Consider the following 52,381-nt stretch of genomic DNA (forward strand, 5'->3'; position numbering starts at 1 on the left):
GGCAGCTTCTTTTTTTTAAAACATATTGTATTTACCATTTGGGTAACCAAACCCCCCCCCCCCCGGGGCCGCGCGGCGCCCGGGACCCCCCTACGCGCCTCGCGTCGACGGGTCATGAACCGGCCGGATGGCACCGAATCACCGTTGATTCCACCGTCCACCCGGCCGGGAAGCAGGTCGCGCGCCGATTCGGCGCGCCCGCGCGAAAGATGGGAGGTCGCCGGGAATCGGGCGAATTCGGGGGCGACCTCCCGGCTTCCAGCCTGCCGGATGGCATGCCGCCCGCCCAGGGCCGAAGACGCCACGTTCGTACGAACACGCCACGGTGGCCGGAAGAAGCTCAGTTTCGCAGGGCCCAGCGGCGCAGCGCCCGGCGTAGCGAGGCGGGATCGGCGTAGCCGAGCAGGGCGGCCTGCTCATCCCTGGTGAGCCCCGACCCGGCGCTCGCCAGCAGGCGCCGGTGCCGGGCGCGTTCGAGTTCGCGTCGCCAGGTCGTGCCCTCGTCCGCCAACCGGCGCTGCAGTGTGCGCGGGCTGACGGCGAGCCGCCGCGCCACCGCCTCCAGGCCCGCCTCGCCCGCGGTCAGCGCGGCGTCCACTTCGTGCTCCAGCCGGTCGGTCCATCGGATGGACCGGACCGGCGGCCCAGGCGGCGCGATATCGAGAGCGGTGCTCCCCTCCGACCGTCTTCCGGCCATGAAACGCGCCCTGGGAGCGCGGAAAACGACATTCATGTGTCCTTACCCCGCCGCGGCACAAGTATGACCGGTGCACACCGGAATTCCGCGGTCGAGTATCGAATTACGTTTCCGCGCAATAACTCTCGAGTTCGTCCGAGTATCGCGAACGCGCGCGCGAATTACACGCGCCCGGTGAGGCCGACCACATCGGGGTGATTTCGCCCCGGCGACATCGCTTATTGCGGTCCGGGTCACAGGGATGGCATAGTGGGCGCAATTCTGAGACCGAGAAGTCTCACAGTCCGTGAAGGAATGTACCCATGAAGACCAGGGACAGGTTCGGCCGGTTGGCGCGGTTGGCGGTGATCCCCCTCTCCGCGCTGGTCGCGGTGATGGCGATGACCGTGCCGGCCGCCGCCGAGCCGGACGCACCGGCAACGCCGCCGATCGAACCCGTGAAGATGATCCCGCTCCCGCCCGAGCTCGATCCGGGGTTCTACCGCCCCGCGCCCGAGATCGTGGCCGCCACCGCGCCCGGTGGGATCATCGCCGCCCGCCAGGTGAATCTCGCCAATTTCGGGCTCATCCCGCTCAACGTGGACGCCTGGCAGGTGTCCTACCGGTCCAATGACAGCCGGGACGACGCCATCGCGGCGGTCGCCACCCTGATCAAGCCGCGGGGCACCTCGCCGACCCCGCGGAAATTGCTCTCGGTGCAGATCGCGGAGGATTCCACCCAGGGCTACTGCAGCCCGTCGTACGCGCTGCAGCACCTGTCGCCCTCGACCTTCCTGGGGCAGATCGTCGCGCCCGCCGAATTCCTCTTCGCGCAGGCCGCGCTGCAGCAGGGCATGGCCGTGGTGATCCCCGATCACCAGGGCCCGAATTCCGCGTACGCCGCGGGCCCGCTCGGCGGCCGCATCACCCTCGACGGCGTGCGCGCCGCGACCTCGTTCGCGCCGCTGGAAGCCGGACCGGGCGCGCCGACCGCGCTGTACGGCTACTCCGGCGGGTCCATGCCGACCATGCACGCCGCCGAGCTGCGCAAAACCTATGCGCCCGAACTGAATATCGTCGGCGCGGCCTCCGGCGGCACCGGCGCCGATCTGGGCGCGGCGCTGAACATGGCCAACAACCAGGCCACCGCGGGCCTGGTCTTCGGCGCGGTGCTCGGCCTCTCCCGCGAGTACCCGGAGTTCAAGGCTCTGCTCGACACCAAGCTCAACCCGGTCGGGCAGGTGCTCAGCGCGATCAAGGCGCCGCTGTGCGTGCAGTACCAGACCGCGCTGCTGCCCTTCCTGAACATCTACGGCCTGATCAACAGCCCGGATCCGTTCGCCGAACCCGCGGTGCAGAAGGTGCTCGCCGATACCAAGCTGGGCACCACGCTGCCGGACATGCCGCTGTACATGTGGCATTCGCAGTGGGACGAGATCCTGCCGCTGGCCTCGGCCAACCAGCTGGTCGACACCTACTGCGCCGATCCGTCCGCCCAGGTGACCTACACCCGCGACTGGGCGAGCGAGCACGTCGTGGCCGAGGTCGTGGGCGGCCCGGCCGCGCTCATGTGGCTGTTCGACCGGCTCGACGGCAAGCCCGCGCCGACCGGCTGCTCCACCACCGACATGCCGTCCATGCTCGGCACCCCGGGTGAGCTGGAGATGCTCGGCCACACCCTGGGCGAGACCCTGGCGTCCTTCTTCGGAAAGCCCATCGGCGCGGCCTGATTCGGCCCCCGGCGATGCAACGAGCGCCGGCACGACACCTTCCGCGAGTGTCGTGCCGGCGTTCTGCTGTCCGGCGGAAGCCGGTCGGCGTCCCCGCTCGATGAGGACGAGCCGGAACGAGTTACCCAGCACGGGACACCCAAGGGCGCGTGCAGTTCCGCGACCCCGCACCGCAACCCGTTGCCGCCCCGAAATTTGCTGCCGCTCTGCGAATCACAGCCGGGCGCATCCGATGACACCGCGCTTGGGGGCAGAACCCGGGCCCCGAATACGCCGGACGTCAGTGCGCGGTCGCCGGTTCGGCGCGGGCGAGCAGTTCCTCGATGACCCGGAGCGTCTCCCCCGCGCCGTCTTCGGCGGTTATGCGGGCGGCGACCTGGACGGCGTTGGCGCGCAACGCGGTATCGGTCACGGCCCTGGTGATCGCGTCGGTGAGCCGGGGCGCGGTCAGCTCGGACTCGGCTATCAGGTCGGCGGTCACGCCGAGCAATGCGGTGCGGTGCGCCCAGAACCGCTGTTCGGGGATCTTCGGCACCGCGACGGTCGGGATGCCGGCGCGCAGCGCGGCGGCGCAGGTGCCCGCGCCGCAGTGGTGCACGGCCGCGGCCAGGTGGGGAAAGAGCCAGTCGTAGGGAATCTCACCGATGTTCAGCACGTCGTCGTCGGTGACGCCCAGCCCGGACCAGCCCGCCTGGACCAGGCCGCGCACCCCGGCCGCGCGCAGGGCGATGCGCACCATCGCGCCCAGCTCGGCGGTGCGCTCCGGGGAGTTCATGTTGCTGCCGAAGCTCACCAGCACCGGGGGCGGGCCCGCCGCGAGGAACTCCACCAGCGCCGCGGGCGGTTCGAAACCGTCGGGCCGAGCGGGCCACCAGAAGCCCATGACCTCGAGGCCCGGCCGCCAATCCGCCGGTCGCGGCACCAGGGTGGGTGAGAACCCGTGCAGGATCGGCCATCCCGCCGCGGTGCGGCGCCGGCGCAGCGTGCGCGCCGAGATCCGGGGCAGTCCGAGCTCGCGCCGGAACCCGGCGATGACCGGGCGGTAGTACCGATCCACCACCCACGCTCCCGCGTCGGCGAACAGCCGATTGCCGAGCCGCCCGCGCGACCAGCCGCCGGTGAAGGACGGCGGGAAGTCGCCGGTGGCCGACATGTGCTGCAAACGCACACCGGCGGTGGGGATTCCACGCGCCTCGGCGAACGGATGCCCCGCGAACTCGGCGTACGGCGAGAGCAGCAGCAGGTCGACGGGCTCGTTCCGCAGCGCCGCGATCAGCCCCTCGCCGATCACCCGGAAACCGAGCCGGGTGTTGAACTCCTTGGTGATCCGGTCCTGGATCTCCGCCTCGGTCCCCGCGAACCCGAAGTTCAGACCCAGCTCGATGAACCGCAGTCCGCACCCGGAAATCATTGCCGCGTAGGGCTCGTGAGCGGCGATGGCCACCTCGTGGCCCGCCTCGCGCAGCCGCAGGCCGAGCCCGGTCAACGGCGCGACATCCCCCCGCGTACCGATCGCGACGATCACTATCCGGCTCATCGATCTCCCGCTTCCGTGAACGCCGATGTCGCGGTGGGCTGCGCCGGCGTCGCCCGAATCATCGCGGTCGGCGCCGCGACCACCTGGGTATCGGCGGACTGCCCCGGGACCGATGAGGTTTCAATGGACGGCGTTGTCGCCACCGGGGTCTCGACGGTCGGCACCGCGGCCGACGGGGCGGCGAGCGACTGTGTCGAGGTGGCTCCCCCCGATGCCGCGATGGTCGCCGCCGGTGAATTCGCCAGGTGCGCTTCGATGATGCGCACGGCGGCGCCGATCCCGTCCTCGTCCGCGAGGGCGGCGGCCGTGCGGGCCGCGTTCATCCGAACCCCACTTCCGGTGACCGCCAGGCGGATCGCGGCGGCCAGGCGATCGGCGGTCAGTTTCGGGTACGGAATCGTCGCGGCGCTCACCCCGAGCCGCTGCAGTCGGTCGGCCCAGAAGGGCTGATCCGAATAGACCGGGACGCCGACCACGGGCACCCCCGCGCGCAGCCCCGCCGCGGTGGTCCCGGCGCCGCAGTGGTGCACGACCGCCGCCATGCGCGGGAAGAGCCAGTCGTGCGGCACCTCCCCGATGGTCAGGATGTCCTCGCCGGTGACGTCGAGCTGGAGCCAGCCCGCCTGTACGACGCCGCGCACACCGGCCTGCGCCAACGCCTCGCCCACGAGCTTCGAGGCCCGCGCGCTGTGTTCGGCGCTGTCGACCATGCTGCCGAAGCTCAGGAAGACCGGTGGCGGTCCCGCTTCCAGGAATTCCACCAGCTCGGCGGGCGGTTCCCAGTTCAGCGGCCGCGGCGGCCACCAGTACCCGGTCACCTCGAGACCCGGACGCCAGTCCGCCGGACGGGGCACGACGTGCTCGGAATATCCGTGCAGCACCGGCCATTCCGCCGCGGTGCGGCGACGCCGCAGTTCGCGGGCGGGCACGACGGGCAGGCCCAGTTCCGCGCGCAGATCCGCGATCGCCCCGCCGTAGGCGCGATCCACGATCCACGCGCCGGCTTCGGCGGCCATGCGGTTGCCGAACCCGCCCAGCGAGAACGCGCCCATGGACGACGGCGGATTGTCGGCGGTCGCGGACATCGGCTGGAATCGCAGCCCGATCGCGGGAATCCCCTTGGCCTCCGCGAGCGCGAGAGCGGCGAATTCCGCGGGCTGTGCGCACAGCAGCAGATCGGCGGGCTCGTCGCGTAGAGCCTCGATGATGCCCCGGCCGGTGGCGCGCACCCCGGCGGGCGAGGCGAAAGCCCAACCGGCCTTGCGCTTGTCGACATCCGGGGAGGTCATGTCGATGTCGAGATTGGTCGCCATGAGCCGGAATTCGAGTCCGCAACCGGTGACCAGTTCCTCGAAGACCGAATGCGCGGCGACCGTCACCCGATGCCCGGCCTCGCGCAGGCGCACCCCCAGACCGGTCAGCGGCGCGATGTCGCCGCGACTGCCGATGGTGACGATGACAATGCGGCTCACGCGCCCGCCTCCACCGTCGCCAGGATCGAAAGCCACTGCGCCACGATCTCGTTCACCCGCTCGATGCCGATGCCGCCGGTGGGCGAGTGCACCGAGTAGTGCACGCTGCGCACGCCGTCGAGTTCGCTGGTGCCCAGGAACATGCTCATGTCGAAGACCGTCAGGCGCGCCTGTTCGGCCGAATGCGCGCCCGGAATCCACACGCCGACATCGCCGAGGAAGTTGAAGTAGTACTTCGGGAAATTGAAGCGTGCCACGTGCGGCCAATTACCCGGGTCGTGCCAGAAGAGCAGGGTGAAGTCCTCGGGGTGGGCGGGAAAGCGGGCGATGGCATCGCGCAGGCGGGCACCGTGGTCGCCGGGCGCCGGGCGGACCAGCCAGGGATAGTCGTCCGAGAGCCAGGCCACGGTGCGGCTCAGGTCGGTACCGGGGCGCAGGCGACTGTAGCGGCCGTGCTTCTGGACCTGGATCGAGCGCGGTACCCCGAGCACGTCCTCGATGGCCAATCCCAGGGCCACCAGCAGGATTCGCGTGTAGGAGGCGTCGAACGCGCCGGGCAGCGTGTCGAGCAGGCGGGCGGCGACCGCGCCCTCGATGACGCCGTCCCGGTGCGCGGAGGCCGGTTCGGCGGCGCGCTCGAGCAGATTGGGTTCCGAATCCGAGGCCGCGAGCCAGGATTCCAATTCCCCGGCGCGGGTGGGCGCGAGTTCGTCCAGGAATGTCGCCCATTCCGAACCGGTGATGGGTTCGGGCGTCAGCGAAATGGCTTCGCCCGCTTCCCATTGCCGGACATAGGTGGCGACGTCGTCCCACATGACCCACATGGCCACGCCGTCGATGGCGATGTGGTGAATGGTGAGCAGCAGGATATTGACGTCGAACGAGCGGGTGAGCAGCGCGGCGGTCACGATCTTGCCGGTCGGCGGATCGATGCGCAGATTGCTCTTCGCGGTCTCCTCCGCGATCACCCCCGCGATCTCGTCGGGTCCCACGTCGTCGATGTCGACGAGCCGCAGATCGATTCTGTCGCTGTCGGTTTCGGCGCCGATCTCGGTGTCGATCAGGCAGGCGGCCTCATCGCCGTAGGTGTACCGGCTGCGCAGCGATTCGTGATTGTCGATGAGTGCGCCGAGTAGTTTGCGGCCGTCGTCCGCGCCCATCGAGACCGGCACGGGGCAGGGAATGGTTATCCCGAATACGCCCGGATTCGCGTCCCAGGTCAGGAATTTCTTGGCGGCTGCGGTGAGCCGCCCGGGGCGCAGGGCCGACTGGTCCGTCCGGGTGGAATTCATCAGGCAAATATTGAATGCGCAGTGCCGGTTGGCAACCGGCCGGATACCCCAGTCATGACCTCGATCGGCGGCCGGTACCACCGGGCGGAATACCAGCGGCGGCGGGTACCACCGGCAGGGGTACCCGCGCCCGCGCCCGCCGGCACGGTCACGGGCCGGCCGAATCCGGCGATTCGCCGGGGCGAAATACCGTTCCGGCCACCGGATCGCAAGTCCGCCGGGTACATTCGATCGGCCCGTCACGATCTCGACCATCGCTGCCGTGAGGTTCCCGCGCGTCCACCGGAGGAGTCATGACACCGCTGCATGTTCTCGCGCTCGTCGGCAGTCTGCGCGAGGCCCCGGTGAGCAGACGGTTGGCCGAAGCCGCCGAGCGGACGGCGCCGCCGGGTATCGAGGTGGCGATCTTCGAGGGGCTGGACCGCATACCCGACGCCGTCCCGGAGTCCGACGAGCCCGCCGAGGTGCCCGACGCGGTCGCGAACCTGCGCGAGTCGATCCTGGTCGCGGACGCGGTCCTGGTGCTCGTCCCCGCGATCGACGATCTCCTGCCCGAGCAGTTGCGCACCGCGATCGACTGGGCCTCGCGGCCCTACGGCGAGGGCGCGCTGGAGGGGAAGAAGACCGCGCTGTTCGCGCCCGCCGGCGGGGTGAGCGCGCAGGCGCGGGCCCTGGTCGATCTGCGCCGGATCATCACCGTGGCCGGTGGCGTCCTGGTGGAGAACGCGTGCGCGACCATCGGCCGGGGCGCGGACCGGCCCGAGCACGAGCATCCCGCCGACGACGCCGACACCGTCGCGCAACTCGTCGCACAACTGCGCCTGCTCGGCGCGGCGGTGCGGCCCGGAGCGGTCCGGGCCTGATCACGGCGCCCGGCACCGGGTGGTAAGCCGAAGTTCCGCGGGGCACCGTTCGGTGTTCATGGAGCGGCCCGGGTACGGGAAGTACCGTGAGATATGGCCATGTCGCGTCGGCAGTTGTTGAGATTCGGCGCCGCCGGATCCGCCGCGGTGCTCGCGGGCACGGGCGTAGCCGCCGGTAGCCGCTTCGCCCGGACCCGCCCGCTGGGCGGTTACCCCTTTCGGCTCGGGGTCGCCTCGGGCGATCCGCTGCCGGACGGAGTGGTGCTGTGGACCCGGCTCGCGCCCGATCCACTCGCCCCGGACGGGCACGCGGGCATGGCCAACGCGCCGGTCACCGTGGAGTACGAGGTCGCGCACGACGAGGCGTTCACCCGGGTCGTGGCGCGCGGGAGCGCGGTGGCCGCCCGCGAGCTCGGGCACAGCGTGCATCCGGAGGTCGGCGGCCTGGAGCCGGACCGGTGGTACTTCTACCGCTTCCGTGCGGGCTCGGACATCTCCCCGGTCGGGCGGACGCGCACCGCACCCGCGATCGGACAGGCCATGGCGCGCATGCGTTTCGCCTTCGCCTCGTGCCAGTCCTGGAGCTCGGGGTTCTTCACCGCCTACGACCACATGGCCCGCGAGGACCTGAATCTCGTGGTGCACCTGGGTGATTACATCTACGAGCGCGGCTGGACCAACGGCCGGGGCAAGCCGGACGAGGAGGCGCCCACCGGCGAAGCCGTGGATCTGCGCGGCTACCGGCTGCGCTACGCCCAGGCCAAATCCGATGATTCGCTCATGTCCGCGCACGCGGCGTTCCCGTGGCTGGTGACCATGGACGACCACGAGGTGGACAACAACTGGGCCGGGAACTCCGGCGGCATCGGCGTGGACGTGTATCGCCTGTCGCCCATCTTCCGGCGTCGCCGGGCCGCGGCCTTCCAGGCCCTGTACGAGCATCAGCCGCTGCGGATCGCGCAGCTGCCCTCGGGCCCGAACATGCTGCTGCACCGCCGCTACGGATTCGGCGACCTGGTCGACTTCACCCTGCTCGACACCCGCCAGTACCGCACGAAGCAGGCGTGCGGCGACGGCAGCCTGGTGGCGGGCTGCTCCGACAGATTCGCCGGCGATCGCACGATTCTGGGTGCCCGGCAACGGGATTGGCTGCTGGACGGGCTCACCTCCTCCCCCGCGCGGTGGCAGATCCTGGGCAACCAGGTGGCCATGGCGCGCTCGGACTACGACACCGGTCCGGGGGTGAAACTCGGCACCGACGCCTGGGACGGCTATGTCGCCGACCGCAATACGCTGCTCGGAACCGCCGCCGATCGCGACGTGCGCAACCTGGTGGTGATCACCGGCGACCGGCATCACAACTACGCGGCGGATCTGCGGCGCGACTTCGACGATCTCGACTCCGCCGTCGTGGCGGCCGAATTCACCGGCACCTCGATCAGCAGCGGCGGCGACGGCGCGGACATGAACGACACCGGCCGCACCCTGCTGGCCGCGAATCCGGACGTGAAGTTCTTCAACAGCCAGCGCGGGTACGTCCGGGTCACCCTCGATCACGATCGGCTGCACAGCGATTTCCGGGTGGTTCCGTACATCCGCCGGCGGGGCGCGCCCATCGCCACCCGCGCCGGCTATGTGGTGAACGACGGCGTGCCCGGTGTGGTGGAGGCGTGGACGCCCGCCGCACCCGACTCGTCCGCGCCCGGCGCCGCCAATCAGGCGGGCGGGGCGGGCGGCAGCGGCAACTGATCAGTCCAGCGGGCCGGTGATCGACTCGGCTGCCGCGACCAGGGCCCCGGTCGCGGCCAGGCGCACCGCCGCGTCGATCTCGGGCGCGAGGTAGCGGTCGGCCCCGGGGCCGGGGACCGATGCGCGCAGCGCGGCGACGACCGCGGCGGTCGCGGGCGCGGGGGTCAGCGGCGCGCGCAGGTCGATTCCGCGTGCGGCGGTGAGGATCTCGATGGCGAGTACGCGGGTGAGGCCGTCGACCGAACGGCGCAGCTTGCGCGCCGCGGCCCAGCCCATGGACACGTGGTCCTCCTGCATCGCCGAGGACGGAATCGAGTCCGTGCTGGCCGGATTCGCCAGCCGCTTGAGTTCGGACACGATGGCGGCCTGGGTGTACTGGGCGATCATGTGCCCGCTGTCGACGCCCGGGTCGTCGGAGAGGAAGGCGGGCAGCCCGTGGTTGCGGGCCACGTCCAGGAAGCGGTCGGTGCGCCGCTCGCTCATGCTCGCCACGTCCGCGGCGACGATGGCCAGGAAGTCCAGCACGTACGCGACGGGCGCACCGTGGAAATTGCCGTTGGATTCCACGCGCCCGTCGAGGGTGACCACCGGATTGTCCACCGCGGCCGCGAGTTCGCGCTCGGCCACGGTCCGGGCGTGCGCGAGGGTGTCGCGCGCCGCGCCCGCGACCTGCGGGGCGCAGCGCAGGGAGTACGCGTCCTGGACGCGGGCGCAGTCCGCGCCGCGATGGCTGGCCACGATCGCCGAATCCGCCAGTACCCGGCGCATGTTCGACGCGGCGACGGCCTGTCCCGGATGCGGGCGCAGCGCCTGCAGGTCCGCCGCGAACACCCGGTCGGTGCCGAGCTGGCCCTCCACGCTCATGGCCGCGGCCACGTCGGCCAGCGTCAGCAACCGCTCGAGGTCGGCCAGCGCCAGCACCAGCATGCCGAGCATGCCGTCGGTGCCGTTGATCAGGGCCAGGCCCTCCTTCTCCCCGAGCACCATGGGAGTCAGGCCGTGCCGGTCCAGAGCGGCTGCGGCGTCCAGGGTTTCACCGTCGGCGGTGCGCACCCGGCCCTCGCCCATGACGGCCAGGGCCACGTGCGCCAGCGGCGCGAGGTCGCCGGAACAGCCGAGGCTGCCGTACTCGTACACGATCGGGGTGAGCCCGGCGCCGAGCAGATCGGCGTAGGCGCGGGCGAGTTCGGGGCGCACGCCGGTCCGGCCGGTGGCCAGGGTCGACAGCCGCAGCAGCATGAGCGCGCGCACCACCTCGGGCTCGACCTCGGCTCCCGAGCCCGCGGCGTGCGAGCGAATGAGACTGCGCTGCAGCTGGGTTCGCAGCTCCGGCGGAATGTGCCGGGTGGCCAGGGCGCCGAATCCGGTGGACACCCCGTACACGGGTTCGGGGTGGCCGGCGAGCTCGCGGATCCGGGCGTGGCTCGCGGTCATGGCGGCCACCGACTCAGCGGACAGTTCCACCGCCGCGCCGTGCCGCGCCACGCGGAGCACGTCATCGCGACCGACGGGCCCGACGCCCACCGTCACGGGATCGCTTCCCGCAGGTCGGGCGGCGGTGTGATCGATCGAGGCGCGCAACGGCCTCTCCCTTCTCCTCGGCGAGCCTGACCCCCCGGGCACGATCGTGCCTAGTATCGGAGTATGCGGGCGGGACGAGGAATTTCCGGGCTTCTGGCATTCGCGCTACTGCTGGTGTTGGCGGTGGTGACGGCGTGGGATCAGCAACCACGTGGTTTCCGCGCCGAATCGGCGCCCGCGGAGGTGTTCAGCGCCGAACGGGCGCAGCGCGTCATCGAGGAGATAGCCAAGGCCCCGCACGCGGTCGGCTCGGCCGAACACGCCCGGGTGCGTGATCATCTGGTCGCCGAACTGCGGAAGCTGGGACTGGCGGCCGAGGTTCGGCGCGGCGTCGGCACCTACCCGGCCGGCCTGCGCACCCCCGAGGCCGCCTTCGCGGATGTCGCCAACATCGTCGCCACACTGCCCGGCACCGATTCGACCGGCACGGTCTACCTGACCGCACACTACGATTCGGTGACCTCGGGGCCCGGCGCGAACGACGACAGCGTCGGCGTCGCGGCGATCATGGAGACGGTCCGCGCGCTGCGCGAGGGCGAGGACACGCTGCGCAACGACGTGGTGGTCCTGCTGACCGACGCCGAGGAGCCCGGTCTGCTCGGCGCGGAGGCCTTCGTGGCGGCGGGCGGCTACGACAAGCGCGGCGCGGTGGTCAATCATGACGCCCGCGGCGCGAGCGGCCCGCCGCTGCTGTGGCGCATCACCCATCCCGACGGTCCGCTGATCCGTGCGGTGGCCCGGGCGCCGCACCCCAACACCGATTCCACGACCACCGCGGCCGCCGGCGCGGGCATCCCCAGCAGCACCGACTTCGTCTCCTTCGAATCGGGCGAGTTGCGGGTGCTGGATTGGGCTTTCGCGGGCAGCAGCGCCTACTACCACAATCGCGAGGACACCCCCGAGCACGTGAACCTGCCCACGGTGCAGCAGCTGGGCGACAACACCCTCGCGCTGACAAGGGATTTCGGACAACGGGATTTCGGGGCCGACACCGACAGCTCCGACGCCGCCTACTTCCCACTGCCTTTCGGCGGCCTGGTCGTGGTCCCGGCGTGGGTGATCCTGGTGCTCGCGGCGCTGGCGACGCTGGGCGCCTGCCTGCTGGTGTGGCACGTCCGGCGCAGCCGCGACGCGAGCCTGAAGGCGGTGCTCGGCGGTGCGGTGACGCTGCTGATCGCGATGCCGGTCGCGGTGGCGGCGACCTACGGGCTGTGGTGGGTGGTGCAGTGGATCCGCCCGGAGTACCGGGCCTCGCCGGTGGACCCGTACCGCCCGGAGTTCTTCCACACGGCGGTCCTGGTGCTGTCCGCGGCGGTGCTCGTCGGCTGGTATGCCCTCGCGCGCAGGCTGTTCGGGCCGAGCGGCACCGCGATCGGCCTGCTGCTGGGGGTGACGCTGCTGGGCGCGGGGCTGGCGCTGGTGTCGCCGCCCGCGGCACAGGTGCTGGTGGTGCCCGCGGCCGCCGCCGTGCTGGGGGTGGGCGCGAGCTTCGTCATCGGTGATCCCTGGCGACTGCCGGTGCTGACCCTGCTGCTGGCTCCGGCGGCCCTGTTCCTGGGATCCACGGCCTGGGCGGGGGTACAGACCGGTATGGTCACCGCCCCGTTCCTGACCGCCCCCGCGGTGGTGCTGCTGGGCGCGCTGCTGATGCTGACCCTGAGCCGCGGCTGGCCCGGCCGCCGCGGCTGGCTGATTCCCGGTGCGGCCGTGGCGCTCACGGTCGCGCTGGTGGCCGCGGGACTGGCCGTGGACACCTTCGACGAGCGACATCCGCGACTGTCGCAGATCATCTACGCCCTGGACGCCGACCGGGCGCAGGCGCGCTGGGTGTCGATGCTCGCCCCGGACTCGTGGTCGCGGGACTTCGTGCGCGACGGTGCACCGGACGGCCCCTTCGGCGAGGTGGTCAAGAAGGCGGTCTCCTCGGGTGACGCTCCGGCACAGGCGCTTTCGGCGCCCGTCGCCCAGGTGGTCGCCGACCGGACCGAGGCGGGCAAGCGCACGGTGACCCTGCGGTTGCGGTCGACGCGCGGCGCCTATCGCCTGGATCTGCGCTGGCCGGACGGGGCGCTGGAGACGCTGAAGGTCCAGGGCCGCACGCCGGACACGATGCCCGAGTACGGATTCCGATTCTGGGCGCCGCCCGCCGACGGCGTCGAGGTGGAGTTGACCGCGCCCGCCGGGCCGCTGTCCCTGCGGCTGGTGGACTACACCTGGCTGCCGGACTCGGGCATCGAAGCCTTCGGCACGCCACCGCTGGACACCTACTTCCGGCAGGACAGCACGGCGGCGGTCTTCGTCACGGTGCCGGGTCTGTAGGCCCCCCGAACAGGTGCCGGCGCAGGTAGCGGCCGGTCGGGCTGCCCGGCGCCTCGGCGATCTGCCGGGGCGTTCCGGTGGCCACGATCCGGCCGCCCTCGGGCCCGCCGCCGGGTCCCATGTCGATGACGTGGTCGGCGTCGCCGATGAGATCCAGGTCGTGGTCGATGGCGACGATGGTGGCCCCGGCCCGCAGCAGCCGCTCGAACACCCCGACCAGGGTGCGCACGTCGCCGGGGTGCAGTCCGGTCGTCGGCTCGTCGAAGACGTAGAGCACGCCGGTCTGGTCCGAGCGCAGACCACCGGCCAGGCGCATGCGCTGGGCCTCCCCGCCGGACAGCGCGGGCGTGGGCTCGCCGAGCGCGAGGTAGCCGAGCCCGACCTCGCGCAGCGCCTGCAGCGGCGGGCCGACCCGCGCGACGCTCGCGTAGCGGTCCGCGGCGTCGGCCACGGTGAGGGCCAGGACGTCGGCGATGGTCAGGCCGTCCACCCGCACCTCGAGCGTCTCGGCGTTGTACCGGGCGCCGTGGCAGGTCGGGCAGGTGATCGTCATGTCGGGCAGGTACTGCACGTCCAGGGACACCTCGCCGAGTCCGGCGCACACCGGGCACTGCCCGCCCTTGACGTTGTAGGAGAAACGGCCCGCGCCCCAGTGCCGTTCGCGCGCGAGCGGGGTGGCCGCGAACAGCGCGCGCAACCCGTCGAACGCGCCGGAGTAGGTGGCCGGGGTGGAGCGGCTGTTGTTGCCGATCGGCGTGGAGTCGACCGTGACCACCCGGGTGAGACCCGCGCTGTCCAGTGCCGCAACGTGTTCGGGTAGTTCCCGCCCGCGGAGAACGCGGTCCAGGGCGGGTACCAGGCTCTCCAGGATGAGGCTGGTCTTGCCGGATCCGGAGACGCCGGTGACCAGGGTGAGGCGCTCCAGCGGGATCCGCGCGGTCACCCCGTGCAGGGTGTAGAAGTCGCCGACGGTGATCTCCAGCCGGGGATCGGTATCCCGCACCGGCCGGGCCCTGCGGGCGTGCGTCTCGGCCGCGCCCGACAGGTAGGGCCCGGTGATCGAATTCGGGTCGGCGGCGAGTTCGGCGGCGGTGCCCCGGGCGATGACGCGGCCGCCCGCGCGGCCCGCCCCCGGTCCCATCTCGATGAGGTGGTCCGCCGCGCGCAGCAGATCGACCTCGTGATCCACCATGACCACCGAATTGCCGTTGCCGACCAGGGCGCGGATGACATCACGCAGGCCCTCGACATTGGCCGGATGCAGGCCGATCGAAGGTTCGTCGAGCACGTAGAGCATTCCGGTGGAACGGGTTTGCAGGGTCGAGGTCAGCTGGATGCGCTGGCGCTCCCCCGTCGACAGCGATTCGCCCGCGCGGTCCAGGCTCAGGTAGCCGAGCCCCAGGGTGCACAGCGGTTCGATCGCGCGCACGAACTCGGTGGTCAGCCGGGTGGCCAGGCCGTGCATGTCGGCGGGCAGCGTATCGGCCAATGCGCGTGCCCAGGGCGCCAATTCGGCCAGCGTCAGCGCGCTGGTCGCGGCGATGTCGCGGTCCCCGATCAGGGTGGTGAGCGCCTCGGGGCGCAACCGGGTGCCGTGGCAGGCCGGGCAGGTGTGCAGGGTGAAGAATTTGCTCAGCCGCTCGCGCGTGGTCTGGCTCGAGCTGTTGGCGAGCGAATGCCGTACCGCCGCACGGGCGTTCTCGTAGGTGCCGTTGAGTTCGGCGGCCCGCCCGGATTTGGTGGTGACCACCACGTGCCGCTTCTCGGCGGGCCCGTTCAGGACGATCTCGCGCTCGTGCGCGGTCAGCTCGCGATAGGGCACGTCGATGCGGACGCCGAGTTGTTCGGCGATCTGCGGCTGGAAGTCGCGCAGCGGCAGCTTCCACGGTGCGACCGCGCCGTCGGCGATCGACAGGTCCGGATTCGGGATCAGGGCGGCGTCGTCGATCTCCTCGACGGTGCCGAGGCCGCCGCAGCGCGGGCAGGCGCCGAAGCTGTCGAAGGCGAAGGACTCCGCGCCCGGCAGCTCGAACTCGCCGCCGCATTCGGGCAGGTCCACCCGGCCGCGCAGCGCGGTGTCCAGCGCCGGCGGCAGCCGGAAACCGGTGGGGCACAGGTGGGAACCGAGCCGCGAATACATCAGGCGCAGCACGTTGTAGACCTCGGTCATGGTGCCGACGGTGCTGCGCCGTCCCGGGATCGGCGGGCGCTGGCGCAGGGCCAGGGTCGCGGGCAGGTAGTCGATCCGGTCCACGTCGGGGCGTTCGGCCTGGCTGATCCGGCGCCGCGTGTAGGTGGACAGCCCGCCGAGCAGGCGCTGATAGCCCTCGCCGTAGAGCACGTCCATGGCGAGCGAGGACTTGCCCGAACCCGACAGCCCGGTGATCGCCACCCAGGACCAGAGCGGGATGTCGACGGTCAGGTCGTCGAGGTTGTGCACGCGCGCGCCGACCACGTGGATGGCCGCGGGCAGGTGCGCGGTGCTCACGCGCCGTGCCAGTGCCGGGTCAGGCCCCGGGCGATCTCGGTCAGCGGAATCGGCTGTGCCATACCGATATGCGTGGCCTCGACGGGGATGTCGGCGATGTCGCCGGTGACGTGGTCGCGCCAGCTCGCGGCGGGCCGCCGGGCGCCCGCGGCGACGGTCGCGGTGAAGTGCACCAGGTTCCCGCGATAGCGGCCGCCGGGCCGGCCGGTCACGGGCCGGGTGAGGGCGGCGGTGGCGCGCTCGACCATCTCGGGCGGGAAGCTCTCGGCCGCGCGCGTCAGCTCCGCCATGCCGTGCAGTTCGGCCCACGCCGCCGCGGTGTCCCGCGAATCGAGGACCGCGCCGCCGTCGTCCGCGGCACTGTCCATCATGGCCAGCAGCGCGACCTCCGCGCCCCGATCCTGGAGCCGGACGGCGATCTCGTGCGCGATGCGGCCGCCGAGCGACCAGCCCAGCAGCCGATACGGTCCGGCCGGGCGCACGCGCAGGATCTCGTCCACGTAGCGGGCCGCGTAGTCGTGCAGGCTGTCGTACGGCTCCCCGGCGCCGAGTACCCAGGGATCCTGCAGGCCGTACAGCGCGACCGCGGGGTCGAGCCGGTCGAGCAGTCCGGCGTAGGGCCAGGCCAGGCCGCCGCCGGGATGCACGCAGAACAGGATGTCGCCGTCGGTGCGGCGCAGCGGCAGCAGGACCTCGTAGGACTCGTTGGCGCGGGGGTGAATCGAGCCCGCGGAATCGTCGAGCCGCTCGGCCAGCTCGCGCACCCGGGGGGCTTCGAAGAGATCGCGCAGGGCGACTCCGCCGTTGAGCCGCGCGATGACCCGGGCGGCGCCGAGGGAGTTGCCGCCGAGCGCGAAGAACTCGTCGTTCAGTCCCACGCGGTCGAGGCCGAGGACCTCGGCGTAGGCGGCGGCGACCCGGCGTTCGGCCGGGCGCACCGGCGCCAGGTAGTCCGAGCGGACCGGCGCCGGGGTGGGCAGGGCGGCGCGATCGATCTTGCCGTTGGCGCGCAGGGGCAGGCGATCGAGCACGATCACGGTGGGGCGCAGGTAATCCGGCAACTGCCGCGCCGCGAGGGCGGTCAGCTCGCCGGGGTCCAGTGCGCGGCCGGGCTCGGGCACCGCGTAGGCCGTCAGGGCCGCGCCCGCGGGGCCGTCGGTGCGGACGACGAGGATCTGCGCCACGCCGGGTGCGCGGGACAGGACCGTCTCGATCTCACCGGGTTCGACTCGCATGCCGCGAATCTTGACCTGGAAGTCGCCGCGCCCCCGATAGCGCAGCTCGCCGGTATCGGTCCAGGACACGAGATCACCGGTGCGGTAGAGCCTTTCGCCGGGCGGGCCGAAGGGGTCCGGGACGAAGCGGGCGGCCGTGCCCGCCGGCCTGCCGAAGTAGCCGCGCGCCACTCCGGGGCCGCCGATGTACAGCTCGCCGACGGCGCCGACGGGCAGCGGGCGCAGGGCGCGGTCCAGGACGTAGCAGCGGGTGCCCACGGCGGGGCCGCCGATGGTGATCGGCGCGCCGCCGTCGAGCGCCCCGCTCACGGTGCTGACGACGGTGGTTTCGGTGGGGCCGTAGGCGTTGACGAGGCGGCGCCCGGCGCCCCAGGTCGCCGCGACGGCCGGCGGGCAGGCTTCGCCGCCGGTGACGACCACCGCGAGGTCGGGCAGGTCCGCGACGGGGGTGCAGGCCAGCACCCCGGGCGTCACGACGGCGTGTGTCACCCGTTCGCGCCGCAGCAGTTCGGCGAGCTCGGGGCCGGCGTAGACCCCGGGCGGGGCGATGATCAGGGTGGCGGCCGCGTCGGCGGCCAGCACCAGTTCCCACACCGAGACGTCGAAACTCGGTGCGGCGACGCACAATACCCGCGCGGTGCGCTCGGCGCCGATGCAGCGCGCCTGGGTGGCGGCCATGTTCGCGAGTCCGGCGTGCGACACGACCACGGCCTTGGGGACGCCGGTCGAGCCCGAGGTGTGGATGACGTAGGCGGCGTTGCCGGGGCGCGCGTCCCGGGCCGGGGAGGACGACCGTTCGGGTTCCGGACCGGATGCCGCGCCGTCCGGATCCAGGATCAGCACCTCGAGGTTCGGCAGCGTGTCGAAGACCGCGCGCTCGGCGGCGGTGGTGAGTACGACGCGGGCGCCGGTCGCGGCGAGCATCGCCGAGAGGCGCGCGGGCGGCGCGGCGGGATCCAGCGGCATGAAGGCGGCGCCGGATTCGGTGATGCCCCAGAGGGCCGCCGCCCAGGCCACCGAGCGCGATATCCCCAGGGCCACCACGTCTTCGGGGCCGATGCCGCGAGCCCGCAACCGACGGGCGAGCCGTTGTGCCCGGGCGTCCAGCTCACGGTAGGTCAGGGCGATCTCGCCGCACCGCAGCGCCTCGGACTCGGGCGCGCGGCGCACGGCCGCGTCCAGCAGATCCGGCAGCAGCAGATCGACCTCGCCGGTCTCGGTGCGATTCCATTCGCGTACGACCAGCCGGTGTTCGTGCGGGCCCAGGATGCCCAGGCGAGCGGTCGGGCGGTGCGGTGCGGCGGCGGCCGACTCCAGCAGGCGCCGGTAGCGGGCGAGCAGGGCGGCGACGGTGCCGTGGTCGAAGAGCTCGGTCGCGTACTGCACGTCGATGCGGAGGCCGGAATCGACCGGGGTGCAGACGAATTCGAGGTCGAAGCGCGCGGTGACGATCGGCGCGGGCACGGGCTCCGCGCGCAGGCCGGGTAGTCGCAGCCCGATCGGGTCCAGGTTCTGCAGCGCCAGCACGACCTGGAAGAGCGGGTGGCGCGCGCGGGTACGCGGTGGATCCAGGGCCTCGACCACCCGGTCGAAGGGCAGTTCGGCGTGGGCGAAGGCGGCCAGGTCGGTCTCCCGAACGCGCGTCAGCAGCGCCGAGAACGACTCGGCCGCATCGACTTCCACGCGCAGGGCCAGGGTGTTGACGAACATGCCGACCAGCTCGTCGAGCGCGGCCGCGCCCCGGCCCGCCACCGCGGTGCCGATGGTGATGTCGTCGCCGCCGGACCACGCCGACAGCAGCAGGGCCAGCCCGGCGTGCAGGGTCATGAAGAGGGAGGCGTCGTGCTGTTCGGCCAGGTCCCGCAGCGCGGTGACGGTGGATTCGGGAACGACGCAGGTGACGGTGCGGCCGTGTGTCGCGGCCACCGCCGCGCGGGGGCGATCGACGGGCAGGCCGAGGTCGGCCGGCGCCTGGGCGAGAGTGGTTGTCCAGTAGTCGAGTTGGCGACTGTGCTCGGACAGCGGATCGTCGGCGGCGCCGAGCACCTCGCGCTGCCATCGGGCGTAATCGGCGTACTGCACCCCGAGCGGTGCGCGGTCGGGCCGTTCGCCGCGTATCGCCGCCGCGTAGCCCTCCCCCAGATCGCGGGCCAGCGGGGCGAGCGAGTAGCCGTCCGCGTTGGCGTGATGCACGACGAAGACCAGCAGCCACTCGCGCGGTTCGCCCGCGCCCTCGCCCACCGCGAACAGGGCGCAGCGCACGGGTACTTCGGCGGTGAGATCGAAAGGCGCCAAGCAGATTTCGGTGATCCACGCGTCGGCGTCGAAGGTGTCGCAGCGGTGGACGGCCACGTCGCCGAGCACCGAACCGGCCGGGACCAGCCGCTGCTCGCCGACGCCGTCGTGTTCGGGGTAGTACGTCCGCAGCGCCTCGTGCCGATCCACCACGTAGTGCAGCGCCGCTCGCAGCGCGGCGTGGTCCAGTGTTCCGGTCAGGCGCAGCACGAGCTGGATGTTGTAGGCCGGGGAGTCCGGATCGAGGCGGTTCAGCAGCCACAGGCGCTGCTGCGCGAAGGACAGCGGCGTCCGCTCGCCCCGCTCCCCCGCCCGCGGTTCCGGCCGGACCGGGTGCGGTGAATCCGACAGGCGCGCAGCCAATACCGCGACCGTCGGCGCGTCGAAGACCTCCCGGACCGGCACCCCGGCGCGCAGCGCGGCGCCGATCCGGGCCGCGACGCGGGTGGCGCTGAGCGAGTTGCCGCCCAGCCGGAAGAAGTCGTCGTCCAGGCCGACCCGCTCCACGCCCAGGACCTCGGCGAAAGCCCGCGCCACCGCGCGTTCGGCCGCGGTGACCGGCTCGCGGAAGGGCTCGGTCTCCGCCGCGGGCGCGGGCAGCGCGGCCCGGTCGAGCTTGCCGTTCACGGTCAGCGGCAGGCGCTCGCAACACACGACGGCTGATGGCATCAGGTACCCCGGAAGCTGACGGGACAGCATGGTGCGCAACCGGATCGGGTCGAGCTTCACCCCGCGCGCGGGCGTGGCGTACGCGACGATCCGGGGTTCGCCGGGATCGTCCGCCCGCACCAGTGCGGCCGCCTGGGCGACACCGGGCAGGCTCGCCAGCGCGGCCTCGATCTCGCCGAGCTCGATGCGCTGCCCGCGCAGCTTGACCTGGGAATCGGTGCGGCCGACAAAGATCAGGGCGCCGTCGGCGCGCCGGCGCACCGCGTCGCCGGTGCGGTACATGCGGCCCGGAGCGAACGGATCGGGCAGGAAGCGCCCGGCGGTCAGGCCGGGCCGGGCGCAATATCCGCGCGCCACACCGGGACCCGCCACGTAGAGTTCGCCGATCACGCCGTCCGGCACGAGCGCCAGCCGGTTGTCGAGCACGTAGCAGCGCATACCGGCGGCGGGCCCGCCGATGGTCATGGGCTGATCCGGTGCCAGCGGCGCGCTGATGGTGGCGACGATGGTGGCCTCGGTGGGCCCGTAGGCGACGAGCAGCTCACGCCCGGCGGCCCAGCGCGCGGCCACCCCCGGCGCCACCACCTCGCCCCCGGTCACCACGGTGCGCAGAATCGGTGCGCCCCCGGCTGTTTCGAGCGTGTCCGGGTCCATGGTGGCCAGCACCGCCGGCGTGACGAACGCGTGCGTGACACGCGCAGCGGAGAGCAGCGCCGCGAGCTCCGCACCCCCGTACACGTCCGGCGGCGCGATGACGAGCGCCGCCCCCGCCCCCGTCGCGAGCAGAACCTCCCACAGCGAGGCGTCGAACCCCGGCGAAGCGAGTTGCAGGACAAGGGAATCCGCCTCGACCCCGCAGTGCTCGCCCTGCGCCGCGAGCGTGTGCGCCAGGCCCGCGTGGGTGACGACCACGCCCTTGGGCGCCCCGGTGGATCCGGACGTGAACAGCACGTAGGCAGCGTCCGCCGGATGGATCGGCCGCACCCGGTCCGCGTCGGTGACGGGCTCGGTGGACGCCGTCGCCCGAGCGGACATGGCGACGCCGGGCACTGCGCCACCGGTAGATACGTCGGGCATATCGGGCGCGTCGCCCGAGTGGGCCCGACCGGCCGAGCCGGGCGAATCCGCCGGAACGACCTGGGCAGCCGGCAGGGACAAGCTGGCCGAAACAGCTGGAATGGCAGAGTCCGTACGACCACGCGAAGCAACCGGGTCGGCCGGAGAAGCCGGGCAGCCGAGGTCAGCCAGGGCCGCCGGGTCTGCCATGTCGGACAGATAGGCCGAGTCCACCGGGTCTGCCGCGTCGGCCATGGCGGCCGAATCCGCCAGCGCAGCCGAGCAGGTCGGGTCTGTTGTGGCAGCCGAGTCACCCGAGGCAGCCGAATCCGCCTGATCAACCGGGGCGGCGGGGACTGCCGGGACGGGATCCTGGACCACGAGCCAAGGGAGGTCGGGGAGTTCGTGGCGGGTGGCGGCGGTGGTCAAGCCGAGGGCGGCGGACGAATCCGCGAGCATGCCGGTGATGCGGTGGGACGGGTGGGCCGGATCGACCGGGAGGTAGGCCGCGCCGGTCTTGGCCACCGCCCACAGGGCGACCAGCCAGGCGGGCGACCGGCGCATCGCCACGGCCACCACGTCGCCGGGGCCGATGCCGCCGCCGATCAGTAGGCGGGCCAGGCGATTCGCGTGTTCGTCCAGTTCGCGGTAGGTCAGGGTGGTCGCGCCGTACACCAGGGCACGGGACTCCGGCGCGTTGGTCACCGTCCGGGCGAGTATCTCGGGCAGGGTGATCGGGGCGGGATTCGCCGTGTTCGCGGCGACCCGGGGCAGGCGGCGGCGTTCCCGGGGCGAGAGCACGTCCACGGTGTGGATCGGGCGGTCGGGGCGGGCGGCCACGGCGGTGAGCGTTCGCTCGAATCGTTCCAGCAGTCCCCGGGCGGTCTCGGGGTCGAACAGCGCGGTGTCGTAGCGCAGCGTCACCGTGAGGCCCGAATCGTGCTCCGCCAGTTCGAATTCCAGGTCGAAGCGGATGGCGTGGGCGGGGGTGGTGAGCGTCTCCACCCGCACGCCGGGCAGGCGCAGTTCGGGCACCTCGAAGTTCCGGAAGGACAGCGCCACCTGGAACAGCGGATGCCGGGCCGCCGAACGCGGCAGCCGCAGCGCCTCCACGATGTGCTCGAACGGGGTGTGCGCGTGCGCGAGCGCGTCCAGGTCCACCGCGCGCACCCGGTCCAGGTGCGCGGCGAAGGACGCGTCGGGATCGACGGCCACCCGCAGCGGCACGGAGTTGACGAACATGCCGACCAGATCGTCCAGGCCGGGCGCGGATCGGCCCGCGGTGGGCGTGCCGATGACGATGTCGCCGGTGCCGGACAGCTTCGCCAGCAGCACCGCGAGCGCGGCGTGGGTCACCATGAACATCGACGCGCGATGGGCGGTGGCCAGCGCACGCAGCCGAGCCGTCATCGACTGCGGCAGTGTCGTTTCGACGCACGCGCCCAGATGCGCGGCGATGTCCGGGCGGGGACGGTCCAGCGGCAGCGGCAGTTCCAGCGGCGCGTCCGCGAGCACCGCGCGCCAGTACGTGAGCTGCCGTGCCAGTTCCGAATCGGGGTCGTCGGGCCGGCCGAGCGCGCGGTGCTGCGCGCGGGTGTGGTCGGCGTACCGCGTGCCGAGAACGGGCCAGTACGGCGTCGTGCCGGTGGTCCGCGCGGCGTAGGCCGCGGCGAGATCGCGGGCGAGCGGGGCCAGGGAGAAGCCGTCCGCGTTCACGTGGTGCACCACCAGGGCCAGCACCCATTCCGAGCGGTGCGCGGCGTCACCCGAGGCGTCGACCGCGAAGAGCCTGGCCCGCACCGGCGGGGCGGCGGCGAGGTCGAAGGGCTGTGCCTCGAAGGTTGCCAGCGCGCGTTCGAGGCGGGCGGGCGGGATGCGGCGGATGTCCATCGCGCCGACATCCTCCTGCGCCACCGCCTGATACGGCACGCCCTCGTGCTCGGGGAAGTAGGTGCGCAGCGGCTCGTGCCGCTGCACCACATCGGCCACCGCCGCCGCCAGCGCCGCCACGTCCAGCGCGCCGCCCAGCCGCACGGCCAGCAGAATGTGGTACGCCGCGCCCGCGCCGCTCCGGTCCAGCAGCCAGATCCCCTGCTGTGCGAACGACAGCGGAACCCGTTCCGGCCCGGTGCCGTCCGGTTCCGGAGTTGGCGATCCGGGCTCGCCGGCGGGTCGCGCGGCCCGCCGGTCGTCGAGCAGCCGGGCCAGTCCCGCCACCGTGGGCTCGTCGAAGAGGTCGCGCGGTTCCACGGTCGCCGCGCCCGCGAGTTCGGCGCGCAGCAGGCTCACCGCGCCGGCCGCGCTGAGGGAGTTGCCGCCGAGCGCGAAGAAGTCGTCGGCCCGGCCCGCCCGGTCGGCGGCGAGGGCCCGGGCGAACACCCGCGCGACGAGTTCCTCGGTGGGCGTTGCGGGTTCGTCGAACACCGCCCGCGCGGACTCGGGCGCGGGCAGGGCGGCGCGATCGAGTTTGCCCGCCGGGGTGAGCGGCAGGTGGTCGAGTATGCGCACCTGGGCCGGCACGTGCCGCGCCGGCAGGCGTCGCGCGAGGACGGCGCGCAGCCCCTCGGTGTCGACGGTCGCGCCGGGCACGGGCACCACGTAGCCGAGGAGTTCGGGCCCCGCGGCGCCGGGACGCACCACCACCGCGGCCGCGGCCACCTCGGGCGCCGCCGACAGCGCGGCCTCGACCTCGCCGGGCTCCAGCCGCACCCCGTGCACCTTGACCTGGAAGTCGTTGCGCCCGTGATAATCCAGCTCCCCGTCGGCGCGCCGGGCGCCGAGATCGCCGGTCCGGTACATGCGCGTACCGGGCGCGCCGAAGGGATCGGGCACGAAGCGCGCGCCGGTCTGCCCGGGCCGATGGGAGTACCCGCGCGCCACCCCGGCGCCCGCCACGTAGATCTCGCCGACGACCCCGGGCGGTACCGGGCGCAATCGCGCGTCCAGCACGCGGATCCGGGCGCCGACGACGGGATCGCCGATCGGGACCGGTCCCGCCCCGGCGCGCAGCGGGCGGGTGACGGTGGCCCAGATGGTGGCCTCGGTGGGCCCGTAGGCATTCACGAAGCACCGGTCCGCGGACCACCGGGCGGTCAGCTCCGGCGGGCAGGTTTCCCCGCCGGTGGCCAGCAGCCGCAGGTCCGGCAGATCTCCCTCCGGCAGGGTCGCCAGGACGCGTGGTGTCAGCAGAGCGTGCGTAACGCGCTCTCCGGCAAGAACATCGAACAGCTCGCGACCGGCGTACGCGGCGGGCGGCGCGATCACCAGCGCGCCGCCCGCGCCCAGCGCCTGCAGCAGTTCCCAGATCGAGGCGTCGAACGCGGGTGAGGCGACCGCGAGCACCCGGGCGCGCGGATCGGCGTCGCAGCGCTGCGCCTGGGTGACCACCACGTTCGCCAGTCCGGAGTGAGTCACGCACACGGCCTTGGGAATTCCGGTGGAGCCCGAGGTGTAGATCAGATAGGCCGGATGGGCCAGCCGCAGCGGGCGGATCCGGTCGGCGTCGGTGACGGGCTCGTCGCAGCCGTCGAGTTCGTCGATGTCGAGGGCGAGCCAGGAACCGCCGGGCAGCTCCGGCAGATCGGCGCCGGGGCCGGTGAGCCCGAGGCGAACCTCGGAATCGGTGAGCATGAGGCGCACGCGCTCGGCGGGTGCGCCCGGGTCGAGCGGCAGCGCCGCCGCGCCCGCCTGCGCGACCGCGCACATCGCCACCACCCATTCGAGGGAGCGGGGCAGCGCCACGGCCACGACGTCCTCCGGCCCGGCCCCCAGCGCTATCAGCCTGCGCGCCAGGTGATTCACGCGCGGAAGCAGCTCGCCGTAGGTGAGCGTGCGGTCCCCGCACACCACCGCGGTGGCCCCCGGCGCGTACGCCGCGGCCCGGGTCAGCAGGTGCGGCAGCGGCGCGGGCACCGCCTCGCCCTCGTCGTCGCGCTCCCGCAGCCCCGCCCGCTCGGCGGCCGAGAGCAGGTCGATGTCGCCCACCGGCACGCTCGAATCCCGGGCCAGCTGGTCGAACACCCGGACCGCGCGTTCGGCGAGGGCCGCCATGTCCGCGGCCTCGAACAGCTCGGTGGCGTAGTTCAGGGTCAGGGTCAGCCCCGCCGCCGATTCGACGACGGTGAACTCCAGATCGAACTTGGCCACCGGCACCGCGAGGCCGATCGTATCCGCCTGCAGCCCGGGCAGTTCGAACGCGACCGTCTCGCCGGACCGCACCGACAGCATCACCTGGAACAGCGGGTGCCGGGCGGGGGTGTGCGGCACGCCCGCCGCCCGCACGACCCGCTCGAACGGCACCTCGCCGTGCGCGAAGGCCGCGAGGTCGATGTCGCGCACCCGGGACAGCAACGCGTCGCCGGACTCCGAGCCGTCCACCGGAACGCGCAGGACCAGGGTGTTGACGAACATGCCGATGAGATCGTCCAGCCGCGCGTCCCCGCGCCCGGCCACCGGGGTGCCCAGGGCGATGTCGGCGCCGCCGGAGACCCGGGCCAGCAGGGCGGCCAGACCCGCGTGCGCGACCATGAACAGGGTCGCGCCGTGCCGCCGCGCGAGGTCGCGCAGCCCGTGCACGGTGTGCTCGGGCAGCTCGGCGGTGACCCGTGCCGCCCGCCGCGTGCCCCGGCCGGGACGCGAACGATGCGCCGGCAGTGCCGATTCCGGCGGCAGACCGCCGAGCACGCCGCGCCAGTAGCCGAGCTGCCGGGACAGTTCCGAATCCGGATCGGACTCGTCCCCGAGCAGTTCGCGCTGCCACAGCGTGTAGTCGGCGTACTGCACCGGCAGCGGGTTCCACTCCGGCGCGGAGCTGCGCAGCCGGGCGCGGTAGGCGGTCGCCAGGTCGCGCGCGAACGGGGCCAGCGACATGCCGTCGGCGACGATGTGATGCGCCAGCACGAGCAGCACGTGCTGTTCGGATTGCGGGCCGAGCACCCGGAGCAGGCGCAGCCGCAGCGGCGCCTCGTGTGCCAGATCGAAACCGGCGCGGACGAATTCGCGCATTTCGTGCTCGACCAGCGCGGCGTCGATCGGCTCCGGGGACAGCGGGTTCACCACGGCGCCGGCCGGCACCAGCCGCTGGCGAACCAAGCCGTCGGACTCGGCGAACACGGTGCGCAGCGCTTCGTGCCTGCCGACGACGTCGGTCAGGGCGGCGGTCAGCGCGCTGACGTCGAGGGCTCCGGTCAGGCGCAGGCCGAGCGGCATGTTGTAGGCCGGCGACGCCGGGTCCAGGCGGTTGATCAGCCAGAGCCGCCGTTGCGCGTACGACAGCGGCACCCGGTCGGGGCGGGGGCGCCGGGCCGGGCGCGTGCGCTCGGCCAAGAGTTCACGGGCGCCGACGCGTTCGGCGAAACCGGCGACCGTGGGCGCTTCGAACAGATCGCGAACCCCGGCCTCCACGCCCAGGGCCGCGCCCACCCGCGCGGCGACCAGGGCCGCGCTGAGCGAATCCCCGCCGAGCGCGAAGAAGTCCTCGTCCAGGCCGATGCGGGCGACGCCGTCCGCGGGCACGGCGGGCAGTTCCGCGAACGCCGCCGCGACCGCCTTCTCCGCCGCCGTGACGGGGGCGCGATAGACGACGGCGGGCGCGACGGGAGCGGGCAGCGCCCGCCGGTCCACCTTGCCGCTCGGGGACAGCGGAAAGCGGTCGAGCAGGATGATGGTGGGCACCATGTACGCCGGAAGCCGTTGCGCGGCAGCTACTTCCAGTTCGCGGGTGGTGAGCAGGAAGCCGGGCTCCGGCATGGCGTAGGCGACGATGCGCGGGGCGGGCGCGGCGCCGTGCAACACCACCACCGCCTGGGCGACGCCGGGGCAGTCGGCGAGCACGGCTTCGATCTCGCCGAGTTCGATGCGCAGGCCGCGCACCTTCACCTGCGCGTCGGCGCGGCCGTGGAAGACCAGGTCGCCCGCGGCGTCCCCGGTCACCAGGTCGCCGGTGCGGTAGAGCCGCGCGCCGGAATCGCCGAACGGGTCCGCCACGAAACGGGCGGCGGTGAGCGGGAATCGGGCGAGGTAACCGCGCGCGAGCCCCGGACCGCCCAGGTAGAGCTCGCCCACCACGCCCGGCGGCACCGGGCGCAGCCACGGGTCCAGGACGTGGGCGCGCACGCCGGGAACGGGCGTGCCGAGGGTGATCGGGCGGTCCGGCGCCATCGGGCCCAGGTGCGTGACGATGCTGGCCTCGGTGGGCCCGTACGCGTTGACCAGGGTGCGCCCGCGCGCCCACGCGGCCACCACGGACTGCGGGCAGGCCTCGCCGCCGGTGGCGAGCAGGCGCAGCTCGCCCAGGCCGGCGGGATCGGTGGCCGCCAGGACGGCCGGGGTGAGGAACGCGTGCGTAATGTGCTCGCGCCGTAGAAATTCGGCCAGCCGGGGGCCCGCGTAGACATCGTCGGGCGCGATGACCAGGGTGGCACCGGTGGCGGCGAAGAGCAGTTCCCACAGCGAGGCGTCGAAGGTCGGCGCGGCTCCGCACAACACCCGGTCGCCGGGCCCGGCGGGCAGCAGGGCGGACCGCGCGGCGCAGAGATTCGCCAGACCGGCGTGGGTCACCGCGACGCCCTTGGGGATTCCGGTGGAGCCCGAGGTGTAGATGACGTAGGCCGGATGCGCGGGGTGCGCGGGCCGGGGGCGGTCGGCGTCGGTGACAGGCGGGGTTCCGGACCCGGTGTGGTTCCGCACCAGCTCGGCCAGGTCGAGCCAGTCCCGGCCCGAGCGCACGGCGTCGGTCAGTTCCGCTGCGGCGGTGTCGATTCCGAATCGCACATCGGATTCGTCTAGCTGCGCCCGCACTCGCTCGGCGGGATGGGCTGGATCGATCGGCAGGTAGGCGGCGCCGGCGGCGAGCACGCCCCGGATCGCGATCAGCCAGTGCACGTTCCGGCGCGCCGGGACGGCCACCACGTCGCCCGGCCCGATGCCTCGCTCGCACAGCCTGTGCGCCAGGGCATTCGAGAGTTCGTCCCAGCGTGCGCCGTCCAGCGCGGTCTCACCCTGGACCACCGCCGGGTCCACGTCGTGGCGCTCGGCCGCGGCGAACAGGTCCGGCATCAGGACCGGCTCCACCGCGGTGCGGCTCGGCGCGGCTCGCAACCCGGCCGTCTCCGCCTCGGACAGCAGCCCGATCCGCGCGACCGGGGTGTCCGGACCGGCCGCGACGAAGTTGCCCAGGAACAGCAGGAAGCGATCGAGCAGTTCGCCGAGTTCGGTCCGGTCGTATCGGTCGGGATTGCCGAGCAGGTCGACCGACAGCCCGTCCGCGGCGCCCGCGCGGTACAGATTGAAGTGGATGTCGGCGACCGATCCGGAAGCGAGAATGCGGTATTCGCCGATCGCCTCCCCGAAGCGGCCGGTGCGATCGAAGAACATCAGGTTCACGGTCGGGCCCGCCACCTGGTCCGCGCCGATGCCGAGCTCGCGGCGCAGCTCCTCGAAGCGATAGCGCTGATGACGCAGTCCCCCGGTGATGTCGCGCGCGGCCGCGGCGACGAGGTCGCGCACCGTCACCGCGCCCGCGCAGCGCAACCGGATGGGCAGCACGTTGGCGAGCATGCCGCCCGACTTCTTCAACACCGCGGTGGTGCGCGCCGAAGCCGCCAGTCGCACCAGGGGTTCGACGTCACCCGTGGTGCCCGCGCGGAACGCGCAGATCGCCGCGACCAGCACCTGCGCGGGACTCGCGTCGCACTGCGCGGCACGCCTTTCCAGCTCCCGCCAGTGCGCCGGGGACAGCGCGCCGGCGGCCCGCAGCGCCGCGGGCACCGGCGCTCGACCGCGGCGCACGCGGGCCGGGCCGGGCGCGGGCAGCGGTGCGTTCCAGTCCGCGAAGCGCTCCCGCCAGTACTCGCGGTCGGCGAGAAAGCGTGCCGAGGCACGATATTCGACGTCGGCGGCCTGGATACGGGCCGGGGACAGCCCGCCGAAGGGCGCGGGCTCGGACTCCGCCAGTAGCGCGTCGTACCACTGCCCGATCCGCGCGATCAGGCTCAGGCCGCCGTAACCGTCGATGGCCACGTGGTGCATCTGCCCGTACCAGATGTGATGGCCGGGCCCGATGCGCAGCAGCGCGGCCGCCCAGAGCGGTGCGTCGAGCAGGTCGATCGCGCACCGGTGCCGCCGATTCATCCAGTCCAGCGCGGCCGCACGCGGATCCGGTTCCACCGAGCAGTCCACGTGTTCGAGACGGCCGCCGATATCGGCCGCCATCCACTGGTACGGCCGCCCGTCCACCTGTCCGATGCGTAGCCGGCCGACGCCGAATTCCTCGAAGGCCCGATGCGAGGCCACGTCGAAGAGGTCGGCGTCCAGCGCACCGCGCAGTTCCAGGTAGTGCGCCTGCCCGGGCAGCGCGCGCGGGCGGTGGCCGGTGGCGTCGTCGGCGCGCCCGATATCGTCGGCGAGCCACAATTCCATTTGCGCCCTGGACAATTCGAACGGTACGGCGTGGAGAACATCCGGAGAATCGGCGAGCACTGTCCCTCCCGGAGTCGAGACCTGCGGAAAACGCCGGGCGAGTTCGATGTACGCGCCCGTGATTGCGGACAGTACCGCAAGTTTGCTGGAAGTCTGCTGTCATTCGGTCCGCGCCGCAGGTGGACGAATGATCAGGCAGCGGGCGGCACCGATCACCCTGCAGCCCAACGACAGCCGAACAGCCGGAGCCAGCCGCGCCGCGCGGAACCCGAAATAGCCGGTGGGACGCCGAACTTCACCCCGGACAGCGAAACGGCGGCCGCCCCGGAGGACGACCGCCGTTCGACGGCAGCGGGCGGATCAGCCGGTGATCGACTCCCGATCGTCGGCGGTGTGCGGCCGGGTGCCCCAGCCCACGTGGGCCTCGGCGCGCATGCGCTCCACCATGTGCGGGTAGTGCAGCTCGAATGCCGGTCGCTCCGAACGGATCTGGGGCAGCTCGTAGAAGTTGTGGCGCGGCGGCGGGCAGGTGGTCGCCCACTCGAGGGAGTTGCCGTAGCCCCACGGATCGTCGACGGTCACGACCTCGCCGTAGCGGTAGGACTTGAAGACGTTCCACACGAACGGCAGCATCGAGGCGCCGAGGATGAAGGCGCCGATGGTCGAGATCGTGTTGAGCAGGGTGAATCCGTCGGTGGGCAGGTAGTCCGCGTAGCGGCGCGGCATGCCCTCGTTGCCCAGCCAGTGCTGCACCAGGAACGTGGTGTGGAAGCCGACGAAGGTCGTCCAGAAGTGCCACTTGCCCAGGCGCTCGTCCATCATGCGACCGGTCATCTTCGGGAACCAGAAGTAGATGCCCGCGAACGTCGCGAACACGATGGTGCCGAACAGCACGTAGTGGAAGTGCGCGACCACGAAATAGGTGTCGGACACGTGGAAGTCCAGCGGCGGCGAGGCCAGGATGACGCCCGACAGACCACCGAAGAGGAACGTGACCAGGAAGCCGATCGACCACAGCATCGGCGACTCGAACGTGAGCTGCCCGCGCCACATCGTGCCGATCCAGTTGAAGAACTTCACGCCGGTCGGTACCGCGATCAGGAACGTCATGAACGAGAAGTACGGCAGCAGAACCGATCCCGTCGCGTACATGTGGTGCGCCCACACCGCGATGGACAGCGCCGCGATGGCCAGGGTCGCGTACACCAGCGTCGTGTACCCGAAGATCGGCTTGCGACTGAAGACCGGGTAGATCTCCGAGACGATGCCGAAGAACGGCAGCGCGATGATGTACACCTCGGGATGGCCGAAGTACCAGAACAGATGCTGGTAGAGAATGGCGCCGCCGTTGGCCGGATCGTAGATGTGCCCGCCCAGGTGCCGGTCGTACGCGAGCGCGAACAGCGCCGCGGTCAGCAGCGGGAACGCCAGCAGCACCAGCACACTCGTCACCAGGATGTTCCAGGTGAAGATCGGCATCCGGAACATGGTCATGCCGGGGCAGCGCAGGCAGACGACCGTCGTGATCATGTTGACGCCGCCGAGGATGGTGCCCAGACCGGAGACGGCCAGGCCCAGGATCCACAGATCCGCGCCGACACCCGGGGAGTGCACGATGTCCGAGAGCGGGGTGTAGGCCGTCCAGCCGAAATCGGCCGCGCCGCCCGGGGTCACGAACCCGGCCGTGGCCATGGTGCCGCCGAACAGGTACAGCCAGTAGCTGAACGCGTTCAGGCGCGGGAACGCCACGTCCGGCGCGCCGATCTGCAGCGGCAGGATCACGTTCGCGAAACCGAAGACGATCGCGGTCGCGTAGAACAGCAGCATGATCGTGCCGTGCATCGTGAACAGCTGATTGAACTGCTCGGGCGAGAGGAACTGCATGCCCGGGCGAGCGAGTTCACCGCGCATGAGCAGGGCCATGAGCCCACCGATGAGGAAGAAGGTGATGGCGGTGCACAGGTACATGACGCCGAGCACCTTCGGGTCGGTCGTCGTCACCGCCTTGTGAATGAACGAACCCTTGGGGCCCAAGCGCGGCGGGTAGGGCCGGGCGGCCTCCAACCCCGATTCCGGCTTGGGAGCTACGGCAGTCACCACATCCTCCTCGAGGTCGGTCCGGGACTGGTTATCGACCCCGGAACCCACGATGAACGGCGCTCAGCGTACTCACAGCAATTCGATTCTGGCAGAGAACACTCCGACCGGACAGTCAGGACACCGCCTGGATCTCGGGCGGCTGCCAGCGGCCGTCGGCGGCCTCGGGGCGGGGCGCGTACAACCGCAAGGTCAGCGAGAACATCCCGGTGGCGGGGATGGGCAGCCAATTGCCGCGCGGCACCGCGGGTCCGGGGTCGGCGTGCTGGATCAGGATCTCCGCCGAACCGTCCGGGGCCGGGACCACGGGCAGGCCGTGCCCGACCGCGTAGATCCGATCCGGATTGTCGACCAGGAAATCCTCGGCGTCGTAGGCGGTCAGCGACCAGAACGCCGCCACCGGCGGGAACCGGCCCGCCTCGAAGCGAATGCGGAACCTGCGGGGTTCGCCGTTGACGTCGGCGCTGAGCTCGGGCGTGGACGGATACAGCGCGTCCTCGGGCAGATTCGCGCCGAGCCCGCGCTGGGCGATGGCGGCGCGCTGCGCGTAATCGGTGCCGTAGGCGCCCAGCGCGGTGGAGAAGAGCCAGCCGTTCTCGGTGCGGGTACCGGGATCGACGTGCGCGGCGATGCTCTTGCGCGCGGCCGCGGCGGCCGCGTCCAGGGTGGCGATGGGAAAGTCGTCGATCCGGCCGCCGGGTTCGATGCCGATGCGGGCGAACCGGCGTAGCGCGGGCTCGTCGGCGGGCGCGGGCGCGTCGACGGCCATCAGGGTGCACAGCCGGTCGTAGAAGGTCCGCCCGTCCAGGGCCGCCACCTCCTTGACCGGGGCGGTGAGCTGGTCGTCCACCGTGATGGCCGCGCCGGTGCGGGTGGCCTGGGGATCGGCGAGCCAGGCGCTCAAGGGCGCCAGTCGCATTCGATCCTGCAGCGCCCGCACCTCGGGCACATCGCCGGTGCCGTTCACCTGGACCCGCCCGAGCAGCCAGGTGGTGACCGTCGGCATGGGCAGATGCGTCAGGCCCGGCGGCACCGTGCCGGACCAGCCCGGGCCGCTGATCAGATAGGTGAACAGCGGCGGCGTGCCCGCGACGCCGGTCCGCGGTGAGCTCGGGTGGTGCACGGTGTTGGTCCAGGCGTCGAGCAGCTGCATGATCCAGTAGCGGTCCGGGGCCATCGCGGGCACCTGCAGCACCATGGGTTCGCCGGACAGGTCCAGCCAGGCGTTGGAATACAGCGTGTCCTGGTTGGCGCGCACCATCACCCGGTCCTCGTCGGTGGGCAGGTCGCGACTGTGCCGGAAGGCGTTGACCGGGCCGCCGGCATCGCGGGTGGCGTGGATCAGCACCAGCGGATAGCCGAAAACATAAGCGTCGGTGGCGATCCGCATCGCCTCGGCGGCGTCGGGCGGATCGTCGTCGCCCGGTTCACCGGTCCGGCCGCACGCGGCCGCGAGCCCGGCGGCGGCCAGACCGGCGGCCATTCCGAGCAGCGAGCGTCTGCGGATGAGGTGATCCATGGCGAATCACAAGCTACTCTCGCGACACGCTCGGATACGCGAGGTTTAGGGCCGCGCGTCGGGGTTATGACGAATCAAGCGCGGTGATAACCTGATTCATCTCAACGCAGCGGGGGGCAGCGTCGCCTGACCGTATCTCCCGGCAGCGGTGTCCGGTTTCACCACGCACAGCGCTCCCCCACGGCATAGGCGAATCCGATGGATCTTCTCAACCCACTCGACGCGATCTTCCTGGCTGTCGAATCCCGCGAGCACCCCATGCACGTCGGCGGTTTGCAGCTGTTCGAGCCACCCGCGGACGCCGGCCCGGATTTCACCCGGGACCTGTTCGCCGGCATGGCGGGCGCCACCGACGTGCGCACCCGCTTCCAGCGCCACCCCAGCCGCACCTTCGGCGGCTTCTCCAGCGTGAACTGGTCGCACGCCGAACAGGTCGACCTCGGCTATCACCTGCGGCGATGCGCCCTGCCCGGACCGGGCGGCATGGGTGATCTGATCGATCTCACCGAGCGCCTGCACGGCACGCTGCTGGACCGGCACCGCCCGCTCTGGGAGGCCCGGCTCATCGAGGGCCTGGACGACGGCCGCTTCGCCATCTATATGAAGATGCACCACGCCCTCATCGACGGCGTCTCGGCCATGCGCCTGCTGCAGCGCACCCTCACCGACGACCCGCTCGACACCCGCGTGCGGGTGCCGTGGGGTACCCGCCCGGTCGAGCGCGACAGCACCCCCGAACCCCGGAGCCAATGGCAGCAGCTGCGAAAAGCGTTGCCGCGCATGGCCCGTAGCGCCACCTCCATCGCCACGCCGCTGCGCGGGGCGATCGACGGGCGGCTCACCATGCCCATGACCGCACCGCGCACCATGCTCAACGTGTCCATCGGCGGGGCGCGTAGCGTCGCGGTCCGGTCCTGGCCGCTCGAACGCGTCAACGCGATCCGGCGGGCCACCGGGGCCACGGTCAACGACGTCGTGCTGGCCATGAGCGCGGCCACGCTGCGCTCGTATCTGCTCGAACACGGCGCGCTGCCGGACGAACCGCTCATCGCCATGGTGCCGGTCAACGTCCGCAGCTCCGCCGAGTCCGACACCTCCGAGGGCAACATGGTCGCGGCCTGCCTGGCGAATCTGGCGACCCACATCGCCGATCCGCTGGAACGGCTCACCGCCATCAGCACGTCCATGCGCCGGACCAAACAGGTCTTCACCCAGCTGCCCAAGATCGAGGCCATGGCGCTCTCGGCGCTGCTCATGTCGCCGCTGGGGGTCTCGCTGGTGCCGGGCTTCGAAGCGCTGCCGCGCATGCCGTTCAACCTGGTGATCTCGAACGTGCCGGGACCGCGCAAACCCGTCTACATGCGGGGCGCACGCCTGGACGCGAACTACCCGCTCTCGATTCCCTTCGAATCGCAGGGCATGAACATCACGCTCACCACCAACGGCGACAACCTCGATTTCGGCTTCGTCGGCTGCCGGCGCACCGTGCCCGACCTGTACCGGCTGCCGCGGCACATGGAGGACGGGCTGGCCGAATTGGAGCGGGCCGTCGCCTGAGCCGGGCGGGCTCGCGGGCGCCGGGCGGCCGGTGCACCGCGAGCCCACCGGCTGATCGGCGCGGCGGCGCGATCTCTACGCTGACCGGGTGGACACCTCTTGGCCCGAACTGCGGAAGAACAGCCTGATCAGCGAGGACCCGGCGGTGCTCGCGCTGAACAAGCCCGCCGGGATCTCGGTCACCGGGGAACGCCACGACACCGACATCGTGGAGCTCGCCGCGGCCGCCGGGGAGACGCTGTACCCCGTGCACCGCATCGACAAGGTGACCTCCGGGCTCGTGCTGCTGGCCAAGGAGTTGCCCGCGCACGGTGAGCTGACCCGGCAATTCAACAAGCGCACCGCGCGCAAGGCGTACCTCGCGGTGACCGCCTCCACCGGGCTGCCCGCGCGCGGGGTCATCGACCTGCCGCTGAGCGTCGGGCGCAAGAACCGGGTGCGTATCGCCGCACCGCGCGAGAGCATTCGGCGCGCGGGCGATCGGTGGGAGGTACCCGAAGGAGAGTTGCTCGCGGGCAAGAACTACCCGTCGATCACCGAGTTCGTGACCCTCGCCGACACCGGGACGCACACGGTGCTGGCGCTGCGGCCGCTCACCGGGCGGCGGCATCAGATCCGGGTGCACCTGGCGTGGATCGGGCATCCCATCGTCGGCGATCCGCTCTTCGACAAATCCGGTGCGCACGCGCGCACCCATCTGCACTCGTGGCGGCTGGGACTGGATGCCTCCTGGCGCACGCCGCCCGTCCTCGACCTCGAGGCCGACCCCGGACCGGACTTCTGGCAAGTGGGCGGCGAACCCGTAACCGGCACGCCCGGGCAACTACTCGGCATCGCGCGGGCCGCGGTGACCGCCACCACCCCCGACGTGCATTGATGTGAAACCGCTATATTCGGTGGCGAGTCTCACCGAGACCGCATATGGGCAGGTCATCTAGCCTGAATCCGTGGCGCAAGGGTGCGGCACGTTCGGGCGCGACGATGCGGCCCTTCACAGAAAGCGAACGCCGATGGTTCTGCTGGCACAGCTGAGTGACACCCACTTCAACCTGGGCGCCCGCAACTACGAACGCGCCGAACGGGTGATGGGGTTCCTGGCACAGCTGCCGCGGCAACCCGACGTCATCGTCGTCACCGGAGACATCGCCGACGAGGGCGACATCGAGGAATATCGGCAGGCCCGCACGGCGCTGGTCGCCGATGTGCCGGTGCTCATCATGCCCGGCAACCACGACGACCGCGGCCACATGCGCACCGTGCTCTTCGGCGCCGAGTCCGACTACGCGCCGATCAACCAGGCGCACAGCGGAAATGGGCTCACCCTCGCCCTGCTGGACTCGAGCGTACCGGGCCGGCCCGAGGGCTTTCTGGACGACGGAACCTACGACTGGCTACTCGAACTGCTGGCCGCCACGCCCGCCGACGACGCCGTGCTCATCGCCATGCACCATCCGCCGGTGGCGGTGCACAGCACCGTCGTCGATCCCATCCGGCTCACCAATCCCGAACGGCTGGCCGAGATCGTGGCCGGTGACGACCGGGTGCTGGGCGTGCTGACCGGGCACGTCCATTCGGGCCTGGTCACCTCGTTCGCGGGCAAGCCGCTGGTCGTCGCGCCCAGCGTTTCCTCCACCATCGGCTGCGAATGGGAAACGGCGGCACCGGGACACGTGCCGATCGACTTCGCGCCCGACCCCTCGCTGGTGTTCCATTCGATTCAGGACGGGCGGCTGCTCTCGGCGTTCCGGCCGATCGGCATGGGCGGGCCGCTCAGCGCACCGGCGGAGTGAGCAGCGCGCGCCGATAGGTCGAGGGCGTGGTGCCGGTCCAGCGCTTGAAGGCGTGGATGAAGGTCGACGCTTCGGCGTAGCCCAGCCTGATGGCCACATCGCTCACCGAAAGCGGTGTGGCCGTGAGCATTTCCTCCGCCAGCGCCCTGCGCACCTCGTCGAGCAATTGCCGGTAGCCGGTGCCCGCGGCATCCAGGTGCCTGCGCAGGGTGCGCGTGCTCACGTTGAGATCCCTTGCCACGGAGTCGATTCCGGGCGGCGCGGTGAAACCGTCGGCGCCGCCGCGCGGTACCAGCAGCTCGCGCACCTCCGCGGCGATACCGGTGCGGGCACGCCGGCGCGAGACCAGGTCGCGGCACTGAGCCAGGCACATCGCCCAGGTGTGCTCGTTCGCCTGGGGCAGCGGGCGTTCCAGCACCGCGGGATCCAGGCCGAACAGATTGTGCGGCTGCTCGAATTCCGGTCGCAGGCCGTAGATTTCGTCGTACAGGCCGGTATCGGAGGGTGCGGGGAAGTCGAATTCGGCGCGTACCAGGTCCAGGCGGTGCCCGAGCAGGTCGCTCAGCATGCCGAACATCGCGGTGACATCGCGCTCGACCAGGAAACGCCGGACGTCGCCGGGGACCCGCTCGTCGTGGATGCGGGCGACGAATTCGCCCGGCTTCCACCGGGCGACCGGAATGCAGAAGGTGAAACTCAGCTCCAGATAACGCAGGGCGAACGCGATGGCCTCGCCCAGGGTCGGACTGCTGACGCAGGCGAAGCCGAAGATGCCGAAGGTGGTGATCCGGTACCGCCGCCCCACCTCCAGGCCCAGATTCGGCCTGTCCCCCAACTCGCGCACCAGATTTCGAATGACGGTGAGCTCCGCCTGCGCGTCCACCTGGGCATCGGGATCGCTCAGCCCTCGCTCGCTCACCCCGCTGCCCTGCAGGACGCGCGCGGCCCCGACGCCGTGCTCCCGCGCGAACCCCACCATCAGCGCGATGCTCGCGACGCCCCGGGGGAAGTCCCAGTCCCGAATCCCCGCTTCCTGAACCGTGCTCATAGCGAAAAGTATGGCCGAAAATCTCGATTAAGACACCCACGCCGGGGAGGTCCCGGTTTTAGAGTGGGAGGGGTCTGCTAGGCGAGGAGGGCCGCATGCCGTCGGTGATCATCATCGGGGCCGGGTTCGGTGGGCTGGGGATGGCCATGGAACTACAGCGGAACGGATTTCACGAGGTCACCATTCTGGAGCGGGCGCGGGACCTGGGCGGGGTGTGGCGGGACAACACCTATCCGGGCGCGGCCTGCGATGTGCCCTCACCGCTGTATTCCTACGCCCGCGAACCGAAACCTAAATGGCGACAGCGCTATTCGGGGCGCGAGGACATTCACGCGTACATCCGGGACGTGGCCGAGCGGCACGAGCTCGGGAAGCTGATCGTCTTCGGGGCGGAGGTCAGCGAGGCCGAATTCGACGCGAGCACCGGGCAGTGGACGGTGCTCACCACCGACGGGGTGGCGCGCACGGCGACGGTGCTGATCTCGGCGGTCGGGCAGCTGTCGCGGCCCGCCATGCCCGCCATACCCGGGATCGAGAGCTTCGCGGGCGCCTCCTTCCACTCCGCGCGGTGGGATCACGAGGTCGTCACCGCCGGTAAACGGGTGGCCTGCATCGGCACCGGCGCCAGTGCGATTCAATACATTCCGGAGATCGCGCCGGGGACGGCCGCGCTGACGCTCTTCCAGCGGACCCCGGCCTGGGTGCTGCCCAAATTCGACACCGACTACAAGCCGATTCACCAGCGGGTGCTGCAGCGGGTGCCGGGAATGCCCGCGGCCGAGCGCTTCTCGTGGTGGGCGATCGCGGAGTTCGTGGCGCTCGGGCTGGTGGAGTTCCCGGGGATCACGCGGGCGGTGGCCAAGCTCGCGGAGAAGCAGCTCGAGGAGCAGGTCACCGACCCGGAACTGCGGGCCAAACTCACCCCGGACTATCCGATCGGGTGCAAGCGGGCGCTGTTCTCCTCCGACTACTACCCCGCGCTGACGCAGCCGAACGTGCACGTGGAGACGACCCCGATCATCGACATCGTGCCCGAGGGCGTGCGCACCGCCGACGGCGCCGTGCACGCGGCCGACGTGATCATCTACGGGACCGGGTTCAAGGGCACGGAGTTCCTGTGGCCCATGGAGATTCGCGGGGCGGGCGGTACGGCGCTGTCCAAGGTCTGGGCGGACGGGGCGCACGCGCACCTGGGCGTCACGGTGCCGGGGTTCCCCAATCTGTTCCTGGTGTACGGGCCCAACACCAATGTCGGGGTGGGGTCGATCATCTACATGATCGAATCGCAGGCCCGGTACATCCGGCACGCGGTCCAGATTCTGGCCGAGCATCCCGGGCACAGCCTCGAGGTGCGCCCGGAGGTCGAGAGCACGTTCAACGGCGCGCTGCAGCAACGCCTTTCCCGCACGCCGTGGAACTTCTGCACCAGCTGGTACCGCACGGCCTCCGGTCGCATCACCAACAACTGGCCCGGCACCACCCGCAGCTACCGGCGCCGGACACGCAGGGTGCGGCTCGCGGACTACCGACTCACCCGCGCGCGCTGAAACCGCAGGTCGGGGCGATCCTGTGGCATATTCACGCCCATGCGCCCCCGCCCGAGGCCGATCGTCGCCGCCCTGTTCGCCGCGGCCCTGCCCCTGACCGGCTGCTCCACGTCCGCCGACGACCACGCCACCCACACGCCGTCCGCCTCGTCGGCCACCGCCCCCGCGGCCACCACCACCGCCCCGGGTTCGTCCCCGGCGGTGCTGCCGACGGTCGCCCCCGGCGCCGAACACTTCGAGATCTACGTGGCCCCACAGACGGTGCCGTGCACCGGCGTGGCCCCGATGCGATGCCTCCAGGTCCGCCGCGATCCCGCCTCCCCCTACGAGAACCATTATTTCGGGATCGACGGCTTCGACTTCGAGCCCGGCTACGACTACCACCTGCTGGTCGAGGAACGCCCCCGCCCCGATCCCCCGGCCGACGCCCCCTCCGCCACCTGGCACCTGGTGTCGGTGCTGTCGAAAACCCCCGCCTAGCCGGCGATCAGGTTGTGGGGGTGGCTGATTCGCCTACGGTGACCGTTACCGGGGCGTCGGGGGTTATCGCGGTGCCGGAGGTCACGGACTGGGCGATGACCTTGTCGGCCTGGGTGGCGTCGGTGACCTTCTTGGTCGTGGTGTGCAGGGAGCCGGTCCAGCCTGCGGCCTTCATGGCCGCGGTGGCCTGGGCTACGGTGTGGCCCACCAGGTTCGGCATGGTGATCGTGGTCGTGGTGGTCCCGGTCGAGACGTAGGCGGTGATCTTCGAGCCGGCCGTGCGCTGGGTGCCCGCGGCCGGATCCAGGGACAGGACCGTGCCTTTGGCGCTGCTGTCCTCGCGGTCGACCGTCACCACGACGAAGCCCGCGCTCTCCAGTTTCGCCTTCGCGGCGGCGATCAGCTGGCCGACCACGTTCGGCACGGGGGTGGTGACCGGTTTGACCGAGGTGGTGGTCGTCGTCGTGGTGACGCGGTAGGTGGTGCTCGTGGTGGGCTGCGCCGTGGTGGTGAGCACCTCGTCGGTCGTAGTGGTCGCCTCGGCGGTCGTGGTCACCACCGACGGTGTCGTGGGCAGGGTTTGGGCCGGGGAGCCGTCGCGGCGCGACTGGAGATAGACCAGGGCGACGACCACCGTCAGGACCGCGACGAGCAGCGGGATCCAGACGGGCCTGCTCCGCTTGCGCCGGGTGGGCGGGGGCGGGACGTGCCCGCCGGGCGGCTCCCACGCGGAACCGGTGTCCAGCAGGGTGGGCGGGGCATCCGGCGTGCGCGGGGCCAGCTCGGCACGCGGGGGCTCCCGATCGATCTGCGGCAGCTGCCGGGTGGGCGGCAGCGGACGGCGCTGGGGGCCGGAGGTCTGACCGGCCGCGGGCACGACCGGACCCGCGCCGGGGGCGGCGGGTTGCGCGCCCTGTCGATTCGGGTGCGCGACGGCCCCGGATGACCGCTGCCCCTGCGGGTTCGGGTGCGAGGGCGCACCCGGTCGCTGCTCGTTCGGATGGGTGGCGGCGCCGGTCGGCAGCGCCCCCTGCTGATTCACCGCGGTCGTGTGCGGCGGTCCCGGCCGGCTCGCCCGGGTGGACGCGGGCCCGGATGACGCGCCCTGCCGGTTCGCGGACTCGGCGGGCATCGCCCGCTGCGCCCCTTGCTGATTCGCGGACGTCGCGGCGCCGGTGAACTGCCGCGCCTCGTTCGGGCGGGCGGCGAAGCCGGTCGGCGGCGGGCCCTGGCGCGGCGGATGCGCTGTCGCGCCGGTGAACTGGGGTCCGGAGGTGTGGTGCCCGGTCGGCTGCGGGAGGGTGGGTTGCGAGCGCGGGTCGGTCGCCGGGCGCGCGGAACCCCCCGGCGGCGGCGTGATTCCGCCGGGGTGCGAGGTCGTGCCGGTGTGGGTCGGCGGGCCGGGGTGTGGTTGGCGGGGTGGATTTTTGGGATCGCTGGGCGGACCGCCGAGGAGCTCGGTCGGGGGCTGGGTCCGGTGGCGGGGGTGCGAGGGCTCGCGCAGCGACTGCAGTGCTGCGCGGGCCAGTTGGGTGCAGTTCTGGTAGCGATGCTCGGGGTCCTTGTGCAGGGCGCGGGCGATCACCTCGTCGAAACCCCTGGGCAGGGTGGGGACGTGGCGGCTCGGCTGCGGGACATCGCCGTACGCGTGGTTGTACAGCAGCTGGCCGACGCTCTGGCCGGGAAAGGGCAGCTGGCCGGTGAGCATGTGGTAGAGCGTGCAGCCGAGGGAGTAGACGTCCGCGCGGTGGTCGGCGTCGCCGGGCCCGGTCCAGCGCTCGGGCGCGGCGTAGTGGAAGCTGGCCAGCACCTCACCGATGCCGGTCAGCTGCTGGCTCTCGTCCAGCGTCTTGGCGATGCCGAAATCGGTGAGCAGCACCCGTTCCGGCTGTCCCCGGGTCAGCAGGATGTTGGCGGGCTTGACATCCCGATGCAGGATCCCGGCCGCGTGCGCGTGGTCCAGCGCCCCGGCGGTCTCGGAGATGATCCGCACCGCGCGCCCCGGATTGAGCGCGCCCCCGCGCAGCACCACCGAGACGTCGTCGCCGTCGACGTAGGTCATGGCGATCCAGAGCTGATCGTCGACCTGCCCGCGCGCGTACACCGTGACGATGTTCGGATGATCCAGCCGCGCAACGGCATCGGCCTCACGCCGGAAGCGCACGTGATGTTCGGCCCCGCCCCCGCCCGGCACGGTCAGCAGCTTCAGGGCCACGAAGCGCGGCAGATCCCGATCGCGGGCCTTGTACACCGCGCCCATGCCGCCGGCGCCCAGCGACTGCACGATCTCGTAGCCGGCGAACTCGTCTCCCGCCCTGAGCGACCCTCCCACCTGCGATTCCCCCTCGGCGCCACGGACCTTCGCCCTGCCTGCCCGCAGTATGCGACCAGCCATAACCATTCCGCCAGCGCATTCGGACACGATGCGGACACTGGTTCATCGGCCCCACCCCCCGAAAGGGTTAACAACCTCGAGCCCGTTCGCTACCAGGACAGTTCGCGGCAGTGGTTCGCCTCCTCCGGACCTTCGGTCTGCAGGGTGGCGTGATCGATGTGGAAGCGGGTCGACAGCAGCTGCTGGGCGGCGCGCAGCACCTCGCCGGTCGGGTGCGGCGGGGTGACGGTGAGATGTGCGGAGGCCACCTCCATACCGGAGGTCAGGGTCCACACGTGCAGGTCGTGGATGTCGGCCACGCCGGGTATCGCCCGCAGCGCCGCGGTCATCTCGTCCACGTCGAGCCCTTCGGGGCTGTGCTGGAACAGAATTCGCAGCGACCGCTTGGCCAGCACGTAGGTGCGCGGCAGCACCCACAGGCCGATGGCCACACCGATGATCATGTCGGCGTACCGCCACCCGGTGGTGATGGTGATGGCCGCGGAGAGCAACACGCCCACCGAACCGATGAGATCGGCGAACACCTCGAGGTACGCGCCGCGGATGTTGAGGCTCTCCTGCGCGCCCGACCGCAGCAGCAGGAACGAGACGATGTTGGCGAGAAGACCCAGCGCGCCCACGATCAGCACCGGCCAGCCGGGTACCTCGGGCGGTTCACCGAGCCGCACGACGGCCTCGTACAGCACGTAGATCGCCACGCCGAACAGCAGCAGCGCGTTGGCCAGCGCGGCCAGCACCTCGGCCCGGTAGTAGCCGAAGGTTCGCGTCGCGGTCGGGCGGCTGCGCCGGGCCAGCAGAATCGCCGACAACGCCATGGAGATGCCGACCACATCGGTGAGCATGTGCGTGGCATCGGAGAGCAGGGCCAGCGACGAGGTCGCGAAGGCCACCGCGAACTCGACCAGCATGAAGATCAGGGCAATGGCGAGTGCGAGCACCAGGCGGGGCAGGTATTTGCCCGACGCGCTCGACGGCGTGACGCCGTGTGAATGATCATGTCCCACGCCGACCAATATATGCATGAATGCGCATGAATGCAATCAGCGTTGTGCCGATGTCGTGGAGGTATCCCCGGGTCTCGCCGCGCACACGGCAGACTGGTGGGCGTGACCGATTCGTCCCAGACCCGTGCCGCCGCGACCGGCCCCCCGCTGCCCGCGGGCGCCCTGCGTCCCATCGAGCTCGCGACCGGCGCGGTACTCGGGGGCGCGACGGTCGGATTGGTGACCGTCGGCTCGCTGGTTCCGTTCGCGGCCGCGCTGCAACTGGTGGCGGCCGTGCCGATCGGCCTGCTCGCGCACCGGCACCGGCTGCGCGCCCTGATCACCGCCACCATCGCCGCGACCCTGGTGACCTTCGTCGCCGGCGGCCTGGTCCCCGCGGTGAACCTGGTCGGCGTCGCGGTGATCGGCGGCATCATCGGCATCGTCAAACGACGGCACGGCGGCCTGCTCGCGGTGCTCGGACTCTCCCTGCTGACCGGTCTGCTCGGTGCATCGTTCTCCGTCGGAATGCTGCTGCTGTTCTCCCGGGCGCGCCAACTGCTGTTCGACAGTATCGACAACACGGCCAAGGGCCTGGAGAACATCGCGGCGCGTCAGTCGGCACTCGAACCCCTGGGCCGCGGCGTCGCCGAGGCCACCGACTACGTGCTGCGCTGGTGGTGGGTGTTCGTCGGCGGCGGCGTGGTGTTCGCGATGCTCGCCAGCGGCATCATCTCCTGGTTCGTGCTCGGCTCGGTGCTGGACCGGCTGGCCTGGCTGCCCGGCCGCGACGACCTGCTCGACGCGCCCGCCGACGACCGCCCCATCGCACCGCTGCCGATCACTTTGCGCGGGGTCGGTTTCCGCTATCCCAACGCGCGGACCGACGCCCTGCACGGCATCGACCTCACCGTCCGCAGCGGCGAGTTCGTCGCCGTCGTCGGCCACAACGGCTCCGGAAAGTCCACGCTCACCAGGATTCTCGCGGGCCGGCCGCCCACCAGCGGCGAGGTCACCCGCCCCGGATCGGCCGGCCTCGGCCTGCGCGGCGGCACCGCCATGGTGCTGCAGCGCCCCGAGAGCCAGACCCTGGGCGTACTCGTCCGCGACGACGTCGTGTGGGGACTGCCCACCGGCCACGCCGCCGAGGTCGACATCGACGGCCTGCTGCGCGAGGTCGGGCTCGAGGGCATGGGCGGGCGCGAGACCGCCACCCTGTCCGGCGGCCAGCAGCAGCGCCTCGCCGTGGCCGCGGCCCTGGCCCGCACACCGACCCTGCTGCTCGCCGACGAGGCCACCTCGATGATCGATCCCGAGGGCCGGCGCGATCTGGTCGCGCTGCTCGCGGATCTGCCGCGCCGCCGCGACATGGCGGTGGTGCTGGTGACCCACCACGAGGCCGACGCCGCGGCCGCGGACCGGGTGATCCACCTGCGCGGCGGGCGCACGGTCGACCAGCTGCCCGCGTGGCCGCGCCCGGTCCGCGACCAGCGCACGCGCCCCATGGGCAACCCGGTGCTGGAACTGCGCGACGTGCGGCACACCTACAACAGCGGCACGCCGTGGGAGGCGCCCGCCCTGCACGGGGTCGATCTCAGCGTGCGGCGCGGCGAGGCGCTGCTCATCGTGGGCGGCAACGGCTCGGGCAAATCCACCCTGGCCTGGATCATGGCCGGGCTCACGCTGCCGAGCTCGGGCACCTGCGAACTGCGCGAACTCACCGGCAGCAAGCCGGTGCACAAGCGAATTCGCGCCGTGCAGCTGGCATTTCAGCATTCGCGGCTGCAACTGCAGCGTCAGACCGTCGGCACCGAGATCGAGGATTGGGGCGGCACCGGCACCGCGGCGGTCGCCCGCGCGCTGGACGCGGTGGGCCTGGACCGGGCGCTGGCCTCGCGATCCATCGAGGAGCTCAGCGGCGGGCAGGCCAAACGCGTGGTGCTCGCCGCCATGGTCGCCAGCCGCCCGCAGGTGGTTGTGCTGGACGAACCGCTGGCCGGACTCGACCCCGAGGGACGAGCGGGGGTGGTGGAACTCATTGCCCGGCTGCGTGATTCGGGTCTGACACTGATCGTCATCTCGCACGACATCGCCGACGTGGCGGCCGTGTGCGACCGCATCGTGCACCTGCGCGCGGGCCGCATCACCGAGAGCGACACCGTCGCCGCGCCGCCCGCCACCCATGACTTCACCGGAGGGTTCCGATGAGCAGTGTCGTCCTGCGCGAGGTGCCGATCGACAGCCCGGTGCACCGGCTGTGGGCCGGCACCAAGATGATCGGCGCGTTCGCGGTGAGCGTCCTGCTCATGTTCGTGCCGTCCTGGCCGCTGATCGCCATCGCCGTCGCGTTCCTGGTGCTGGTGTGGGTGCTGGCGAAGCTGCCGCTGGGCACCCTGCCGCGCTTCCCGTGGTGGTTCTGGGCGGGCGTCGCGCTGGGCGCGCTCATCAACGCGCCGGTGGGCATGACCGCGGTGCTGTCGTACACCAAGGTCGTCGTCTTCGGCTTCATCCTGCTCGGGGCCTCGTTCCTGATCGCCTGGACCACCCCGATGGGCGAGGTCGCGCCCGCGCTGGCCAAGCTCGCCGCGCCGCTGCGCCACGTCGGCTGGACCCGGCGCGGGGTGCGGCACCGCATCCCGGTGGACGAGTGGGCCGTGGTGATCGCGCTGACCCTGCGCGGGCTGCCGCTGCTGCTCGAGGAGATGCGGATCCTGCGCGCCGCCCGCAAACTGCGGCCCCGCGATTCGGTCATGAAGATGGCCGAGCAGAACCCGCTGGTCGACATCCTGACCGCCGCCATGGCGGTCTCCAGCCGGCGAGCGGGCGAACTCGGCGAAGCCATCACCACGCGCGGCGGCACGGGCGAGCTGACGGCGCGACCGGGCGCTCCGGGGCGCGCGGACGCGGTCGCCTTCGCGATCATCGCGGCGGTATACATCCTGGGATTCGGCATCGACCTGCTCATTTGACCAACACCGGCGCCAAAATGATTCGACGTGTCGGCCCGGCACGCTAACGTGGTGTCCACGAACGCGGGGTAGCGCAAAAGCACGGGGGCTCAACACCTTTCCAGTTGGAAGGGAATTTCTTCTTGTTGGGCGTGCGTTGCCCCGAAAACCTGATGAAGATTGGACACAACAGAATGCTGCGCAAGATCACCGCTGCCGCCGCACCGGTCGTGACCGCCGTCGCCATCGCGGGGGCAGGGATCGCACACGCCGAACCGGGCACGCCCGACATCGGCTACGAGGCACGCCTGGAAGGCAACACCGTCGTCACGACGCTGACCAACGGCGCGTTCGAATACGCCGGGAACACCGTGAACATCAAGGACACCGCCGGAAACACCGTGGTGGCCATGCCGCTGTCGTTCGTTTCCGACGGTCTGGTCTACCCGCTGCCCAGCACCATCAGCGAGGACGCCCGCACGCTGTCGCTGACCGCGGTCAAGAACGAGGCCGCCACCCGCCCGGCCGCGGTGCAGGAGGTCGCCTCGCCGCTCGAGAACCAGCGGGCCATGGCGAACTTCTCCAGCCAGTTCGGCATCGCCACCGCCGTCGGCGCCTTCATCGGCACCGCCGTCGGCGCGCTGATCGGCGCGCTGGTCAGCTCGCCGACCGGACCCGGCATCGTGGCGGGTCTGATCACCGGTGCGGCGGTGGGCAGCATCATCGGCTCGCTCGCGGTCGGCGGTCCGACCCTGTTCGTCGCCGGAATCGAGCTGATCTCCACGCTGGCGGGTGCGCCCGGCACGACCAAGTGGGCAGGCGTCAGCGAGTTCTAGACCGAAGTTTCGAAACCTATGGGGCGCAGGGAATTACGGACTCTACCCCAGATTCGATGAACACCGGCCCGGGCGGTACAGCCCACATCGGCCCGGGCGGTGCCGGCACGACTCTCGAACCCGAGTGGTTCTCCCCCGATCCGGCCTCGCAGCCGAACCCGGGGTCGGCAGACGACACTCGGTTCCGCACCACACACGCAGCGCCCGCGATCAGCGCATGACACAGCCCCGCGCGGCGGGAACGCCCGCGAACCGATCGGCGAGATAGCCCAGCACGCCCAAGGATTCGACCACCGCGGCCGGATTGTGGCCGGAGATACCCGAGTGCACGGCCGTCAGGTTCGCGCCGAGCGCGCAGTAGCGATCCACCAGGGCGCTGAAGCCCGCCACGGGAATCACGTCGTCCTCGACGCTGTGATAGAGGTACAGCGGCACGTCGGGGGCATTGTCACCCAGCTCCTGACGCTGGGCGGCGTAGCGAAAAGCCGGATTCCACAGCAGATTCGGAGTGTCGGAGAATTCGTCGAGCTGCTGGTTGCCGTACCGGACCACCAGATCCGCGCCGCACGCGTTCGCCTCCCGCACGAGCAGGTCGCGGCCGTCCTGGTTCAGGGTGTCGTACAGGCCCGACTCGGGATCGTTGCGCGCCAGCGCGACCAGGATCAGCACGGCCAGACCCGCCTGGGTCTCCCCGTTCACCCGCTGCGCGATCGCCGCGATATCGGCGGGCACCCCGCCGGCCGCGACACCCGAGAGCCACAGCTCCGGGGCGTAGCTCGCGCGCTGCTGCATCGCCCACAGGGTCGCGAACGCACCGCCGGAATACCCCCACGCCCCGATCGGACTGGCATCGGTAATGCCCAGGGGCGGAAACGATTTGGCGGCCCGGATGCCGTCCAGCACGCCGCGGCCGGAGTTCACGCCGTCGAAGAATCGCGATTGCGGGCCTTCGTAGTCCGAGACCACGATGGCCCAGCCGCGGCGCAGCATCTCGGTCAGGAACGGCACGTCCAGCATCGTGTTGACGATGGAGAAATCGCGGCCGCCGCGCAGCGCGTACGACGGCGCGCAGCGGGTGCCGAGGCTGTCCTCGGCGACCTGGTACGACAGCAGCGGCCGGGTGCCGGGGCCGAACCAGGGCAGCAGCGGCGACAGCACGGTGGCCACGTCCGCGACCGCCGCACCGGTGGAATCGGTGCTGCGGTACTGCACCTGCCAGCCCGCCACGGGGAGCGGCAGGCCCAGCACCGAGATGGGGCGCGAGTTCAGGACCGCGCCGTTGTCCGCGTACCGGAGCCCGGCCGGCGCCGCGTAGAACGGATCATCGTCGGGGAAGGGAATATTCGCCGAGGCGTGCGGCATGGCGAGTAGCGCCGCCAGCATCGCCACCAGGCCGACCAGAGCCACGCGACTCCAGCTTCGCAACCGCCGAGCACCCCCTCGCACGCCGTTTCCGCATCCGGTGACCGATGCGTCATCGCTCCGCATACACACGCCTCCCGCGTCCGTCCGCCGACGCGACGGGCACACGAACACGTACGTCACGCCGTCCTCCATATTCCAGCGCATCGGAGTGTCAAACGTACTGCCCAGAATACCCGCAGGTCAACGCGCTCCCGCGCGTCGCACTCCGGACCGGCAACCCGAAAATACCTGTCCCACAGGGGGATCGGACGGCCCGGACACACCGCCCCGCGCGCACCCCAACGTCGCGCGATTCGTACCCATTGCCCGGTTTCGACACGCCGTCGAACGCCATATCCCCGGCGCGGCGGCAGCCGCGACCGACCCCATCGGTGGATACGGTACGGCGGCCCCGCGGCCGGGCCGGCGCGACACAGCGGCCGGGAGGCAACGGTGCGGCTACAACCCGGCATCGCGGACACAGCGACATCACGGGCCCAGGCATTACATGGACTGCGCGATACCCGGCACGGCGCACATAACAACTCGCGGGACCTGGCGCTGCAGAGCCGCTCCCCGGGCCCGACCCCGGCGTGGGCCAGGCCCGATATCGGCCTGGCCGGCAACGGCCAGGAACCGGCACAGACCCCTCGCCGTCGGCTCGAGATCGCGGGGTGGTTCGGCAGTTGCTCTGTCTCCCGCATTCGAATCGGTTGCGCGGCTCCGGTGCAGTACCGGGGTGGTGGGCGCGCGCTGTGCCGGGGCGACTCCGTTCAGGGGCGGGTTGCTGTTATCCACAGGTTTCCCCAGGGTGTGGACTGGGGGTTGTGGAATCCATAAGGGTCCAGACGATGGAGACTGGATATTTATCCACAGGCCAGTTGGGGAGATCATGGGGCGATGTTGTTGCGTCGGATCGTCGCCCTGTACGTCGGGCTGTGGTGGTACGGGCTGTCGATGGCGATCATGCTGCGGGCGGCGCTCGGGCTCGATCCGTGGGACGTCTTCCACCAGGGGGTCGCGTCGCACGTGCCGTTGAGCTTCGGGACCGTCGTCGCGATCACCGGCGCGGTGGTGTTGCTGGCCTGGATTCCGTTGCGGCAGCGGCCGGGGCTGGGGACGATCAGCAACGTCGTGGTCATCGGCATCGCTGTGGACACGGGACTGTGGCTGTTGCCGGAGGTGGACGGGTTGCCCGCGCGGATCGCGGCCATGCTCGGGGCCGTGGTGCTCAACGCGGCCGCCACGGTGCTCTACATCGGCGCGGGCATGGGGCCCGGGCCGCGCGATGGCCTGATGACTGGACTGGTCCGGCGCACCGGGCGGCCGGTGTGGCTGGTGCGAACCAGCCTCGAGGTGACCGTCCTGGGTATCGGATGGCTGCTCGGCGGGAGCATCGGCGTCGGCACCCTGGTCTACGCCTTCGGGATCGGCCCGCTCATCCACCTCATGATCCCGTACGCCGACCGCTACCTGCCCGGCTTCCATCCCCCGGCTCCCGCGCCGGACACGAGCGCGCCCCTGCCGGTCGGCCCCGCCGCCTGACCCGCGGCGCGGCGCCGGATCGGCCGGCGCTGTTCGGGACCGCCGCCCGACCCGTTTCGCGGCCCCGGACGGTCCGGCGCCGACTCGGCCGACCGTGCCGCATCGCTGCCACGCGCGCTCGGATCCGCGTAGGGTGAAGATCGAAAGTTGTTGTGGGAGCTACCGATAGCGGAGAGCGATGCGGCACGGTAACGGTGTTGAGATTCCGGAAACGCTCGAGGACGTCTGCGCGCCCGAGCGCATGGCGCTGATCGTGTACGACATGCAGGTGGGTGTGCTCGGACAGCTCGAGCACGGGCGGCAGATCACCGAGCGCGTGGTCCGGGTGGTCGAGGCCGCGCGGCGGGGCGGATACCCGATCATCTTCCTGCGGCACATGTTCCTGCCCAAGCGGCTGATGGGCGCCTTCGCGTTGCGGATGGCCATGAACTGGCAGGGGGTGGACTCGGTGGAGGCCGTCACCCCGATCCTGCAGCGCGACACCCCGGGATTCCAGTTGGTGCCCGAACTCCAGCCGCAGGCGGGCGAGACGGTCTTCGACAAGACCTCCATGTCCGCGTTCGAGGGCACTCCCCTGGCCTCCACGCTGCGGGACCTGGGGATCGGCTCCTACGCCATCACCGGCGTCGCGCTCGAGATCGGCATCGCCCCGACCGTGGCGCATTCCACCGACCTGGGGTTCGTCCCGGTCGTGGTCCGCGACGCCGTCGGCGGGAAGGACGAAGCCGGATTGGCCAGGGCCTGGGACGAATTCGCCTTCCAGGGCCACGTGATCGAGACCGACGTGGACACCATCTCCCCGCTACTGGAGAAGTCCGCCTAGCGCGGTCACCCCGCGCCCGGCGGGTCGCTCGGGGTGAAGATCCACCCCTGCCCGCGCTTGCCGGGCAGGTAGACCGAGTCCCGCCGTTTGGCCAGCACGCCCGGCGCCTCGTCCGCCCGGGCCCGGGCCAGCGCCTGCGCACCGGAACCGCGCAGGTTCGGCGGCACCGACAGCGCCGGCACGGCCCCGGCCAGGGCCTCGAGCACGCGGCGGCGGTCGTCGTAGCGTTTGCGGAGCAGCGACGTGCCGTCCAGGTACAGGATGTCGGTGGCCGCGAACACCGCCCCGCTCGAATCCGCCCGCAGCAGTGCGGAATCGGGCCTGCCGTGCGCGTCGAGGGCGACCGCCGTGCCGTCGAGCAGTACGCGGTGCTCGGCCAGGGCCGGACCCAGCGCGGCCAGGCTCGGGTACTTCCCAGTGACCGTGCGCCCGGTGCGGCCGCGCAATCGCACTGTCCCGCCGGAGATTTCGGCGAGCAACCGGACACCGTCCAGGGCGGGCTCGAAGGCCCAGTGCGCGCCGTCGAGCTCGCCGACGTCACCGTCGGTGGCGAGCATGGGCAGCAGATCGCGCGGCAACGGCGCGCCCGCATCGGAGTTCGCCGTACCGCCGCCGGACTGATCCTTCATCAGATGCATCAGCCATTGGTTGCCGTTCGTCCGGATCAGCGCGTAGCGCCCGTCCAGCCGCTCGCCGCGAAACCGCACGATGACCTCGTCGTCCCGCCACTTCTCGGTCTCGTACACGCCCGTATCCCAGATCGTCATCTCCCCCGCCCCGTACTCGCCGCGCGGAATCGAGCCGTGGAAATCCAGGTATTCGAGCGGATGATCCTCGGTGTGCACGGCGAGCCGGTTCTCGTGCGTATCGACCGGCGGGCCCTTGGGCACCGCCCACGACACCAGCACGCCGTCCCGCTCCAGGCGCACGTCCCAGTGCAGGCGGCGCGCGTGATGTTCCTGCACCACATAGCGATTCCCCGCGCTCGGGGCGGGCGGATGCGCGGGCACCGGTTCGGGCGTCCGCCCGGCATCGCGCATGGAACGATAGGTGTGCAGCCGATCCGGTTGCGCGGGAACGGCATTCGACTCCAGCGGCGGGTCCATCTCGGCCAGCAGATCGCCGTCGCTGTGCAGCCGGCCCAGCACCTCCTCGAAACGCAAGTGGCGCAGCTTCTTCCGATCCGCGATCTCGTCCCAGTCGCGCGGGGCCGCCACCCACGGCTCCTCGCGCCCGCGCAGCGAGTAGGGCGCGATGGTGGTCTTGGCCGGATTGTTCTGACTCCAGTCCAGGAAGACCTTCCCCTCGCGCGCGACCTTGGCCATGGTCGCGGTCACCAGGCGCGGGCGCAGCTGCTGCAGATTCATGGCCACCTGCTTGGCTACCGTGGATGCCCCGTCCGGACCCAGTTCCCGATCCAGCGGCACGTAGACGTGAATTCCCTTGGAACCGCTGGTCACCGGGAAGGCCCGCAACCCCACCTCGGCCACCACGTCGCGCAGGATCAGCGCCACCTCCGCGCACTGGGCCAGCCCCGCCCCCGGCCCGGGGTCCAGATCGAAGACCAGCCGGGTGGCGGGCCCCCGCGCCGACCCCGCGAAACGCCATTGCGGCACATGGATTTCGAGCGCGGCCTGCTGCCCCAGCCACGCCATCCCGGCCACCGAGTCGATGAGCGGATAGACCACGTCGCGATCGGAATGCTCCAGGGACCGCCGCTCGATCCACTTCGGAGCGTGCTCGGGCAGGTTCTTCTCGAAGAACGACGTCTCGCGCACCCCGTTGGGCCACCGCTTGCGGGTCACCGGGCGCTGGGCGATATGCGGCAGCAGGGCCGGGGCCACGGCGGTGAAATAGTCGATGACCTCGCCCTTGGTGGTTCCCGTCGCCGGATACAGAACTTTGTCGAGGTTGGTGAGCCCAACCTCGACGCCCCCGAAATCCCGCCGGGACCTCATGGGGGCAGTCTAGGGCCGCGCCGCCGGAATTCCCGGTACGACGCCGACGGGCCGCCCGGGTCCGGCGGGAG

27 protein-coding genes and 1 pseudogene are annotated in these 52,381 nt (G+C 71.6%); 14 read left to right on the forward strand and 14 right to left on the reverse strand.

Annotated features, from left to right (window positions below):
* Positions 1–340: 340 nt before the first annotated feature.
* Positions 341–697 (reverse strand): helix-turn-helix domain-containing protein, encoded by a 357-nt coding sequence (locus ACWIGI_RS38905; protein ID WP_454208643.1) that lies wholly within the window; start codon positions 695–697, stop codon positions 341–343.
* Positions 698–999: 302 nt separating this feature from the next.
* On the opposite strand from ACWIGI_RS38905, the gene ACWIGI_RS38910 reads away from it, so the two are divergent.
* Positions 1,000–2,406, forward strand: coding sequence for a lipase family protein (locus ACWIGI_RS38910; protein ID WP_454208644.1), 1,407 nt, complete (start codon positions 1,000–1,002; stop codon positions 2,404–2,406).
* 280 nt (positions 2,407–2,686) lie between these two features.
* Here ACWIGI_RS38910 and ACWIGI_RS38915 read toward each other — a convergent pair whose 3' ends face one another.
* The 3 genes and pseudogenes from ACWIGI_RS38915 to ACWIGI_RS38925 form a co-directional block, all read right to left on the reverse strand.
* Positions 2,687–3,943, reverse strand: a complete 1,257-nt coding sequence (locus tag ACWIGI_RS38915; RefSeq protein WP_454208646.1) for a glycosyltransferase — start codon at positions 3,941–3,943, stop codon at positions 2,687–2,689.
* A 263-nt stretch (positions 3,944–4,206) separates the two neighbouring features.
* A pseudogene (locus tag ACWIGI_RS38920) lies at positions 4,207–5,415 on the reverse strand (glycosyltransferase); the annotation flags it as partial.
* Entirely contained in the window at positions 5,412–6,707 is a 1,296-nt protein-coding gene (locus ACWIGI_RS38925; RefSeq protein WP_454208648.1) for a condensation domain-containing protein, read from the reverse strand. The gene ACWIGI_RS38925 and the pseudogene ACWIGI_RS38920, both read right to left, overlap by 4 nt.
* Before the next feature lie 293 nt (positions 6,708–7,000).
* Between ACWIGI_RS38925 and ACWIGI_RS38930 the strand changes: the two genes are divergently transcribed.
* Together ACWIGI_RS38930 and ACWIGI_RS38935 are read left to right on the forward strand one after the other, a co-directional pair.
* Positions 7,001–7,570, forward strand: coding sequence for an NAD(P)H-dependent oxidoreductase (locus ACWIGI_RS38930; protein ID WP_454208650.1), 570 nt, complete (start codon positions 7,001–7,003; stop codon positions 7,568–7,570).
* A gap of 93 nt (positions 7,571–7,663) precedes the next feature.
* A complete protein-coding gene (locus ACWIGI_RS38935) occupies positions 7,664–9,319 on the forward strand; it encodes an alkaline phosphatase D family protein (protein ID WP_454208651.1) in 1,656 nt (551 codons plus the stop codon).
* Here the strand turns inward: ACWIGI_RS38935 and hutH are convergent, their stop codons facing one another.
* Positions 9,320–10,849, reverse strand: a complete 1,530-nt coding sequence (gene hutH / locus ACWIGI_RS38940) for a histidine ammonia-lyase (protein ID WP_454208652.1) — start codon at positions 10,847–10,849, stop codon at positions 9,320–9,322.
* Between the two features lie 114 nt (positions 10,850–10,963).
* Between hutH and ACWIGI_RS38945 the strand changes: the two genes are divergently transcribed.
* Positions 10,964–13,219: a M20/M25/M40 family metallo-hydrolase gene (locus tag ACWIGI_RS38945; protein ID WP_454208654.1), complete on the forward strand. Its 2,256-nt coding sequence runs from the start codon at positions 10,964–10,966 to the stop codon at positions 13,217–13,219.
* On the opposite strand, the gene ACWIGI_RS38950 is transcribed toward ACWIGI_RS38945, so the two are convergent.
* From ACWIGI_RS38950 to ACWIGI_RS38965, 4 genes are all read right to left on the reverse strand, one after another.
* Positions 13,200–15,707: an excinuclease ABC subunit UvrA gene (locus ACWIGI_RS38950; protein WP_454208656.1), complete on the reverse strand. Its 2,508-nt coding sequence runs from the start codon at positions 15,705–15,707 to the stop codon at positions 13,200–13,202. The two genes, ACWIGI_RS38945 and ACWIGI_RS38950, sit on opposite strands and share 20 nt — an antisense overlap.
* Positions 15,704–29,395: an amino acid adenylation domain-containing protein gene (locus ACWIGI_RS38955; RefSeq protein WP_454208658.1), complete on the reverse strand. Its 13,692-nt coding sequence runs from the start codon at positions 29,393–29,395 to the stop codon at positions 15,704–15,706. The genes ACWIGI_RS38950 and ACWIGI_RS38955 overlap by 4 nt, the downstream gene beginning before the upstream one ends.
* A gap of 345 nt (positions 29,396–29,740) precedes the next feature.
* A complete protein-coding gene (gene ctaD, locus ACWIGI_RS38960; RefSeq protein ID WP_454208659.1) occupies positions 29,741–31,477 on the reverse strand; it encodes an aa3-type cytochrome oxidase subunit I in 1,737 nt (578 codons plus the stop codon).
* Positions 31,478–31,592: 115 nt separating this feature from the next.
* Positions 31,593–32,996, reverse strand: a complete 1,404-nt coding sequence (locus ACWIGI_RS38965) for a DUF1254 domain-containing protein (protein WP_454208660.1) — start codon at positions 32,994–32,996, stop codon at positions 31,593–31,595.
* 198 nt (positions 32,997–33,194) lie between these two features.
* On the opposite strand from ACWIGI_RS38965, the gene ACWIGI_RS38970 reads away from it, so the two are divergent.
* From ACWIGI_RS38970 to ACWIGI_RS38980, 3 genes are all read left to right on the forward strand, one after another.
* The gene (locus tag ACWIGI_RS38970) at positions 33,195–34,553 is read left to right on the forward strand and encodes a WS/DGAT/MGAT family O-acyltransferase (RefSeq protein ID WP_454208662.1); all 1,359 of its coding nucleotides are present in this window, start codon (positions 33,195–33,197) and stop codon (positions 34,551–34,553) included.
* Between the two features lie 88 nt (positions 34,554–34,641).
* Positions 34,642–35,430 carry an RluA family pseudouridine synthase gene (locus tag ACWIGI_RS38975; protein WP_454208664.1) on the forward strand — a complete coding sequence of 263 codons (789 nt, stop codon included), beginning with the start codon at positions 34,642–34,644 and terminating at the stop codon, positions 35,428–35,430.
* 133 nt (positions 35,431–35,563) lie between these two features.
* On the forward strand, positions 35,564–36,343 hold the full coding sequence (locus ACWIGI_RS38980; RefSeq protein WP_454208665.1) for a metallophosphoesterase: 780 nt from the start codon (positions 35,564–35,566) through the stop codon (positions 36,341–36,343).
* On the opposite strand, the gene ACWIGI_RS38985 is transcribed toward ACWIGI_RS38980, so the two are convergent.
* Positions 36,324–37,391, reverse strand: a complete 1,068-nt coding sequence (locus ACWIGI_RS38985; protein WP_454208666.1) for an AraC family transcriptional regulator — start codon at positions 37,389–37,391, stop codon at positions 36,324–36,326. The genes ACWIGI_RS38980 and ACWIGI_RS38985 overlap by 20 nt on opposite strands.
* A gap of 95 nt (positions 37,392–37,486) precedes the next feature.
* Between ACWIGI_RS38985 and ACWIGI_RS38990 the strand changes: the two genes are divergently transcribed.
* Both ACWIGI_RS38990 and ACWIGI_RS38995 read left to right on the forward strand, forming a co-directional pair.
* A complete protein-coding gene (locus ACWIGI_RS38990; RefSeq protein ID WP_454208667.1) occupies positions 37,487–38,938 on the forward strand; it encodes a flavin-containing monooxygenase in 1,452 nt (483 codons plus the stop codon).
* A 39-nt stretch (positions 38,939–38,977) separates the two neighbouring features.
* Positions 38,978–39,418, forward strand: coding sequence for a DUF4377 domain-containing protein (locus ACWIGI_RS38995; protein ID WP_454208668.1), 441 nt, complete (start codon positions 38,978–38,980; stop codon positions 39,416–39,418).
* A 7-nt stretch (positions 39,419–39,425) separates the two neighbouring features.
* On the opposite strand, the gene ACWIGI_RS39000 is transcribed toward ACWIGI_RS38995, so the two are convergent.
* Entirely contained in the window at positions 39,426–41,750 is a 2,325-nt protein-coding gene (locus tag ACWIGI_RS39000; RefSeq protein ID WP_454208669.1) for a protein kinase domain-containing protein, read from the reverse strand.
* A 152-nt stretch (positions 41,751–41,902) separates the two neighbouring features.
* A complete protein-coding gene (locus ACWIGI_RS39005; RefSeq protein ID WP_454208670.1) occupies positions 41,903–42,817 on the reverse strand; it encodes a cation diffusion facilitator family transporter in 915 nt (304 codons plus the stop codon).
* A 102-nt stretch (positions 42,818–42,919) separates the two neighbouring features.
* Here ACWIGI_RS39005 and ACWIGI_RS39010 point away from each other — a divergent pair, with 102 nt between their 5' ends.
* The 3 genes from ACWIGI_RS39010 (at position 42,920) to ACWIGI_RS39020 (ending at position 46,580) form a co-directional block, all read left to right on the forward strand.
* Entirely contained in the window at positions 42,920–45,004 is a 2,085-nt protein-coding gene (locus tag ACWIGI_RS39010) for an ABC transporter ATP-binding protein (RefSeq protein WP_454208671.1), read from the forward strand.
* On the forward strand, positions 45,001–45,765 hold the full coding sequence (locus ACWIGI_RS39015; RefSeq protein WP_454208672.1) for a CbiQ family ECF transporter T component: 765 nt from the start codon (positions 45,001–45,003) through the stop codon (positions 45,763–45,765). The genes ACWIGI_RS39010 and ACWIGI_RS39015 overlap by 4 nt, the downstream gene beginning before the upstream one ends.
* A gap of 173 nt (positions 45,766–45,938) precedes the next feature.
* Positions 45,939–46,580: an ammonium transporter gene (locus ACWIGI_RS39020; RefSeq protein WP_454208674.1), complete on the forward strand. Its 642-nt coding sequence runs from the start codon at positions 45,939–45,941 to the stop codon at positions 46,578–46,580.
* 210 nt (positions 46,581–46,790) lie between these two features.
* Here ACWIGI_RS39020 and ACWIGI_RS39025 read toward each other — a convergent pair whose 3' ends face one another.
* On the reverse strand, positions 46,791–47,987 hold the full coding sequence (locus ACWIGI_RS39025; RefSeq protein ID WP_454208675.1) for a lipase family protein: 1,197 nt from the start codon (positions 47,985–47,987) through the stop codon (positions 46,791–46,793).
* 897 nt (positions 47,988–48,884) lie between these two features.
* On the opposite strand from ACWIGI_RS39025, the gene yczE reads away from it, so the two are divergent.
* Both yczE and ACWIGI_RS39035 read left to right on the forward strand, forming a co-directional pair.
* On the forward strand, positions 48,885–49,529 hold the full coding sequence (yczE, locus tag ACWIGI_RS39030; protein WP_454208676.1) for a membrane protein YczE: 645 nt from the start codon (positions 48,885–48,887) through the stop codon (positions 49,527–49,529).
* 178 nt (positions 49,530–49,707) lie between these two features.
* Entirely contained in the window at positions 49,708–50,352 is a 645-nt protein-coding gene (locus ACWIGI_RS39035) for a cysteine hydrolase family protein (RefSeq protein ID WP_454208677.1), read from the forward strand.
* A gap of 5 nt (positions 50,353–50,357) precedes the next feature.
* Here ACWIGI_RS39035 and ligD read toward each other — a convergent pair whose 3' ends face one another.
* Positions 50,358–52,310, reverse strand: a complete 1,953-nt coding sequence (gene ligD, locus ACWIGI_RS39040) for a non-homologous end-joining DNA ligase (protein ID WP_454208678.1) — start codon at positions 52,308–52,310, stop codon at positions 50,358–50,360.
* Between the last annotated feature and the right edge of the window lie 71 nt (positions 52,311–52,381).

Source organism: Nocardia sp. NPDC055321, assembly GCF_053645575.1.

What these genes read in the sequence shown, in the direction of transcription:
- ACWIGI_RS39035 (WP_454208677.1), top strand. Translation starts at nt 49,708, where the DNA reads ATGCGGCACGGTAACGGTGTTGAGATTCCGGAAACGCTCGAGGACGTC.
- ACWIGI_RS38930 (WP_454208650.1), top strand. Translation starts at nt 7,001, where the DNA reads ATGACACCGCTGCATGTTCTCGCGCTCGTCGGCAGTCTGCGCGAGGCC.
- ACWIGI_RS38980 (WP_454208665.1), top strand. Translation starts at nt 35,564, where the DNA reads ATGGTTCTGCTGGCACAGCTGAGTGACACCCACTTCAACCTGGGCGCC.
- ACWIGI_RS38985 (WP_454208666.1), bottom strand. Translation starts at nt 37,391, where the DNA reads ATGAGCACGGTTCAGGAAGCGGGGATTCGGGACTGGGACTTCCCCCGG.
- ACWIGI_RS38910 (WP_454208644.1), top strand. Translation starts at nt 1,000, where the DNA reads ATGAAGACCAGGGACAGGTTCGGCCGGTTGGCGCGGTTGGCGGTGATC.
- ACWIGI_RS38915 (WP_454208646.1), bottom strand. Translation starts at nt 3,943, where the DNA reads ATGAGCCGGATAGTGATCGTCGCGATCGGTACGCGGGGGGATGTCGCG.
- ACWIGI_RS39015 (WP_454208672.1), top strand. Translation starts at nt 45,001, where the DNA reads ATGAGCAGTGTCGTCCTGCGCGAGGTGCCGATCGACAGCCCGGTGCAC.
- ACWIGI_RS38945 (WP_454208654.1), top strand. Translation starts at nt 10,964, where the DNA reads ATGCGGGCGGGACGAGGAATTTCCGGGCTTCTGGCATTCGCGCTACTG.
- ligD (WP_454208678.1), bottom strand. Translation starts at nt 52,310, where the DNA reads ATGAGGTCCCGGCGGGATTTCGGGGGCGTCGAGGTTGGGCTCACCAAC.
- yczE (WP_454208676.1), top strand. Translation starts at nt 48,885, where the DNA reads ATGTTGTTGCGTCGGATCGTCGCCCTGTACGTCGGGCTGTGGTGGTAC.
- ACWIGI_RS38905 (WP_454208643.1), bottom strand. Translation starts at nt 697, where the DNA reads ATGGCCGGAAGACGGTCGGAGGGGAGCACCGCTCTCGATATCGCGCCG.
- ACWIGI_RS38970 (WP_454208662.1), top strand. Translation starts at nt 33,195, where the DNA reads ATGGATCTTCTCAACCCACTCGACGCGATCTTCCTGGCTGTCGAATCC.
- ACWIGI_RS38995 (WP_454208668.1), top strand. Translation starts at nt 38,978, where the DNA reads ATGCGCCCCCGCCCGAGGCCGATCGTCGCCGCCCTGTTCGCCGCGGCC.
- ACWIGI_RS39020 (WP_454208674.1), top strand. Translation starts at nt 45,939, where the DNA reads ATGCTGCGCAAGATCACCGCTGCCGCCGCACCGGTCGTGACCGCCGTC.
- ACWIGI_RS38990 (WP_454208667.1), top strand. Translation starts at nt 37,487, where the DNA reads ATGCCGTCGGTGATCATCATCGGGGCCGGGTTCGGTGGGCTGGGGATG.
- ACWIGI_RS38965 (WP_454208660.1), bottom strand. Translation starts at nt 32,996, where the DNA reads ATGGATCACCTCATCCGCAGACGCTCGCTGCTCGGAATGGCCGCCGGT.
- ACWIGI_RS38935 (WP_454208651.1), top strand. Translation starts at nt 7,664, where the DNA reads ATGGCCATGTCGCGTCGGCAGTTGTTGAGATTCGGCGCCGCCGGATCC.
- ACWIGI_RS38925 (WP_454208648.1), bottom strand. Translation starts at nt 6,707, where the DNA reads ATGAATTCCACCCGGACGGACCAGTCGGCCCTGCGCCCCGGGCGGCTC.